General features: G+C 62.9%; 47 protein-coding genes and 1 rRNA gene (1 of these 48 running past the window's edge). 33 read left to right on the forward strand and 15 right to left on the reverse strand.

From position 1 onward, the window contains the following. Positions 1-191: 191 nt before the first annotated feature. Positions 192-304, forward strand: a 5S ribosomal RNA gene (rrf, locus tag V6M87_RS10290). A 50-nt stretch (positions 305-354) separates the two neighbouring features. Here the strand turns inward: rrf and V6M87_RS10295 are convergent. Both V6M87_RS10295 and V6M87_RS10300 read right to left on the reverse strand, forming a co-directional pair. Next, positions 355-1,932 carry a GDYXXLXY domain-containing protein gene (locus tag V6M87_RS10295; protein WP_332876529.1) on the reverse strand — a complete coding sequence of 526 codons (1,578 nt, stop codon included), beginning with the start codon at positions 1,930-1,932 and terminating at the stop codon, positions 355-357. Next, on the reverse strand, positions 1,925-2,896 hold the full coding sequence (locus V6M87_RS10300) for a DUF2157 domain-containing protein (protein ID WP_332876530.1): 972 nt from the start codon (positions 2,894-2,896) through the stop codon (positions 1,925-1,927). The genes V6M87_RS10295 and V6M87_RS10300 overlap by 8 nt, the downstream gene beginning before the upstream one ends. Positions 2,897-3,112: 216 nt before the next feature. On the opposite strand from V6M87_RS10300, the gene V6M87_RS10305 reads away from it, so the two are divergent. Continuing rightward, positions 3,113-3,412 (forward strand): hypothetical protein, encoded by a 300-nt coding sequence (locus V6M87_RS10305; RefSeq protein WP_332876531.1) that lies wholly within the window; start codon positions 3,113-3,115, stop codon positions 3,410-3,412. A 6-nt stretch (positions 3,413-3,418) separates the two neighbouring features. On the opposite strand, the gene V6M87_RS10310 is transcribed toward V6M87_RS10305, so the two are convergent. Further along, on the reverse strand, positions 3,419-4,858 hold the full coding sequence (locus V6M87_RS10310) for a DHA2 family efflux MFS transporter permease subunit (RefSeq protein ID WP_332876532.1): 1,440 nt from the start codon (positions 4,856-4,858) through the stop codon (positions 3,419-3,421). A 10-nt stretch (positions 4,859-4,868) separates the two neighbouring features. Then, positions 4,869-5,426 (reverse strand): acyloxyacyl hydrolase, encoded by a 558-nt coding sequence (locus tag V6M87_RS10315; protein WP_332876533.1) that lies wholly within the window; start codon positions 5,424-5,426, stop codon positions 4,869-4,871. 104 nt (positions 5,427-5,530) lie between these two features. Between V6M87_RS10315 and V6M87_RS10320 the strand changes: the two genes are divergently transcribed. Next, the gene (locus tag V6M87_RS10320) at positions 5,531-6,457 is read left to right on the forward strand and encodes an NAD(P)-dependent oxidoreductase (RefSeq protein ID WP_332876534.1); all 927 of its coding nucleotides are present in this window, start codon (positions 5,531-5,533) and stop codon (positions 6,455-6,457) included. Here the strand turns inward: V6M87_RS10320 and V6M87_RS10325 are convergent. Then, the gene (locus V6M87_RS10325) at positions 6,423-7,616 is read right to left on the reverse strand and encodes a M20 aminoacylase family protein (protein WP_332876535.1); all 1,194 of its coding nucleotides are present in this window, start codon (positions 7,614-7,616) and stop codon (positions 6,423-6,425) included. The genes V6M87_RS10320 and V6M87_RS10325 overlap by 35 nt on opposite strands. A gap of 146 nt (positions 7,617-7,762) precedes the next feature. Between V6M87_RS10325 and V6M87_RS10330 the strand changes: the two genes are divergently transcribed. The 4 genes from V6M87_RS10330 (at position 7,763) to V6M87_RS10345 (ending at position 14,516) form a co-directional block, all read left to right on the forward strand. Beyond that, on the forward strand, positions 7,763-9,838 hold the full coding sequence (locus tag V6M87_RS10330) for a molybdopterin-containing oxidoreductase family protein (protein ID WP_332876536.1): 2,076 nt from the start codon (positions 7,763-7,765) through the stop codon (positions 9,836-9,838). Next, on the forward strand, positions 9,835-10,926 hold the full coding sequence (locus tag V6M87_RS10335; protein WP_332876537.1) for an aminopeptidase: 1,092 nt from the start codon (positions 9,835-9,837) through the stop codon (positions 10,924-10,926). Before V6M87_RS10330 ends, V6M87_RS10335 begins: the two co-directional genes overlap by 4 nt. Positions 10,927-11,065: 139 nt before the next feature. Beyond that, complete coding sequence (locus tag V6M87_RS10340; RefSeq protein WP_332876538.1) at positions 11,066-12,745, forward strand: long-chain-fatty-acid--CoA ligase; 1,680 nt, start codon at positions 11,066-11,068, stop codon at positions 12,743-12,745. A gap of 85 nt (positions 12,746-12,830) precedes the next feature. Next, positions 12,831-14,516 carry a long-chain-fatty-acid--CoA ligase gene (locus V6M87_RS10345; protein ID WP_332876539.1) on the forward strand — a complete coding sequence of 562 codons (1,686 nt, stop codon included), beginning with the start codon at positions 12,831-12,833 and terminating at the stop codon, positions 14,514-14,516. 5 nt (positions 14,517-14,521) lie between these two features. Here V6M87_RS10345 and V6M87_RS10350 read toward each other — a convergent pair whose 3' ends face one another. Then, positions 14,522-16,075, reverse strand: a complete 1,554-nt coding sequence (locus V6M87_RS10350; protein WP_332876540.1) for an alkaline phosphatase D family protein — start codon at positions 16,073-16,075, stop codon at positions 14,522-14,524. Further along, positions 16,075-16,512: an acyl-CoA thioesterase gene (locus tag V6M87_RS10355; RefSeq protein ID WP_332876541.1), complete on the reverse strand. Its 438-nt coding sequence runs from the start codon at positions 16,510-16,512 to the stop codon at positions 16,075-16,077. Before V6M87_RS10355 ends, V6M87_RS10350 begins: the two co-directional genes overlap by 1 nt. A 62-nt stretch (positions 16,513-16,574) precedes the next feature. Here V6M87_RS10355 and V6M87_RS10360 point away from each other — a divergent pair, with 62 nt between their 5' ends. Continuing rightward, positions 16,575-18,404 (forward strand): ABCB family ABC transporter ATP-binding protein/permease, encoded by a 1,830-nt coding sequence (locus tag V6M87_RS10360; RefSeq protein WP_332876542.1) that lies wholly within the window; start codon positions 16,575-16,577, stop codon positions 18,402-18,404. Between the two features lie 11 nt (positions 18,405-18,415). Next, positions 18,416-19,279, forward strand: a complete 864-nt coding sequence (locus V6M87_RS10365) for a Kdo hydroxylase family protein (protein WP_332876720.1) — start codon at positions 18,416-18,418, stop codon at positions 19,277-19,279. Here the strand turns inward: V6M87_RS10365 and V6M87_RS10370 are convergent. Both V6M87_RS10370 and V6M87_RS10375 read right to left on the reverse strand, forming a co-directional pair. Beyond that, complete coding sequence (locus V6M87_RS10370) at positions 19,276-20,349, reverse strand: type II asparaginase (RefSeq protein ID WP_332876543.1); 1,074 nt, start codon at positions 20,347-20,349, stop codon at positions 19,276-19,278. The genes V6M87_RS10365 and V6M87_RS10370 overlap by 4 nt on opposite strands. A gap of 74 nt (positions 20,350-20,423) precedes the next feature. Next, positions 20,424-21,695 carry a dicarboxylate/amino acid:cation symporter gene (locus V6M87_RS10375; protein WP_332876544.1) on the reverse strand — a complete coding sequence of 424 codons (1,272 nt, stop codon included), beginning with the start codon at positions 21,693-21,695 and terminating at the stop codon, positions 20,424-20,426. 153 nt (positions 21,696-21,848) lie between these two features. Between V6M87_RS10375 and V6M87_RS10380 the strand changes: the two genes are divergently transcribed. The 4 genes from V6M87_RS10380 to V6M87_RS10395 are packed head-to-tail and all read left to right on the forward strand — an operon-like array spanning position 21,849 to position 25,474. Then, on the forward strand, positions 21,849-22,574 hold the full coding sequence (locus V6M87_RS10380; protein ID WP_332876545.1) for an amino acid ABC transporter ATP-binding protein: 726 nt from the start codon (positions 21,849-21,851) through the stop codon (positions 22,572-22,574). Positions 22,575-22,628: 54 nt separating this feature from the next. After that, positions 22,629-23,678, forward strand: a complete 1,050-nt coding sequence (gene pyrC / locus V6M87_RS10385; RefSeq protein WP_332876546.1) for a dihydroorotase — start codon at positions 22,629-22,631, stop codon at positions 23,676-23,678. A gap of 4 nt (positions 23,679-23,682) precedes the next feature. Then, positions 23,683-24,477 carry a DUF3025 domain-containing protein gene (locus V6M87_RS10390; RefSeq protein ID WP_442920569.1) on the forward strand — a complete coding sequence of 265 codons (795 nt, stop codon included), beginning with the start codon at positions 23,683-23,685 and terminating at the stop codon, positions 24,475-24,477. A gap of 1 nt (position 24,478) precedes the next feature. Continuing rightward, positions 24,479-25,474 carry a Gfo/Idh/MocA family protein gene (locus V6M87_RS10395; RefSeq protein WP_332876547.1) on the forward strand — a complete coding sequence of 332 codons (996 nt, stop codon included), beginning with the start codon at positions 24,479-24,481 and terminating at the stop codon, positions 25,472-25,474. Here V6M87_RS10395 and V6M87_RS10400 read toward each other — a convergent pair. Then, positions 25,444-26,226, reverse strand: coding sequence for a hypothetical protein (locus V6M87_RS10400; RefSeq protein WP_332876548.1), 783 nt, complete (start codon positions 26,224-26,226; stop codon positions 25,444-25,446). The two genes, V6M87_RS10395 and V6M87_RS10400, sit on opposite strands and share 31 nt — an antisense overlap. A gap of 232 nt (positions 26,227-26,458) precedes the next feature. On the opposite strand from V6M87_RS10400, the gene V6M87_RS10405 reads away from it, so the two are divergent. Further along, complete coding sequence (locus V6M87_RS10405; protein ID WP_332876549.1) at positions 26,459-27,094, forward strand: GIN domain-containing protein; 636 nt, start codon at positions 26,459-26,461, stop codon at positions 27,092-27,094. Here the strand turns inward: V6M87_RS10405 and V6M87_RS10410 are convergent. Further along, a complete protein-coding gene (locus tag V6M87_RS10410) occupies positions 27,091-27,645 on the reverse strand; it encodes a GNAT family N-acetyltransferase (protein WP_332876550.1) in 555 nt (184 codons plus the stop codon). The two genes, V6M87_RS10405 and V6M87_RS10410, sit on opposite strands and share 4 nt — an antisense overlap. A 24-nt stretch (positions 27,646-27,669) precedes the next feature. Here V6M87_RS10410 and V6M87_RS10415 point away from each other — a divergent pair, with 24 nt between their 5' ends. Further along, a complete protein-coding gene (locus tag V6M87_RS10415; RefSeq protein WP_332876551.1) occupies positions 27,670-28,839 on the forward strand; it encodes a hypothetical protein in 1,170 nt (389 codons plus the stop codon). Between the two features lie 18 nt (positions 28,840-28,857). Here the strand turns inward: V6M87_RS10415 and recG are convergent, their stop codons facing one another. Continuing rightward, a complete protein-coding gene (recG, locus tag V6M87_RS10420) occupies positions 28,858-30,918 on the reverse strand; it encodes an ATP-dependent DNA helicase RecG (RefSeq protein ID WP_442920570.1) in 2,061 nt (686 codons plus the stop codon). Between the two features lie 93 nt (positions 30,919-31,011). Here recG and queA point away from each other — a divergent pair, with 93 nt between their 5' ends. The 5 genes from queA to secF all read left to right on the forward strand — a co-directional run bounded on the left by queA (position 31,012) and on the right by secF (position 36,548). Then, positions 31,012-32,034 (forward strand): tRNA preQ1(34) S-adenosylmethionine ribosyltransferase-isomerase QueA, encoded by a 1,023-nt coding sequence (gene queA, locus V6M87_RS10425; RefSeq protein WP_332876552.1) that lies wholly within the window; start codon positions 31,012-31,014, stop codon positions 32,032-32,034. Between the two features lie 3 nt (positions 32,035-32,037). After that, the gene (tgt, locus tag V6M87_RS10430; RefSeq protein WP_332876553.1) at positions 32,038-33,177 is read left to right on the forward strand and encodes a tRNA guanosine(34) transglycosylase Tgt; all 1,140 of its coding nucleotides are present in this window, start codon (positions 32,038-32,040) and stop codon (positions 33,175-33,177) included. A gap of 66 nt (positions 33,178-33,243) precedes the next feature. Then, a complete protein-coding gene (yajC, locus tag V6M87_RS10435; protein WP_332876554.1) occupies positions 33,244-33,576 on the forward strand; it encodes a preprotein translocase subunit YajC in 333 nt (110 codons plus the stop codon). A 63-nt stretch (positions 33,577-33,639) separates the two neighbouring features. Continuing rightward, positions 33,640-35,514 carry a protein translocase subunit SecD gene (gene secD / locus V6M87_RS10440; protein WP_332876555.1) on the forward strand — a complete coding sequence of 625 codons (1,875 nt, stop codon included), beginning with the start codon at positions 33,640-33,642 and terminating at the stop codon, positions 35,512-35,514. Positions 35,515-35,525: 11 nt separating this feature from the next. Further along, positions 35,526-36,548 (forward strand): protein translocase subunit SecF, encoded by a 1,023-nt coding sequence (gene secF, locus V6M87_RS10445; protein ID WP_332876556.1) that lies wholly within the window; start codon positions 35,526-35,528, stop codon positions 36,546-36,548. A 178-nt stretch (positions 36,549-36,726) separates the two neighbouring features. On the opposite strand, the gene V6M87_RS10450 is transcribed toward secF, so the two are convergent. After that, complete coding sequence (locus tag V6M87_RS10450; RefSeq protein ID WP_332876557.1) at positions 36,727-37,560, reverse strand: HDOD domain-containing protein; 834 nt, start codon at positions 37,558-37,560, stop codon at positions 36,727-36,729. A 35-nt stretch (positions 37,561-37,595) separates the two neighbouring features. Further along, entirely contained in the window at positions 37,596-37,877 is a 282-nt protein-coding gene (locus V6M87_RS10455) for a hypothetical protein (RefSeq protein ID WP_332876558.1), read from the reverse strand. Positions 37,878-38,048: 171 nt separating this feature from the next. On the opposite strand from V6M87_RS10455, the gene V6M87_RS10460 reads away from it, so the two are divergent. The 13 genes from V6M87_RS10460 to V6M87_RS10520 all read left to right on the forward strand — a co-directional run bounded on the left by V6M87_RS10460 (position 38,049) and on the right by V6M87_RS10520 (position 56,106). Next, positions 38,049-38,960: a DMT family transporter gene (locus tag V6M87_RS10460; RefSeq protein WP_332876559.1), complete on the forward strand. Its 912-nt coding sequence runs from the start codon at positions 38,049-38,051 to the stop codon at positions 38,958-38,960. Positions 38,961-38,969: 9 nt separating this feature from the next. After that, positions 38,970-39,911: a GlxA family transcriptional regulator gene (locus tag V6M87_RS10465; protein WP_332876560.1), complete on the forward strand. Its 942-nt coding sequence runs from the start codon at positions 38,970-38,972 to the stop codon at positions 39,909-39,911. A 295-nt stretch (positions 39,912-40,206) separates the two neighbouring features. Next, a complete protein-coding gene (locus V6M87_RS10470) occupies positions 40,207-41,463 on the forward strand; it encodes an acetylornithine/succinyldiaminopimelate transaminase (protein WP_332876561.1) in 1,257 nt (418 codons plus the stop codon). Between the two features lie 58 nt (positions 41,464-41,521). Further along, positions 41,522-42,553 (forward strand): arginine N-succinyltransferase, encoded by a 1,032-nt coding sequence (locus V6M87_RS10475; RefSeq protein WP_332876562.1) that lies wholly within the window; start codon positions 41,522-41,524, stop codon positions 42,551-42,553. 9 nt (positions 42,554-42,562) lie between these two features. Beyond that, on the forward strand, positions 42,563-43,585 hold the full coding sequence (gene astA / locus V6M87_RS10480) for an arginine N-succinyltransferase (RefSeq protein ID WP_332876563.1): 1,023 nt from the start codon (positions 42,563-42,565) through the stop codon (positions 43,583-43,585). 16 nt (positions 43,586-43,601) lie between these two features. Then, positions 43,602-45,083: a succinylglutamate-semialdehyde dehydrogenase gene (astD, locus tag V6M87_RS10485; RefSeq protein ID WP_332876564.1), complete on the forward strand. Its 1,482-nt coding sequence runs from the start codon at positions 43,602-43,604 to the stop codon at positions 45,081-45,083. Continuing rightward, positions 45,083-46,423 (forward strand): N-succinylarginine dihydrolase, encoded by a 1,341-nt coding sequence (astB, locus tag V6M87_RS10490; protein WP_332876723.1) that lies wholly within the window; start codon positions 45,083-45,085, stop codon positions 46,421-46,423. Before astD ends, astB begins: the two co-directional genes overlap by 1 nt. A 117-nt stretch (positions 46,424-46,540) precedes the next feature. Continuing rightward, on the forward strand, positions 46,541-51,232 hold the full coding sequence (locus V6M87_RS10495) for an NAD-glutamate dehydrogenase domain-containing protein (protein ID WP_332876565.1): 4,692 nt from the start codon (positions 46,541-46,543) through the stop codon (positions 51,230-51,232). A 3-nt stretch (positions 51,233-51,235) separates the two neighbouring features. Then, a complete protein-coding gene (locus V6M87_RS10500; RefSeq protein WP_332876566.1) occupies positions 51,236-52,231 on the forward strand; it encodes a succinylglutamate desuccinylase in 996 nt (331 codons plus the stop codon). A 94-nt stretch (positions 52,232-52,325) separates the two neighbouring features. Next, positions 52,326-52,964, forward strand: coding sequence for a DUF5671 domain-containing protein (locus tag V6M87_RS10505; protein ID WP_332876567.1), 639 nt, complete (start codon positions 52,326-52,328; stop codon positions 52,962-52,964). After that, entirely contained in the window at positions 52,961-53,356 is a 396-nt protein-coding gene (locus V6M87_RS10510; protein ID WP_332876568.1) for a hypothetical protein, read from the forward strand. The genes V6M87_RS10505 and V6M87_RS10510 overlap by 4 nt, the downstream gene beginning before the upstream one ends. Positions 53,357-53,400: 44 nt before the next feature. Further along, positions 53,401-54,504: an NADH:flavin oxidoreductase/NADH oxidase gene (locus V6M87_RS10515; RefSeq protein WP_332876569.1), complete on the forward strand. Its 1,104-nt coding sequence runs from the start codon at positions 53,401-53,403 to the stop codon at positions 54,502-54,504. A gap of 123 nt (positions 54,505-54,627) precedes the next feature. Further along, positions 54,628-56,106: an APC family permease gene (locus V6M87_RS10520; RefSeq protein WP_332876570.1), complete on the forward strand. Its 1,479-nt coding sequence runs from the start codon at positions 54,628-54,630 to the stop codon at positions 56,104-56,106. On the opposite strand, the gene V6M87_RS10525 is transcribed toward V6M87_RS10520, so the two are convergent. After that, a protein-coding gene (locus tag V6M87_RS10525) for a PAS domain S-box protein (protein WP_332876571.1) crosses the window boundary here: on the reverse strand, positions 56,103-57,671 show its 3' portion. Its footprint extends 1,167 nt past the window's final position; 1,569 of the gene's 2,736 nt are visible here — the last part of the coding sequence; its start codon lies off the right edge, out of view; the stop codon is at positions 56,103-56,105. The genes V6M87_RS10520 and V6M87_RS10525 overlap by 4 nt on opposite strands.

Here is a 57,671-nt window from a genome sequence, read left to right on the forward strand (position 1 = left end):
GTGGAAGTGCAGTAATGCATTAAGCTAACCAGTACTAATTGCCCGTACGGCTTGTCCCTATAACCTTAGCAGGTTATATAGATGAGATTTACAGTGTTGTATGTTGTTGATACACGCTACTCAAAACAATAAAACTTACTTCTTCCAGATTCTGAGCAGCGTTCATGTGAACGATGCTCGTACAAGTTATGCCTGATGACCATAGCAAGTCGGTCCCACCCCTTCCCATCCCGAACAGGACCGTGAAACGACTTTGCGCCGATGATAGTGCTGCAACCAGTGTGAAAGTAGGTTATCGTCAGGCTAGTTATAAGAGAGAAACCCCGTACAAAAATGTGCGGGGTTTTTTTTCGTCTATAACTGCTCCAGATTCTTGCCTCGCAGGCCAATCAAGACGGCAGTCCCATCGGGCTTGACGCGAAATTCGCCAAACCGCGCACCTTGCCAACGGTTCGCTTCGCCTTCCTTGAAGAACCAGGCGTCCGTCACAAAAACAGGGTGATCAGAGGTGCCTGACAGGTTGATCTTGATTTCACCTGATGACAGCGGCGTACCGTTATCCGGCCGTTCGGCCGTCCACACGCCGCGTTCGTCCATCGTTCCCACTAGTGCGGAGATAGGCGATTCGGCGTGCGGAAAAGTATTGATCCCAAACGTCAGCCGCATATAGTCTCCCTGCATCAAAGAGCGCGGGTCTACCGGCGCCAGTTCGACGAATAGCGTTGTGCCTGCTCGTGCGACAGCTTCTTTCTGCATAATCGACAGGTTTGCGATGCCCAGCGTCAGCATGGCACAACCGAGAAATGCAATCGCATGCGCCCGAGTTCGCGTGTGGGGCAGCGCGACCGGCACTGCTGGCTTGATTGGGGAGAAAGGTCTTAGAAAAGCCACCGTCAACGCAAGTATGCATCCCGACGCAGCAAGCAGCATCGCTTTGTTAACCAGGGGCCATTGCAAGGAAAAATAAAAATTGCCCATCCACCATACCAGCATGCAGCCGCACAGGATGGCGGTGGATGTACGTCCGGTGATCAAGGCGACAGAACCGATCAACGCGAGCACGCAGAGTGACGGAATATACCAGGCAAACGTTCCCAGGATGAGTGCAAGCGTGACAAACCATAGCGCCCGCATCGGTGCCCATTTCCACGCCAGCAAGGCTGCCGCACTCAAGGTCACCCCAACCGATGCGCCAGCCTGCATGGGCATAAACGCCGGCAAGTCGTGGCCCCAGCGGTTGAGCCAACCATCCACTTCAAAGAAAAAGAAAGCATCGTTTACCCAAAATGGGGAACAGATAATCGCTGCACTCATCCCCAGGCTGACCGCTTCCATTCCAGCCCGGATCTGCGTCGAAAGACCTTGCCGCGAAGTCAGGGAGGATAGGAGGCACCAGAAGACGCTCATTTCCAGTATCGCCCACATTTTCCATTCTCTGTGCATCGATGAAAAAGGATACAAGCTTTGCATGCTGACGATACCGACGATACCGGTGATGCCCATCCCCGCGCCGAGAAGCATACGCAACCAGGGCTGCGGGACGATCACGGAGGCGGCCGCAAATACCGCGAACATCGATAGTGCGGCACTGGCACTACTGCCATTTTCTGCAATATAAAAATACAGCACCAGAGCACTTGCCACCAATCCCGCGAGGGACAGTTGTTCCAGGAATAGCGGCGGCCGGGACCTTAGCAGGGCAGTTGTGCCGCACAGCACAGCGGCGCACAGTATGGCTAGCATCGACGAACGGCCGCCACCGCCCATCACGAACAACAACACTGCGAATGGAATGGCCGCAAACCACGCCCCAATGCCGGTAAACACGGTGAGCGGCCAGGGCCGTGGCGCATGCTCTGGTGCCTCGTCAACGGGCGCCAGCAATCCGGCGATGACGCCTTGCGCCAGGATGCGATCAATCTGTTTACTCATTGCTGTCTCCCGAGTGCAGTTGGCGGCGCAGGGTTGCTAGAATTGCCGCGATACTCAGGCCGCAAAATCCACAAGCCACAACGCCGATGATAAAGACGGGGCCGAGAATGTCGTCGAATGGGCCACTCAATGTCGCGGACACAACAGCGGTATCGATCAGAAAATTGAGGGCGAGCGCGCAGGCGCACAGGGCGACGATGTCGAATGACGCCGTTCTGGCGTAAAAGACGGTAACGAGCCCAACCAGGAGGACCAGGATGGTTGCCGCCCCGTGGCCGTCTCTAGCGACGATGCCAGGGAGAGCGATCATGGAAACCAGGCCAAGCGCTGTGGCAATCGCGACACCCGAAGAATACGGACCGGCTTGCGTCAAGTGCCGAAATGAGCGCGATAGCGACAAAGCAAGGAGCAGTGCGGCGGCGCAGCCGATGACCGCATGCGTATCGGGAGTATTGCGAAACACGCCGTTCCCACCATTCGACCATAGCCCGATGGCGGTCATGGCGACGCCGACCCATGCCACGCGCAAGATTTCCGCGCGCACCACGATCACGAGCGGCAAGCCCAGCGCGCTCCACAGAGCAAACAGTTGCCAGGGGTCGGCACCGGTTTGATAGGTCTGCCCGAAATAGGCAAACAAGGCGCCGATGGCGATGAAAGCAAACAATGCCATTCCAGTGCGCAATCTTGACCACAAGGCCGCGCCGATGCATGGCAGGAGCACCATTGCCTCGAGCATGCCGAATTGCAGCGGTCGCCCGAGGTTCGACCAGTTCGCGGCGATCCAGCACACGAGGCCGGCGCCAAGGAGAAGGGCGCTGACGGCAGCGAGCCCAAGACGTATATGGGTGGTGAGCGATGGCGGCGGAATATCGAAGCCGGCCAGGCGCCATAGCCCCTGTGTTGTTGATGAGTCGACTTGATGACGTGCGCAATAATCCAGCAAGGCAAGGCGTGTATTCATGAACTTTCCCCCAAGCATTATGCAAATGGCAAATCCCGCGATGCGTCCAACCCGCGGGAGGCGCGGACGATTGTTGCGGGAGGACGCTCCCCGACGTTTGACAGAGCGCAGTGCAGTGCAAGCCATGCACTATTCCGATCGGAAATCGTGCTGCTGATCAATTGACTTGGGAGGCCAGGCAGCAAGAATCGATCTCTCACTTATCAGGAGATCTACATGAATACTGGAAACGAATCGCATGCACTGGCCGACAAGCTATCTGCGCCTTTGGCAAAAATAGTCGACCGGCATAAGGACAAGATCAGTGCGCTGCTCCTCAGCGGCAGTACATCAACCGTCGGGGAGGCATTGGGAAAAGACGAGAATGTGCGCAGGGTTGCCAGCTTTTGTTATCCCTTGCTGCCCGGCCTGCTGCGGCTTGTAGTGAAGGAGCACATGTTCATCAACTTCGTCATGCAGAATCGGGAGAGATTGTTGGCGCATTTGCCGCCGCCGCTCGACGCACATGCGGCTTGACCAAGCTTAAGGGGGCGTCGTCTCCGGGGCTGCGACTGCGGCGGCGGCCTTCCCCTTGCTGATACTCTCACCATCGCCCCGGCGCAGACGAACGAACAATAAGGCCGAAAACATCGTCACCACCGACAGCGTCAAAAACGCGTGGTGAATCGCATTGGTGACCATGACCTGATTGGTTTGCGGTACTTTGCCGAGGAACCAGGCAGTCACGATCGAGCCGCAGGCCAGGCCAAAACTCATCGATAGTTGCTGGAATGAGCTCGACAAGGTGCTGGCCATGCTCGATTCGCGCTGCTCGATGTCGGCATACGCCAGCGTGTTCATGCTGGAAAACTGCATCGAATTGAAAAACCCTTGCAGCAGGCCGATGCCGACGATGGCAATCAAGGGCGTGCCCGCATTAACGAGCGAGAACAGGCCGATGGTCACGCCAATAAACAAGGTGTTCACCACCAGCACCTGGCGATAGCCGAAGCGCGCCAGGATCTTCGGCGCAACCAGTTTCATGCACATTGCCGCCGCAGCGGCCGGCATCATCAGCAAGCCTGATTTCCAGGCCGGCAAACCCAGGCCCAGCTGGTACAGCAAGGGCAGCAGGAAGGGCAGGCCGCCCACGCCCAGGCGCGTAATGAAGCCGCCGACGACCGCGATGCGGAAGGTACGCACTTTGAAGAGCGCCAGGCGCAGCAGGGGGAACGCGAAATCGCTGGCATGCCAGACATAGGCCGCGATCAGGCTGACCGACAGTGCGAACATCAGGATGACGGTCGTCGGATCAAGCGAGTGCTCGCCAAAAATCTCCAGCAGCCACGACAGGATGGCAGTACCCGAGCTGAACAGGATCAACCCGACCACGTCGAGTGGTCGCGGATTGTCGCCCTTGTAATCGGGCATATGGCGATACACGAGGTACAGCGCAATCAGGCCAACCGGCACATTCACGAAGAAAATGGCCCGCCACGATACCCAATGCACCATCAAGCCACCGACGGTCGGACCCAATAGCGGGCCGATCAGCGCGGGGATGATGACGAAGTTCATTGCGGCGAGCAGTTCGCTCTTGGGGAAGGTGCGGATGATGGCGAGACGTCCGACCGGCATCATCATGGCCCCGCCGAGGCCCTGCAGCATGCGCGCAGCGACCATCATGGGCACATTCTGCGCCAGTCCGCACAGGACTGACGCCAGCGTAAATACCGCGATGGCAATACCGAATACTTTTCGGGTGCCGAAACGATCGGCCATCCAGCCACTGACCGGAATGCCCACGGCCAGGCTAATGATATAGCTGGTGACGACCGACTTCAAACTCAGCGGTGTGACTTGCAGCGTCGCCGCGATGCTGGGAATGGCCGTGTTGACGATGGTTGCATCGAGCTGTTCCATGAACAGTGCGGTGGCAACCACCCAGGGCAAATAGCGCTTGACGGTGGACGCGTCGGTCATCGGCAGTGCATCAGAAGTGGCGTGCGACTTTCAACACCAGGAAGTTGACGCCGCCGTTCGGATGCTTGATGCCGCCGTTCGAATAGTGCTGCAGCTTGAAGCCGGCTTCCCATTTGTTTTCGAAGACGTAGCCGGCGCCGATGTGGTCGCCGAACTGGAATGCCGTGGCGAGGCGTTTTTCGTTGTTGTCATACAGATGAGAAAACAGCGACACGCCAATGCCGCCTTCGCCGTAGAAACCCAGCTTGTCGTCGCGCTGAATACGGAAAACCGGCGTCAGGTTGACGACCGTAATGTTCTGATGGCCGCCCCGGTTGGCATTCGCATCGTTGCCGCGCCATTGCGCCACGTTGGCGTCCCAGTAGCCGCCCAGGTGATAACCGTAGTTGGAAAACCAGCGCGCCGACCAGTCGGACTGCACGGAACCACGGATAAATTGCACCTTGGCGCCGCTACCCACCTCGATCGCTGCGCCGTCAATGATGCCATCGGCGGCGTGCGCCGCCTGGGTGCCGGCCAACAGGGCAAGCGCTGCTAAGGTTTTTCCAACACGCAAATTGAGGAACATAATTACTTTCAGTTAAAAAGAATGAGTATTCACGATATTGTACTGGGCTTGCCGAATTGGCGTAGCCTGCACAATTCCCTCTATCTTCTTTTTGAAAGCGAAGCATGCGCAGCCCCACCATTGCATTTCTTGGCATCGGCCTGATGGGCAAACCGATGGCCGCCCGCCTGCTTGAAAACGGGTTTATCGTGCACGCCTGGAACCGGACTGCCGCGAAGGCGCAGACACTGGCTGCGCTCGGGGCCATTGTCGAATCCGACCTTGCACAGGCGGTTGCGGGCGCCGACATCGTGATCTCGATGCTGGAAGCCGGCGGTGCGGTGTCATCCACCATGGCCGCCGCCGTGCCGGCGTTGCGGGAAGGCGTGCTGTGGATCGACATGAGTTCGATTCGCCAGGACGAAGCGCTGGCCAACCATGCGACGCTCGCCAGGTATGGCATCCGCCACCTCGACGCCCCCGTGTCCGGCGGCGTGGCCGGTGCCGAAGCGGGAACCCTCGCAATCATGGCTGGCGGAAACGCGGTCGATTTTGCCGCGGCGGCCGCGGTGTTGACCGCAATGGGATCTGCGGTCCTGGTCGGCCCGGCCGGCAGCGGCCAGGTCGCCAAACTGTGCAATCAATTGATCGTGGGCGCCACGCTGCACATCGTTGCCGAAGCGTTGTTACTGGCGCAGGCGGCAGGCGCCGACCCGGCCGCCGTGCGGGACGCCATCCGCGGCGGCTTCGCCGGCAGCAAAATCCTGGAAATGCATGGCCAGCGCATGCTGGACCGAAACTTTATTCCCGGCGGCCAGGTCAAAAGCCAGCTGAAAGATCTGCGCAATATCCTGGCTGCAGCCTCTGAAGCGGGGATCGCCTTGCCGGTTACGGCCATCGTGACGCAACAGTATCAATCGCTCAGCGCCGACTTGCCGCACGCCGACCATGCAGCCGCGCTGATCGCCCTCGAACGCATCAACCCCGGCCTGCGCCTGGGCGATGCGCCCGACCAATTTACAGCAGCGGCAAGTGCATCTCCGCCAGCCTGATCCAGTAGCTGGAGCCGATCGGCAACAAGTTGTCGTTGAAATCGTAGCTGGCATTGTGCAACTGGCACGGACCGAGGCCGTGGCCGGCAGCGCGGTGGTCACCTTCGCCATTGCCGAGGAAAACATAGCAGCCCGGCTTGGCTTGCAGCATGAACGCGAAATCCTCGGCGCCCATGGTCGGCTCGACATTGGTGTTGACCTGGTCGGGGCCGACCACTGCGCGCATCGCTTCGATCGCCAGGCTGGTCTGTTCAGGATGGTTCACCAGCGGCGGGTAATTGCGCTTGAAACCGAAGTCGACCGTCGCATTGAAGCCGGCGGCAATGTGGGTCGCCATGTCCTGCATACGCTGTTCGATCAGGTCGAGCACTGGCGTCGTAAAAGTGCGTACGGTACCGATCATGACGGCTTCGTCGGGGATGATGTTGGTTGCGCTGCCGGCATGGATCTGGGTAATCGACAACACCGCCGTATCGAGCGGGCTTTTTTCGCGCGACATGATGGTTTGCCAGCCTTGGGCGATGTTCACCGCCACCATGATCGGATCGACGCCCCGGTGCGGTTGCGCGGCATGCGCCCCCTTGCCCTTGATGACCACGCGGAACTCGTTACTCGACGCCATCATCGGACCGGCGACCACGCCGAAGGTACCGGCTGCCATGCCCGGCCAATTGTGCATGCCGTAAATCGCATCCATCGGAAATTGTTCGAACAGGCCGTCTTCGATCATGCGGCGCGCGCCGGCGCCGCCTTCTTCGGCCGGCTGGAACACCAGATAAATGGTGCCGTCGAAGTTGCGGTGTTGCGACAGATAGTGCGCCGCGCCCAGCAGCATGGCCGTGTGGCCGTCATGCCCGCAGGCGTGCATCTTGCCGGCATGTTTGGAGGCATGTTCGAAACTGTTAATTTCTTGCAAAGGCAAGGCGTCCATGTCGGCGCGCAGGCCGATCGCGCGCGGCGACGAGCCATTTTTGATGATGCCGACCACACCGGTGATGCCAAGGCCGCGTACAACCGGAATGCCCCACTCGGTCAGGCACGCGGCCACCACGTCGGCGGTACGTTGTTCTTCGTAGCAAAGTTCAGGATGGGCGTGCAGGTCGCGCCGGATCTGCTGCAGCTCGGCCTGAAACGCCAGGACTGGTTCGACTAGTTTCATGGTGCTCTCCCGGAGAATGCAAGTATGCCAATTCATCTTTATAACTATTGTAGCCCTTTGAAAGAGAAGTCAGCCACCCCATCGCCGCGCCCCCAAGAATCGTATAAAGTAACGTTTTGCTGCGCAATATTTCCCGTGGATTTTTGATGACGATCACTCAAGTTCGGGCCACCTGCCCGCACGACTGCCCCGATACCTGCGCCCTGCTGGTCACTGTCAAGGATGGTGTCGCCACCGAGGTCAAGGGCGATCCCGATCACCCGACCACGGCGGGCGTGCTGTGCACGAAAGTCGCCCGCTATGCCGAACGCACCTATCACCCGGACCGCGTGCTGTATCCGCAACGCCGCACCGGCAAAAAAGGGGAGGGCAAGTTTGAACGCATCAGCTGGGACGAAGCGCTGACCGAAATCGCCAGCCGCTTATCCGGGATTGCGGCGCGCGCGCCGGAAGCGATTCTGCCCTACAGCTACTGCGGCACCATGGGCCTGGTGCAAGGCGAATCGATGTCCTCGCGCTTCTTCAACCAGCTCGGCGCCTCGCAGCTAGACCGCACCATTTGCGCCAAGGCTGGCTTTGTAGGCTACACGTACACCATCGGCGCGACCATCGGTACCGACGTCGAGCATTTCCAGGACAGCAAAGTCATCCTCATCTGGGGCGGCAACCCGATCGCGTCGAGCCTGCACTTCTGGATGCGGGTGCAGGAAGCCAAGCGCCGCGGCGCCAAGCTGATTGCCATCGATCCGTACCGCTCGCTGACGGCCGAGAAGTGCCATCAGCACATCGCCCTGCTGCCGGGCACCGATTCGGCCCTCGCGCTGGGCATGATGCACGTGCTGATCGCCGAAGATCTGCTGGACCACGATTACATTGCCAGCTACACGATTGGCTTCGACCAACTGAAGGCGCGTGCAGCCGAGTGGACGCCGGAAAAAACCGCAGCCACCTGCGGCATCACGGCCGCGGAAGTCATCAATCTCGCGCGCGACTACGGCCTCGCTGCCAAGCACGGCGAGCCGGTCGCCATCCGCGTCAATTATGGCGTCCAGCGCGTGCGCGGCGGGGGCATGGCGGTGCGCAATATAGCGTGTTTGCCGGCCCTGATCGGCGCCTGGCGCCATCCGGCCGGCGGGATTTTGCTGTCGACGTCCGGCTCGTTCCCCGCCAACCGCCACGCCCTGCAGCGCCCCGATCTGCTGGCCGGCCGCCGGCCGCGTACCATCAACATGACGACCATCGGCGACGACCTGCTGAAGGAGACTTCGCCTGAATTCGGCCCCAAGGTGGAGGCGGTGATCGTCTACAACGCCAACCCGCTGGCCATCGCGCCCGATTCGGCCAAAGTCCAGCAGGGCTTCGAGCGCGAAGATTTATTCACGGTGGTGCTCGAGCACTTCCACACCGACAGCGCCGACTACGCCGACATCGTGCTGCCGGCCACCACCCAGCTCGAACACGTCGACGCTCACCTGACCTACGGCCACCTGTACATGATGGCCAATAACGCGGCCATCGCCCCGATGGGCGAAGCGAAGCCGAATACCGAGATCTTCCGCCTGATCGCCGCGCGCATGGGTCTCACCGATCCGTGCTTCCAGGAGAGCGACGACCAGCTGGCCGCGCAGGCGTTCAACAAGGACCACCCGCGCGCCGCCCACTTCGATTGGGAGACCTTGAAACGCGACGGCTGGCAAAAATTGAACATGCCGGACGCCCCGTTCGCACACGGCGGCTTTCCCACGCCCTCGGGCAAATGCGAGTTCTACTCCGAGAACATGCTCAAGGACGGCCTCGATCCGCTGCCCGGCTACATCGCCAACTACGAGTCCGCCGCCAGTTCGCCTGCGTTGGCTGCCAAATATCCGCTGGCGATGATCTCGCCGCCGGCGCGCAATTTTCTCAATTCGACCTTCGTGAACGTGCAAAGCCTGCGCGCCACCGAAGGCGAGCCGCACCTCGACATTCACCCGTACGACGCGGCCGCGCGCGGCATCGTGCACGGATCGATGGCGCGCATCTTCAACGACCGTGGTTCCTTTATCTGCAAGGCGCGCGTGACCGACAAGGCGCGCCAGGGCCTGGTGGTGGGCCTGTCGGTCTGGTGGAAGAAGCTGGCGCAAGACGGCAAGAACGCCAATGAAGTGACCAGTCAGCGCCTGACCGACATGGGCCGCGCGCCGACTTTTTACGACACCCTGGTGCAGGTAGAGCAAGCGTGAGAGCCCTTGGCAAGCGGCGCTGGATCGCAGGGGCTGCGTTGCTGGCCAGCGCCACGCTGCTGGCCAGCTGCGCCAGCCTGAATTACTACGGCCAGGCCGCCCACGGCCAGTTCTCGCTGCTGTCCGACGCGCGCCCGATCGACGCGTGGATGGCCGACCCGCAAACCGCCCCGCGCCTGCGCGTGCGCCTGGAAACGGCCCGCCAGATCCGCCGCTACGCCGTGCAGGAACTCGGTTTGCCGGACAACGACAGCTACAAAAATTACGCTGCCCTGTCGCGCCCCTACGTGTTGTGGAACGTCGTCGCCACCCCCGAGTTGTCCTTGAAACCCATTCAGTGGTGCTTCCCGGTGGCTGGCTGTGTCAATTACCGCGGCTACTACAACCAGGACGACGCGCAAGCCTATGCCGCGCAGCTGCGCGCGGCGGGCAACGACGTTGAAGTGGGCGGCGTCACTGCCTACTCCACGCTGGGCTGGTTCAACGATCCCTTGATCTCGACCTTCATCAACTACCCCGATGCCGAGCTGGCGCGCCTGATCTTCCACGAACTGGCGCACCAGGTGGTGTACGTGGCCGGCGATTCGCAGTTCAACGAATCCTTTGCCAGCGCGGTCGAAGAGGCGGGTGTCGAGCGCTGGATGGCGAAATACGGCAACGACGACATGCGCGCCGCCTACGGGCGCTACATCGAGCGCAAGCGCGATTTTCTGGCGCTGCTGCTGAAGATCCGCCGTGCCCTAGACGCGAACTACAAGTCCGACCGGCCGCTGGCCGAGCAGCGCGCCGTCAAAGCGCGCCTGTTCCAGCAGCTGAACGACGAATACCAGGTCCTGAAAACAAACTGGGGCGGCTACGCGGGCTACGACAAATTCTTTGCCGAGCCGCTGTCGAACGCGCACCTGGCCTCGGTGGCGACCTACAACGACTTCGTGCCGGCGTTTCGCAAGCTGCTGCGCCGCGACGCCGGCCTGGCGCGCTTCTACGCCGACGTGCGCGCGCTGGCGGCGCAGGACAAGGACGCGCGCCATGCGCAGCTCAAGATGCTGGCCGCGCTCGAGAATGCCCAAACGGCCGCTGCGCCTTAGAGGTAAAACTCGAATCCCGGCAAAAGCGCTTGCGTCGCGGCCCCCTGACCGATAGCATCACAAGAGGCGATGAAAAGGCACTGTAGATGCCGCACGCCCGCGCCATCCCCCACGATAAAATTCGAGACAGAGGCAAACGATGGACAAGATATGGCTGGATTCCTACCCCGCGGGTATGCCGAGCGAGATCGACCCCGACCAGTACGGGTCCCTGGTCCAGCTGCTTGAAGAGAGCTTCCTCAAGTACGCCGACCGCAATGCGTTCGTCTGCATGGACAAATTCCTCACCTACGCCGAACTCGACCTGTATTCGAAACGGCTGGCCGCCTGGCTGCAAAGCCGCGGCCTGCAACCGGGCGCGCGCGTGGCGCTGATGATGCCCAATGTCCTGCAATACCCGATCGCCATTGCCGCCGTCCTGCGCGCCGGCTACGTCGTCGTCAACGTCAATCCGCTGTACACGCCGCGCGAACTGGAACACCAGCTCACCGACTCGGGCAGCGAGGCGATCATCGTGCTGGAAAACTTCGCGCACACGCTCGAGCAGGTCCTGGTCAAGACCCCGGTGCGCCACGTGCTGGTCGCCAGCATGGGCGAGATGCTCGGCGTGAAAGGACTGGTCGTCAATTTCGTCGTGCGCAGCGTGAAAAAAATGGTGCCCGATTTTGCGTTGCCGAATATGGTGCGCTTCAAGGACGCGCTGGCGCAAGGCGCGCGCATGCCGTTCACGCCGGCCCGCGTGACGGCGTCCGACGTCGCCTTCCTGCAGTACACCGGCGGCACCACGGGCGTCTCGAAAGGGGCCACGCTCACGCACCGCAACGTCATCGCCAACGTGCTGCAAAGCGAAGCCTGGTCGCAGCCGGCGCTGGTGCGCCCGCCCGTGGTCGAGCAGATCACCATCGTCTGCGCGCTGCCGCTGTATCACATCTTTGCGCTGACCTGCTGCGCCATGTGGGGCATGCGTGTCGGTGCGCTCAATTTGCTCATTCCGAATCCGCGCGACATCCCCGGCTTCATCAAGGAGCTGGCCAAGTATCCGTTCAATATGCTGCCGGCCGTGAACACGCTCTACAACGCGCTCGCCAACCATCCCGATTTCGCAAAGCTCGACTTCAGCGGACTGAAAATCTCGAATGGCGGCGGCATGGCCGTGCAGCAGGCCGTCAACGACCGCTGGAAGCAGATCACAGGCACCTCCATCATCGAGGGCTATGGTCTGTCCGAAACGGCGCCGGTGGCCACCTGCAACCGCGCTGATACGGTCGAATTCACGGGCTCCATCGGCCTGCCGGTGCCGTCCACCGAGGTTGCCATTCTCGACGACGACGGCGCGCCGGTGGCGCTGGGCGAGCGCGGCGAAATCGGCATCCGCGGCCCGCAGGTCATGGCCGGTTACTGGAATCGACCCGACGAAACGGCCAAGGTCATGACCGCCGACGGCTTCTTCAAGTCGGGCGACATCGGCGTGATGGATGCAACCGGTTACGTGAAGATCGTCGACCGCAAGAAGGACATGATCCTGGTGTCCGGCTTCAATGTGTACCCGAACGAACTCGAAGCGGTGATCTCCGGGCATCCGGGCGTGCTCGAATGCGCCGTGATCGGCGTACCAGACGCCAATTCCGGCGAGGCGGTCAAAGTGTTCATCGTACGGCGCGACCCTGCGTTGACGGCTGAACAGGTGATGGACTTCTGCAAGCAGCAGTTCACTGGCTACAAAAAACCGAAGCATATCGAGTTCCGCGACGAGCTGCCGAAAACGAACGTCGGGAAAATTTTGCGCCGCGTACTGCGCGATGAGAAGCAAGTTGCCTAGACCACCGGTTCGGTAGTCTGGCATGAGCCGCCTGCGATCCAGGCGGTTTTGCATTTATTAGAACGATATAAAGAATGAGGCATTGATGGACAAGTTTTGGCTGAAGTCGTACCAGGAAGGTGTACCCACGGAGATCGACTGGACGCAATACCGCTCGCTGACCCACCTGCTTGAAGAAGCGTTTCGCAAGTACGCCGGCCGCAAGGCGTACGCCTGCATGGACAAGTCCATCACCTACGCGGAGCTGGACAAGCTGTCGGCACAAATGGGCGCATGGCTGCAAAGCCGCGGCATGGAGAAGGGCGCGCGCGTGGCTATCATGCTGCCGAACGTGCTGCAGTATCCGGTGGCGATGGCGGCCGTCCTGCGCGCCGGCTACGTTATCGTCAACGTCAATCCGCTGTACACGCCGCGCGAGCTGCAGCACCAGCTGGTCGACTCGGGCGCGCAAGCGATCATTGTGCTGGAGAACTTTGCCGACACGGTGCAGCAAGTGGTGGCCAACACGGGCGTCAAGCACGTCATCGTCGCCACCATGGGCGACATGCTCGGCACGCTGAAAGGCGCGATCGTCAACCTGGTGGTGCGCAAAGTGAAAAAGCTGGTGCCGGCGTTTTCTCTGCCCGGTTCCATCAGCTATAAACGCATGCTGGCCGAAGGGTCGCGCATGACGCTCACCCCGGTCAAGCTGGGGCATGACGACATCGCCTTCCTGCAGTACACCGGCGGCACGACCGGCGTGTCGAAAGGCGCCATCCTGTTACACAGGAATGTCATTGCCAACGTCCTGCAGAACGAAGCATGGCTGGCGCCGACGCTCGCCAAACAGCCGGCCGGCGAGCAGTTGCAGTTCGTCTGCGCGCTGCCGCTGTATCACATCTATGCGCTGACTGTGTCCGCGCTGATGGGCACGCGCCTGGGCGGCATGAACGTCCTCATTCCAAACCCGCGCGACATGCCCGGCTTTGTGAAAGAACTCGGCAAGTACCGCATCAACATCTTCCCGGCCGTGAACACGCTGTACAACGGTTTGCTGAACAACCCGGAATTTGCCAAGCTCGATTTCTCCAGCTACCTGGTGTGCAACGGCGGCGGCATGTCTGTGCAAAAAGCCGTGGCGGACAAATGGCTCAAGATCACGGGCACGCCGATCATCGAGGGCTACGGCTTGTCCGAGACCTCGCCGGTGGTCACTGCCAACCGCTGCGACATCGCGGAATTCACCGGCACCATCGGCTTGCCGTTGCCGTCCACCGAAGTGGGCATTTTCGACGATGACGGAAAACCGGTTCCCTTGGGCACCAGCGGCGAAATTGGTGTGCGCGGTCCGCAGGTCATGGCGGGTTACTGGTTGCGCGACGACGAAACCGCGAAGTCGATGACGGAAGACGGCTTCTTCAAGACCGGCGACATCGGCATCATGGATGAGCAGGGCTATACCCGCATCGTCGACCGCAAGAAGGACATGATCATCGTCTCCGGTTTCAATGTCTACCCGAATGAAGTCGAAGGCGTGGTGGCGGCGCACCCGGGCGTGCTGGAATGCGCGGTGGTCGGCGTGCCGGATGCGCATTCGGGCGAAGCGGTCAAACTGTTCATCGTGCGCAAGGACCCGAATCTGTCCGGCGAAGACATGCTGGCCTGGTGCAAGGAAGAGCTGACCGGCTACAAGCGGCCGCGCTTCATTGAGTTCCGCGACACGCTGCCGAAAACCAACGTCGGCAAGATCCTGCGCCGTCAGTTGCGCGATGAGAAAAAGGAAACCATATAAATGGTTTAGCCGGTTCGCTCTATTTTTGAGCGGCCGGCGGCGACGCGGAACGTGGCCAGCGCGGCCACGCTGGTTTTGGCGTCGCGCACATCGTCCAGTCCCATCATCTGCGTGCTCAATGCGCTCGGCGTGATCTCCATCAGCATGAAGCCGCGCTTGTCGCTGCGTCCGTACTGGATGTGCGGATTCATGCCGACGATCTGGTCCGTGCGCGCCTGCGGGCGCGAGCTCGATGTTACCGAGGTACCGCAGAACTCTGCTGCCAGGGGGCTTGCAGGTTTCAGGTACTGTGCGCGCAGTTCGCTGGCGTAAAACGTGTGCACGTCGCCGGCCAGGATCACCGGGTTGGCCGCGTCGCTTTTCACCAATGCGTCGAACAGGCGGGCGCGCGCAGCCGGATAACCGTCCCAGCCATCGGTCCAGAAGCGGCCATCATCAAGCCCCTTGACCGCCACCTGGCTCGCTTGCGCCATCGGCGTTTGCTGGGCAACGATATTCCAGCGCGCCCTGGCGCTGTGTAGTCCTTCCTTGAGCCACGCTTCCTGTTCATCGCCCAGCATCGTGCGGCGCGGGTCGCGCAGGTCCGGGCAGCCACGCGGCGTGACCGAGGTGGAGCCGCCGCGGCCCGCAGGCGCACAGACTTCAACGGACCGATACTGGCGGTCATCGAGCACGTGGAAGCGCGCCAGCTGGCCCCAGTCGTAGCGCTGGTACATGCGCACGCCCGGAAAGCGGCCATTGCGCGCCGGGGGCAGGCGTAGCGGCATATGTTCATAAAACGCCTGGTAGGCAGCGGCGCGACGGCTGGGAAAGTCAGCGGCCAGGCGCTCGTCGCGCTCGTCCGCGTAGTCGTTGGCCACCTCGTGATCGTCCCAGGTGACGATCCATGGGGCCACCCGGTGCGAGGCCTGCAGGTCCGGGTCGCTCTTGTACTGGGCATAGCGCGCCCGGTAATGATCGAGCGTGAACGACTCGTTGGCGCGCACCGCGCGCAGCGGATGGTCGAGCTGGAAAGCGCCCCACTCGTAGATGTAGTCGCCCAGGAAGGCGACCAGATCCGGGCTGCTGGCAGCGATGTGGCGGTGCGCGGCATAGCTGCCGAATTGCCAGTGCTGGCACGACGCCACCGCCAGCCGCAAGGTCGCCGGCATGCTGCCCGCAGCCGGCGCGGTGCGCGTGCGTCCCACCGGGCTGACGGCGCCGCCCAGCATGAAGCGGTACCAGTACCAGCGCGCTGGCGCCAGCCCGCGCACGTCGACGTGTACGCTGTGCGCCAACTCGGGCGCGGCCACCGCGCTGCCGCTGGCGACGATGGTCCGGAAGGCATCGTCGGCCGCCACTTCCCAGCGCACCGGCAGCGCCACCGGTTTCACACTGGCTGCGTCGAGCGGGTTGGACAGGATGCGCGTCCACAGGATCACGCTTGTGGGTAACGGTGAGCCGGACGCCACGCCCAGGCTGAACGGATAGGCGTCCGGTGCCGCGGCGCAGGCTGGTGCACTGGCCAGCGCGCCCAGGCGCGCCGCGTCCAGTAGAAAGGCGCGCCGTCCTTCCCGCATCAGTTGTGGGAAATGAGCGACTCGAGCGGCGGCAACTGGCGCGGCTTGCGGTCCGGGCCGGTGGCGACGTAAGTCAGCGTGGCTTCCGTGACTTTCACGATGTCCGTTTGCAGGCGATTGCGCTCGGCGTAGACTTCGACGTAGACCGTGATCGAGGTATTGCCGACCTTGACGATATCGGCGTAGATAGACAGCAGGTCGCCGACGAAGACCGGATTTTTAAAGAGGAAGGAATTCACGGCGATGGTGGCGACGCGGCCATTGGCGCGGCGCGTGGCCGGCAGCGAGCCGGCGATATCGACCTGCGACATGATCCAGCCGCCGAACACGTCGCCGTAGACATTTGCGTCGGCCGGCGCGGGCATGACCCGCAGTTGCGGCATCTTGCCTTCTGGCAGACGGTTGGGGGCGGGGGCGGTATTTTCTGCGGTGGTCATCTTGAATTCTCATGAAAGGCTACAATCGTCCCGAATTGAACCATAAATACCGGACCCCTGCCATGCGTCGCCAAACCGAGTCTCCTCCGCCGCCATCTAGCGCGCCCCGCCACACCGATTGGGAGACACTCAAGACCCTGATTCCTTACCTGCTCGTCTACAAATGGCGCGTCGCCGCCGCCCTGGCGTGCCTGATCGGCGCCAAGCTGGCCAACGTGGGCGTGCCGCTGGTGATGAAAAAGCTCATCGACAGCCTGACGATCAACCCGGCCAGCCCGCAGGCCATGCTGGTGCTGCCGCTTGGCGCCCTGGTGGCGTATGGCGCGCTGCGTTTTTCCACCACGCTGTTTACCGAACTGCGCGAATTCCTGTTCGCGCGCGTGACCCAGCGCGCGGTACGGACGATCGCGCTGCGCGTGTTCCGCCACTTGCACGCCTTGTCGCTGCGGTTTCACCTGAACCGCCAGACCGGCGGCATGACGCGTGATATCGAACGCGGCACCCGCGGCGTCGGCGCGCTGATCTCGTACACGCTGTTTAATATTCTGCCGACGCTGGTCGAAATCACGCTGGTGCTGGGCTACCTGGTGCTGCACTACGATATCTGGTTCACCGCGATCACGGCCGTTGCGCTGGTCAGCTACATCATCTTCACGGTGGTGGTCACCAACTGGCGCACGCACTTCCGCCGCACCATGAACGACCTCGATTCGAAAGCCAACACGAAGGCGATCGATTCGCTGATCAATTACGAAACCGTCAAATACTTCGGCAATGAACACTACGAAGCGAACCGCTACGATCAGGGTTTGCAGAGCTACGAGAGCGCGGCCGTGCATTCGCAGACCTCGCTGTCGTTACTCAACAGCGGCCAGTCGCTGATTATCGCCGGCGCCGTTACATTGATCCTGTGGCGCGCGACGCTGGGCGTGATCGACGGCAGCATGACCCTTGGCGACCTGGTGCTGGTCAATGCCTTCATGATCCAGCTGTACATTCCGCTCAACTTCCTCGGCGTGATTTACCGCGAGATCAAGCAAAGCCTGGCCGACATGGAGCGCCTGTTCGCGCTGCTCGAAGAAAACCGCGAAGTGGCCGACGGCCCCTCCGCGGTCGAACTCGATACCACGGCCGGCGCCCAGGTTCGCTTCTCGCACGTCGAATTCAGCTACGAAGCCAAGCGCCAGATCCTGTTCGATGTCGACTTCACGATTGCCGCCGGCACCACCACCGCCGTTGTCGGCCACAGCGGCTCGGGCAAGTCGACCTTGTCGCGCCTGCTGTTCCGCTTTTACGACGTGAATGCCGGCGCCATCACCATCGACGGCCACGACCTGCGCCGCGTGACGCAGGCGTCCCTGCGCGCCGCAATCGGCATCGTGCCGCAGGATACGGTGCTGTTCAACGACACCATCGAATACAACATCGCCTATGGCAAGCCGGGCGCCAGCCACGCCGACGTGGTGGCCGCCGCGCGTGCCGCCTCGATCCATGACTTTATCGAGAGCTTGCCGGACGGTTATGCGACCATGGTCGGCGAGCGCGGCCTGAAACTGTCGGGGGGCGAGAAGCAGCGCGTGGCGATAGCGCGCACGCTGCTGAAGGATCCGGCGATTTTGATTTTCGACGAAGCGACGTCGGCCCTCGACTCGAAAGCCGAGCAGGCCATCCAGGGGCAGCTCAAAGAAATCGCAAAGAACCGCACCACACTCGTCATCGCGCACCGCCTGTCGACGGTGGCCGACGCCGAGCAGATCCTGGTGCTGGACCACGGCCGCATCGTCGAACGCGGGACCCACGGCGCGCTGCTGGCCCTGGATGGTTTGTACGCGCAAATGTGGCAGCGCCAGCAGGCGCGCCGGGAAGAACCTTTGGCAGTCGAACAAGAATAATGGAAGCCATGATGGAACAACAGATCGTCGAAATCCCTGCCGGCCAGGAAGGCGCGCGCAACGCCGAGTGGATCGCTGCGCTGGAGGCGGGCAAGGTGCTTTACCTGCCGCACGTCCCGTTCGTGTTTACGGAAGCGGAAAAGAAGTTGCTCACGCCCGACGTGCGCGACCCAAAGAGCCGCAACATCAGTTTTGGTGCGGACAACCGCCTCAAGGGCGGGGCCGGGGATGCCGCCACGCTGGCGCTGCTGGCCGCCATGATGGAACGCTACCGCACCCAGGCCGAAGCGCTGCTGGCGACCCTGGCGCCAAACTACAAGGCGGTGCTGGAGCGCGGCGCGATCAGTTATCGGCCGTCGGTGGTGGAGAACCGCGTGCAATCCTGGCGCGCCGACGACAAGCGCATGCACGTCGATGCCTTCCCGTCGCGCCCTAACCACGGGCAGCGTCTGTTACGCGTTTTTTCAAACGTCAATCCGGCCGGCGTACCGCGCGTGTGGCGCGTCGGCCAGCCGTTCGAAGACGTGGCGCGCCACTTCCTGCCGCGCCTGAAACCGTATGCGGCGTGGCAGGCCAAAGTGATGCAGGCGCTCGGCATCACCAAGTCGCTGCGCAGCGAATACGACCACCTGATGCTGCAGCTGCATGATGCGATGAAGTCGGACGAGGATTATCAGAAGAATGCGCCACAGGTGACGTTCGGCTTTCCGCCGGGCTCGACCTGGGTGGTGTTTTCGGACCAGGCATCGCACGCGGCGATGTCGGGCCAGTTTATGATGGAGCATACGCTGCAGCTGGCGCCCTCGAAACAGTATCATCCCGAGGCCAGCCCGCTGGCGATTTTGACGCGCCTGCAAGGGCACGCACTGGTTTAGTAGGTATAAAACATGCGCTGGATCTCGCGCGTGCTGGTCGTTTTGGTCAGCGCCAGCATCAGCAGGATGCGCGCTTTTTGCGGGTTGAGCGTATCGGCTGCAACAAAGTCCAGCGCATCGTCGTTGGCTTCGCCGTTACGGGCCAGGATGCCCTGGCCGACGCGGCTGGCGCGTACGATGACAACGCCTTTTGCGCGCGCCGCCGTCAAGGCCGGCAGCACTTTCGCGGCCAGCGAGCCGTCGCCCACGCCCGCATGGATGACGCCTTTCGCACCCGCGGCCACCAGCGCATTGACCACCACCGGGCCGACGTTGGCGTAGCCGTAGGCGATGTCCACTTGCGGCAGTGAAGTCAACGCGCCGATATCGAATTCGGTTTCAAGCGTGTGCTTGCGGATCGTCTGGTGATAGAAGAATGCGCGGTTGCCCTGGAAGTAGCCGAGCATGCCCAGTTCGGTCGTCTTGAACGCGTCCGGCGTCGAGGTATTCGTTTTGCTTACATCGCGCGCAGCGTGGATCTGGTCGCCCATCGCCACCAGCACGCCTTTGCCCACCGCTTCAGGGCTGCCAGCCAGGATCACTGCGTTGTACAGGTTGATCGGGCCATCGGCCGACAGGGCCGTCGACGGGCGCATGGCGCCGACCAGCACCACCGGCTTGCGGCTTTTGACGACCAGGTTCAGGAAGTAGGCGGTTTCTTCGAGGGTATCGGTGCCGTGGGTGATGACGATGCCGTCGACATTGTCCTGGGCCAGCAGCACATTGACGCGCTTGCCCAGGGTAAGCCAGTGTTCGTTGCCCATGTTCTCGCTGGCGATCTGGAAAACCTGCTCGCCGGTGACGTTGGCGACCTTGGCCAGTTCGGGGACGGCGCGGATCAATGTTTGCACGCCGATGGTGGCGGCGGTGTAGCCGACCGTGGTGGTGCTGGTGCTGCCGGTGCCGGCGATGGTGCCGCCGGTGGCCAGGATGGTGACGTTCGGGAGTTTGGCGGTTTGCGCCTGCGCGGACAGGGTGAGCAGCAGGATGCTGGCGAACAGCAGGTTGATGCAGCGTGACGGTGAAATCATGGGGTTTTCCTTGTAAAAAAAAGGCTTTCCGCGATCAGGAAAGCCTTTGAGTGTGATGATGGCGTGCGGGCGTATCAGGCCAGCGGCGCCTTCGCAACATCGGCCGATGGGTTCATTGGCGCCTGCAAGTCGCCTTCCCACTTGGCCACGACCGCGGTCGCGATGCCGTTGCCGATGACGTTGGTCGCCGAGCGGCCCATGTCGAGGAAGTGGTCGATCCCGATCAGCAGCAGCAAGCCTGCTTCCGGAATGTTGAACTGGCTGAGCGTCGCGGCGATCACGACGAGCGAGGCGCGCGGCACGCCGGCGATGCCTTTCGAGGTGACCATCAGCACCAGCATCATGGTGATCTGCGTCCCCAGCGTCATTTCGATGCCATACGCCTGCGCGATGAACACGGTGGCGAACGTGCAGTACATCATCGAGCCGTCGAGATTGAACGAGTAACCGATCGGCAGCACGAATGACGCCAAACGGTTGCGCACACCGAAGCGCTCCAGGCCTTCCAGGGTTTTCGGGAAGGCCGCTTCCGACGAGGCGGTAGAAAACGCCAGCAGCGTCGGTTCCTTCAACTCGCCAATCAGGCGCAGGACGCGCGGACCGAGGAACAGGCCGCCGATGAGGATCAGCATGATCCACAGCAGCGCGATGCCGATGTAGAACTCGCCCATGAACACGCCGTAGGTCGAGAGTACCTTGATGCCGCTGGTGGCCACGATGCCGGTAACGGCCGCGAACACGGCGATCGGCGCGAAGTTCATCACATAGCCGGTCACCTTCAGCATGACGTGGGCGACGCCGTCGATCACGTCGATCATCGGATCGGCGCGTTTGCCGACGGCGGCTGCGCCAATACCGAAAAACACCGAGAACACCACGATTTGCAGGATCTCGTTCTTGGCCATGCCGTCGACGATCGAGGTTGGCACCAGGTGCGAGATGAAGTCTTTCATCGTCAGGCCAGCGGCCGTCACGCCCGACGATGCACCCACAGGCGGCAGCGAGCCGGCCAGCGCCAGTGCATCGCCAGGGCGGAACAGATTGACCAGGACCAGGCCCAGGCTCAGCGACAGGATGGACGCGAGAATGAACCAGGCCAGCGCCTTGACGCCGATCCGGCCCACTTCTTTCGCATCGCCCATGCGGGCAATGCCGACCACCAGCGTGGCAAAGACCAGGGGCGCGATGATCATTTTGATCAGGCGCAGGAACAGCCCGCTCACCAGCGACAGTTTGTCGGCGAATGCCTTCGGATCGGCCAGGTTCAGGTTGGCGAAGTAGCCGACCACGATCCCCAGCACCAGGCCGACGATAATGTAGAGGGTCAGGCGATTGCGTTTATTCATGTGCTGCTTCCTGTGGTGGGGCGAATGCTGTGGATCGCGGCTGGCGCCGGAACGAATGCTGATGGGATTGACAAGATTCAAAGTATCCTAGGCGGGGCAGGTGCTGTCAAGCGCGTGCCGGCCTGCCGCAGCCGGACGCGTTATAGTGACAACATGATACAACTCGACAATGTCAGCAAATGGTATGGCGCCTTTCAGGTGCTCGACGACTGCAGCGCTACGGTCGCACGCGGGGACGTGGTGGTGGTCTGCGGCCCTTCCGGGTCGGGCAAATCGACGCTGATCAAGACCGTCAACGGCCTCGAACCGGTCCAGCAGGGCGTGATCCGCGTCGACGGCATCCAGGTCAACCACCCGGCCACCGATCTGCCGGCCCTGCGCGCCCGCATTGGCATGGTGTTCCAGAATTTCGAACTGTTCCCGCACCTGTCCGTGCGCACCAACCTGGCGCTGGCCCAGGTCAAGGTGTTAAAACGCAGCGCCGACGAGGCCAACGCCCGCAGCCTGAAGCTGCTCGAACGCGTCGGCCTGCTGGCCCAGGCCGACAAATTCCCGCGCCAGCTCTCCGGCGGCCAGCAGCAGCGCGTGGCCATCGCGCGCGCGCTGGCGATGGACCCGATTGCCATGTTGTTCGACGAGCCCACGTCCGCGCTCGACCCGGAGATGGTCAGCGAAGTGCTGGACGTGATGACCAGCCTGGCGCAGGACGGCATGACCATGATGGTGGTGACCCACGAAATGGGCTTTGCCCGCAAGGTGGCCGACCGCATCATCTTCATGGACCAGGGCCGGATCGTCGAGGACGCCCCGCAGGCGCAATTTTTCGACGCGCCGGCGTCGGAACGGGCGCGCGAATTCCTGGCCAGGATCCTTCACTGAATTCTTCACTGGTAAACTAGGTAAAATGGCGGCTCGCGCAATCCGAGAGCTGCCATGTCCATCATCGATACCCCATCTTCCATCACCATCACCCGTCCCGACGACTGGCATTTGCACCTGCGCGACGGCGCGGCGCTGGCCAGCGTGCTGCCGCACAGCGCGCGCCAGTTCGCGCGCGCGATCGTCATGCCGAATCTGAAACCGCCGGTCACCACGACCGCGCTGGCCGCCGCTTACCGCGCCCGCATCGTCGCTGCGCTGCCGACCGGTATGTCGTTCGAGCCGCTGATGACGCTGTACCTGACTGACAATACCGATCCGGACGAAATCCTGCGCGCCAAAGACAGCGGCTTTATCCACGCCGTTAAACTGTACCCGGCCGGCGCCACCACCAACTCCGACTTCGGCGTGACCGACCTGCGCAAGTGCTACAAGGTGCTCGAAGCCATGCAGGAAGTGGGCATGCCGCTGCTGGTGCACGGCGAAGTGACCGACCAGGACATCGACCTGTTCGACCGCGAAGCCGTGTTCATCGAGCGCGTGATGCGCCCGCTGCGCAGTGACCTGCCGGCGCTGCCGATCGTGTTCGAGCACATCACCACGCGCGACGCTGCCCAGTACGTGGCCGAAGCGGACGGCCCGATCGCCGCCACCATCACCGCGCACCACCTGCTCTACAACCGCAACGAGATCTTCAAGGGCGGCATCAACCCCCATTACTACTGCCTGCCCGTGCTGAAGCGCGAAGAACACCGACTGGCGCTGGTGACTGCCGCCACCTCCGGCGACGAGCGCTTCTTCCTCGGCACCGACTCGGCCCCGCACGCCATCGGCGCCAAGGAAGCGGCCTGTGGTTGCGCCGGCTGCTACACGGCCCTGCACGCGATGGAAATGTACGCCGAAGCGTTCGAACAGGCCGGTGCGCTCGATCAGCTCGAAGCCTTCGCCAGTTTCAACGGGCCGGCGTTCTACAACCTGCCACGCAATGAAGGCACGATCACGCTCAAGCGCGAAAGCTGGACCTTGCCGGCATTGGTCCCAATGGGTGACACGCAGCTGGTACCGCTGAACGGCGGCCAGCAAATCAACTGGAAGATGATTTAAAACCGTGACGCTGCCGCCCATCGACTGGCAGCAACCGTGGTACGACGCGGTGCGGCCAGCTTATGCGCGCTTGCCACAACACGATGACAACTTCATCGATGCGTTCAACACCGGGCTGGCCGACTTGCGCAATGCACGCGGCCAGCCGATCCGCTTCGTGCCGCAGGCCAGCCTGCCGGAAGGGCAGGCGTACGAGGAATTCATCGGCGCCACCGGCCAGGTGCCAACCCGCGCCAACCTGCACGATTACTTCAATGGCCTCGTGTGGCAAACCTTCCCGCTGATCAAACGCCAGTTGAACGCCCTGCAGGCGGCGCAGATTGCGGCGGCGGGCGTTGGCAAATCACGCGGCGCCGCGCGTGACGGCGCCACCATTTTCGACGAGAACGCCGCGCTGCTGCTGGTCGTCGACGACGCCGCCGGCAGGGCGCTGGTGGACGATTTGCACGAACACCGCTGGCACGCGGCGCTGTACGAACGGCGCGCCCTGTTCGGCCGACAGGCCGAGGTCTGGCTGTTCGGCCACGCGCTGATGGAAAAACTGGTGGCGCCACGCCTGGCCATGACGGCGCACACCCGCGTGGTATTTGCCGACCCTGCATTTTTTACGATGCCGTTCGACGCGCGCCGCGCCTGGATCGACCGCCACGTGGCCGCAGCACTCACGACTGACATTCTCACCACAGCCAGTTTCACGCCGCTGCAAGTGCTCGGCGTGCCCGGCTGGTGGCCGCAGCAGGATGCGGCCTTTTATGCCAACACCGCGGTTTTCCGTCCGAAGCGACTTCCAAAGGAGTGATATGAATACGACACGTTGGGGCATCATTGGTACCGGCAAAATTGCCAAAGAATTTGCGGCAGCGCTGCGCGACACCCCGGGCGCGATTCTGGCCGGCGTGGCCTCGCGCAGCATCGACAGCGCCGACACATTCGCGCGCGAGCAGGGCATGGCCACGGCCTACGGCAGCTACCAGGCCCTGGTCGATGCGCCGGACATCGACCTGGTCTACATCGCCACCCCGCACACCGAACATGCCGCCAATGCCTTGCTGGCGCTGGAGGCCGGCAAGGGCGTGCTATGCGAAAAGCCGTTCACGATGAACCGGGCGCAGGCCGAACAGGTGGTGGCGCTGGCGCGGGCAAAAAACCTGTTCCTGATGGAGGCGATGTGGACGCGCTTCATGCCGGCGCTGGCGGAGGTGCAGCGCATCATCGCCAGCGGCGAAATCGGCACCGTCAACCAGGTCACGGCCGATTTTGGCTTTACGGCCAATGCTGGCCCCGAACATCGCCTGTTCAACCGCGCCCTGGGCGGCGGTGCGTTGCTCGACCTGGGGATCTATCCGCTGTCGATTGCCGCGGCCTTGCTCGGACCTGTCGTCGCAGTGAAAGCGCAGGCCGAGATCGGTCCGACCGGCGTCGACCTGAATACGGCCTTCACGCTGCGCCATGCAGGCGGTGGCGTGTCGGCGTGCGCCTGCTCGGTGACGACGCATACCCCGGTGGAATTGACCGTCGCCGGTCCGGGTGGCTACATCCGCATGAATACGCGCTTTCACCAGGCCCGGACGATCACGGTGACGCGCGCCGATGGCGTGGCACGCACCATCGCCACGCCCGTCCTTGGCAACGGCTACGTTCACGAAATCATCGAAGCGCAGCGCTGCTGGCAGGCCGGCCTGATCGAAAGCCCGGTAATGACGCACGCCGAGACGCTGGCGCTGATGGGCGTGATGGACGACATCCGCGCCCAGGTGGGCTTGCGTTACGAGGCCGACGACACCTTGGCGGACTGACCTCGCGCCAGCTGCACGCGGGCGGCGTCGACCCGTTTCAACAGGTCGGCCTGCAGCGCACGCGTATGTTTCGTCATGTGCTTGCGCGCGTGCGCCAGTTCGGTGCTTTCGCGCTGGACCAGGGCGGTCTCGCCGTTGGCTGCCGCCCAGATAAACAGTTCGGCGTGCGCGTCCAGGCTGCCGTAGCGCTGAGCAGTGGCGTCGAACAGGGCGCCGGCCTCGCTGTGCATGCCGGCATCTTCATACGCGCGCGCCAGCAGCAGGTTGGACTGCTCCGGCCGGAACTGCGGACTGCCCGCCCGCAGCGGCGCCAGCAGGGCAATGGCCGCTTGCGGCTGGCGATTGGCCAGTTTGGCGCGCGCGGCGCCCAGTTTGATCTCATTGTCATGTGCAAACGGCCCGTGCAGGCAGGCATCGTATTGCGCCACCGCGTCGTCCAGCTTGCCGGCGTCGAGCAGGGCGCCAGCCAGGGCCACCTGGTTGTGCGCGGTCGGGGTCAGGTCGAAGGCATGCAGGGCGGCGCGCAGGTCGCGGCCCGGGTCGATGGTTTTCTGCAGCAGCGCCCCGGCCTTGCGGGCCCCGCTCTGCAGCCGCGTATCGGGCAAGAACACGACCGCGAAATACACCACGCTGCCCAACAGCGGAAACATGAACAGGATGAACAGCCAGTACAACTCGCGCCCCGTGCGAACCGCATGGATGGCGAAAAAAACGGCGACGATGACGTGCAGTCCGACTCCCAGAAATGGCATGGCTGATCCTGAAAAATAGTGGCGGCCATGGCGGCTGCCGGGCGCGGTCTGGCAAGACTAGCTGTTTCCAATGGCAAACAGTCTCTCGAAATGTCACGCCTGCCAACTTTATTATCATGACAACAAAAAAGCAACGCAGGTGCGCATTTTTGCCGCCTGTCGCAAAAGCGACGCAGCGCGTCGGCGCGGCGCATACAGTGGCTGCACATACACTGAAACGAAGGACACGATCATGCGCCACCTCACTCTTGCAATTGTCCTGGCATTGACTGCGACGCTGGTCGCCGCACCGGCCCGTGCCGCCGAACAGGCGCGCACCGCCGCGGCCTTCACGGCCATCGACCTGAAGGGCCCGATCAGCATTGACGTCCAGGCCGGCAAGGCGCAGGCCATTACGGTACGCGGCTCGCAGAAATTCATCGGCATGGTGGTGACCGACGTGGTCAATGGCGAGCTGCGCATCTACTTGCGCGAAAACGAAGTCAAAAAAATGCACGGCGACCCGCGCGTGGTCATCACCGTTCCCAGCCTGCACAAATTCAGCATGGAAGGCGCCGGCGAAACCGTCCTGCGCGACATCAGCGGCGAGCGCTTCGAGGTGAATTACCGCGGCGCGGGCAGGATGGACATTGCCGGCAAAGTCAGGCAGCTGACCTTGCAGGCCCAGGGCGTCGGCGAAGTCGATGCGCGCAGATTGGTTGCGCAGGACGCCGACGTCAACTTCCAGGGCATCGGCTCAGTGCAGATCTACGCCAGCGGCAGGCTCGATGCACGCGTCCAGGGTATGGGCGAGCTGCGTTACTACGGTCATCCGACCACGCTGAACAAGTCGGTGTCGGGCATCGGCAGCGTGAAGGCCGGCGACTAACGCTGGCGGGTCTTCCAATCGCGCCTGAGCAAGCCATACATTGCTGAGTCCGACACTTCTTCCGCCACGATCCAGCGCTCGCGCAGCAAACCCTCCTGAATGAAGCCCAGCCGGGTGAGCGCCGTTGCCGAGGCGGCGTTGCGCGGATCGACATCGGCCTCCACGCGGTGCAGATCCAGCTCGGTGAAGCCGAATCCCAGCAGCGCCTGCAGCGCCTCGCTCATGTAGCCACGGCCCCAGTGCGCACGCGCCAGGGTGTAACCCATATCGGCGCGGCGATTCTGGCGGTGTAGCGCATACAGCGTGCAGTTGCCGATCTGGCGGCCGGTTTCCTTGAGGATGATCGCGAAGCGGAAGCTTTCTTCATTATCGAAGCGGGCGGCATCCTCGTCGATCTGGCGCGCCGCGCGCGCCGGGTCGGTCCAGGGCGGCTCGCTGAAGTAGCGCATCACTTCGGGGTCAGAGTGAATGGCGTACAGGTCCGCTTCGTCGCCGCGGCGCGGAGGGCGCAGCGTCAGGCGTGCAGTCTCGAGGGTCCTGGAATAAGTCATGCGCCAGCATACAGCGCAATCGACATGACGCATAAACTGTTCTTGCGTGGCGAAGTGTTGGCTTTACACACGGCTGATTGTTTCCCCATGGCAATTCTGGATTGCTGGTGCGATGATGGATGTGTCTTTTGCTTTTCCGTAGCGCTGCCGCTGCACCACATTCACACACCGGGGAGCGCGATGCGCCTGTTTCGTTCAACAATACTTGTACTCATCACCTTATTCTCGATACACAGGCCATGTCTCGCCTCGGAAGCGGAGGAGCACGCGAACATTACGGCGCTGGTCGTTGACGCGTTTGCGCAGGAACGGTTTGCCGACATCACCAACCTGGCCGAACGTTATCGCCTGGAGAAGAGCCGCACCGAGAGCGGACTATGGAAATTGACGGTGCTCTACGGCGCGATCGATGTCACGATTTTCAAAGCAAGCAAGGGGCGCGAGATTGCCCCGGCGTATCGAGCCATCGGCGAAAAGATGAAACGCTGGACGAAGCTGGAGCCGAAGTCGCCGGCCGCGCACCTGGCCTATGCGCAGTCGCTCAACGCCCAGGCGTGGGATATTCGTGGCCGTGGCTATGCATTCAGAGTGAAGCCGGAGTCATGGGCGCCGTTTCACGCCCTGATCGAGGAAGCGCGCCTTTATCTCGAGCAGACCAAAGCGGTTGCCGCGGTCGATCCACATTGGCACGAGATGATGCTGGAAATTGCGCGCATCCAGTCATGGGATGACAAAAGGTTTGGCGCCGCCTTCGATGCCGCCGTTGCGCGGGAACCCCTTTTCTATCAAACCTGGTTTGCTGCCGTCGACTATTTCCTGCCGAAATGGCGCGGGAATGTCGAAGATGTTGAACTATTTGCGCAGTTTGCCGCCGGGAAGACCGCAGCGACGGAAGGCACCGGCATGTATGCGCGGATCTACTGGTACGCATCGCAGTCGCAATTCGGCGACGACATCTTTCAGGACTCGTTGGCAAAGTGGCCGAAAATGAAAGCCGGCTTCGACGACGTGGTTGCCCGCTACCCGGACGACTGGAACTACAACAACTACGGCAAGTTTGCGTGCCTGGCCGGGGACCAGAACAAGACGCATGAACTGTTGGCCAAAATCGGAAACCGGGTCCTGGATGACGCGTGGGGAAAATCCGGGCTGATCGACAAATGCAGGAAGTTGGCCAGTTCCGGGGCCCTCTGACCTGGCTAAACAGCCAGGCTAGACCTTCAGGAAGTCTTCCTTTCCACCGAGCCAGCGCGCCAGGTGCGCTTCGACGATGGCGGCGTTGGCCGCGTGCGGGTTTTCCAGCAGCGACTGCGCCACTTCGCGCGCCTGGTCGACCAGCCAGCCGTCGTTCTCCAGGTCGGCGAAGCGCAGCATCGCTTCACCCGACTGGCGCGCGCCTAAAAATTCGCCGGGACCGCGAATTTCCAGGTCGCGCCGCGCAATCTCAAAACCGTCGGTGGTCTCGCGCATCGTCATGAGTCTCTGCTTGGCGATGCCGCCCAGCGGGCTTTGGTACAGCAGCAGGCACACGCTGGCCGCCGACCCGCGTCCCACGCGCCCGCGCAACTGGTGCAGCTGCGACAGGCCAAAACGCTCGGCGTGTTCGATCACCATCAGCGACGCATTCGGCACATCGACCCCCACTTCGATGACGGTGGTGGCCACCAGTACCTGCACCTCGTTGGCCGTGAACGCATCCATCACTTCCTGCTTTTCGGCCGCCTTCATGCGGCCGTGCACCAGGCCCACCTGCAAATCGGGCAGCGCTTCGGCCAGCGTGGCGTGGGTGTCGGTGGCTGTTTGCAGCTGCAGCGCTTCGGACTCTTCAATCAGCGGGCAGACCCAGTACACCTGGCGGCCTTCGAGCGCGGCCGCGTGCACGCGCTCGATGACTTCGTCGCGCCGGTTCTGGTCGATCGCGCGCGTGACGATGGGGCTGCGGCCCGGCGGCAGCTCGTCGATGACGGACACTTCCAGGTCGGCGTAATAGGTCATGGCCAGCGTGCGCGGGATCGGCGTGGCCGACATCATCAACTGGTGCGGCGTCTTGCCGTTGCTGCCCTTGTTGCGCAAGGTGAGGCGCTGGCCGACCCCGAAGCGGTGCTGCTCGTCGACGATGACCAGGCCCAGTTTGGCGAAGTTGACGCTATCCTGGATCAGCGCATGCGTGCCGATGACCAGCTGCGCCGCGCCCGATTCGACCAGCGCGGTGGCTTCGATTTTCGCTTTCTTTTTCAGGCTGCCGGTCAGCCACGCGACTTTCACACCGAGGGGTTCGAGCCAGCCGGCGATTTTCCTGAAATGCTGGTCGGCCAGAATTTCGGTGGGCGCCATCAGCGCGGCCTGGTAGCCGCTGTCGATCGCCTGCGCGGCGGCCAGCGCCGCGACGATGGTCTTGCCGCTGCCGACGTCGCCTTGCAATAGTCTCTGCATCGGATACGGGTTGCGCAGATCGGCGCGAATCTCTTTTAATACGCGTGCCTGGGCGCCGGTCAGCTGGAACGGCAGGATCTCGAGGAAGGCTTCGGACAGCGCGCCGACCGCGCGCAGCAGCGGCGCACCTTTCGCGCGGCGCGCGCGCTGGGCGCGTTTCAGCGACAGCTGCTGGGCCAGCAGCTCGTCGAACTTCATGCGCGTCCAGGCCGGATGCGAACGGTCGGCCAGCGCGCCCTCGTCAATTTCCTGGGGCGGGTAGTGCAGCAGGCGCACGGCCGGCTCGAAGTCGACCAGTTGCATCTGCGCGCGCAGCGCCAAGGGCAGGGTGTCGTGCCAGTCGATACGCTTCATGGCGGCGGCAATCTCGCGCCGCAAAATGGCCTGCGACAGGCCGACACCGGATGGATACACCGGCGTCAACTCGCTCGGCAGCGGCGCGCCTTCAATGATCACTTTATAGCCAGGGTGAACCATCTCGGCGCCAAAGAAACCATGCTTGAGTTCGGCGCGGGCGCGCACCCGCACGCCTTCGGCCAGTTGCCGCACCTGGCTGCCGTAATAATTCATGAAGCGCAGGTTCAGCTCGCCCGTCTCATCGGCGATGGTGACAATCAATTGCTTGCGCGGTTTGAAGGAGATCTCGTTCTTGGTGACGACGCCTTCAACCTGCGACACATGGCCGCCGCGCAGGCAGGCTTCGCGGATCGTGACGACCTGCGTCTCGTCTTCGTAGCGCATGGGCAGGTGCAACACCAGGTCCATGTCGGTACGCAGCCCCAGCTTGGCGAGCTTGCTTTCGTTGGATTTTGGTAGTGCTTTTATGGTCGATGGAGGCATATTGCGCGGCACTGGCTTAGAATAGAGGGTTGCCCCGCGTACTACGACCCATATTGTACGGCTGACGCGCCCTTTTTCACTAGACTGCTCCGAATGTACTCGCTTTCCGATTTCGACTTTATTCTCCCGCCCGAACGCATCGCCCAGCTGCCGCTGCCGGATCGCAGCGCCTCGCGCCTGCTGCACCTGGACGGCGCCCGCATCACGGACCGCCATTTCGCCGACATCGTCGACCAGTTCCAGGCCGGCGACCTGCTGGTGATGAACAACACCCGCGTATTAAAAGCGCGCTTCTTCGGCGTCAAGGAAAGCGGCGGGCAAGTGGAGGTGCTGGTCGAGCGCGTGCTCGACAACCGCACCGTGCTGGCCCAGGTCCGCGCCTCAAAGTCGCCCAAACCGGGCAACCGGATCCGCGTGGCCGACGCCTTCGACGTTACTGCGGGCGAGCGCGCCGGCGAGTTTTTCACGCTGCATTTTGAAGGCGACGTGTTCGACCTGATCGAAGCGCACGGGCGCCTGCCGCTGCCACCCTACATCGAGCACACGGCCGACGATTTCGATGAGCAGCGCTACCAGACCGTCTACTCGAAAGAGCCGGGCGCCGTGGCCGCACCGACCGCCGGCCTGCATTTTGACCAGCCGCTGCTGGACAAGCTGGTTGAAAAAGGTGTTCGGATTGCTTACGTCACGCTGCACGTGGGCGCCGGCACGTTTCAACCGGTGCGCGTCGAAAATCTGAACGAACACAATATGCACACCGAGTGGTACACGGTGCCGCAGGAGACCGTCGACGCGGTGCGCGCGGCCAGGCAAGCCGGACGCGACGTGATTGCGGTCGGCACCACCAGCCTGCGCGCGCTCGAGTCCGCGTCGCAATCGGGCGCGCTGATTGCCGGCAGCGCCGACACCAAGCTGTTTATTACGCCCGGCTACACCTTCAAAACGGTGACGCGCCTGATCACCAACTTCCACCTGCCCAAGTCGACGCTGCTGATGCTGGTATCGGCCTTTGCCGGCTACGCTGAAATCCGCGCCGCCTACGCGCACGCGATCGCCAACGAATACCGCTTCTTCAGCTATGGCGATGCCATGCTGCTGAGCACTCAATCAAAGTAAACCATGCTCGAATTTACCCTGCTCAAGACCGATACCAGCGGCCTGTCCCACGCGCGCCGTGGCCGCCTGACCGTCAACCACGGCACCATCGAAACACCGATTTTCATGCCGGTTGGTACTTACGGCTCCGTCAAGGCGATGTCGCCGCCGGAACTGAAAGATGTCGGCTCGCAAATCATCCTCGGCAACACGTTTCACCTGTGGCTGCGCCCGGGCACGGAAGTGTTCAACAAATTCGGCGGGCTGCACCAGTTCATGGGCTGGGACAAGCCAATTTTGACCGACTCGGGTGGCTTCCAGGTCTTCTCTCTGGGCGCAATGCGCAAGATCACGGAAGAGGGCGTCAAGTTTGCGTCGCCCATCGACGGCAGCAAATTGTTCCTGTCGCCAGAAATTTCGATGCAGATTCAAAAGGCGCTGAACTCGGACATCGTGATGCAGTTCGATGAATGTACACCGTATGAAATCGACGGCCGCCCGGCCACCAGCGAGGAAGCGGCGAAGTCGATGCGCATGTCGCTGCGCTGGGCGCAGCGCTCGATGAACGAATTTACGGGTGGCGAAAACCCGAACGCGCTGTTCGGCATCGTCCAGGGCGGCATGTACGAAAACCTGCGCGACGAGTCGCTGGCCGGCCTGGAAGAGATCAACTTCCCGGGCGTGGCCATCGGCGGCCTGTCGGTGGGCGAGCCAAAGGAGGACATGATGCGCATGCTGGCCCACGTCGGCCCGCGCCTGCCTGCCAACAAGCCGCACTACCTGATGGGCGTGGGCACGCCGGAAGACCTGGTCGCCGGCGTGGCCAACGGCATCGACATGTTCGACTGCGTGATGCCAACCCGGAACGCCCGCAATGGCTGGCTGTTCACCCGTTTCGGCGACGTGAAAATCAAGAACGCGCGCTACAAGGACGACCCGGCGCCGCTGGACGAGTCGTGCTCTTGCTATACCTGCAAGACATTCTCGCGCGCCTACTTGCACCATTTGCATCGCTCGAAGGAAATCCTGGGGGCGCGCCTGAACACCATCCACAACCTGCATTACTACTTGAACCTGATGCAGGAAATGCGCGACGCCATCGACGCCGACGGTTTTAATGCTTTCCGCCTCAGTTTCAACGCGGACCGGGCGCGCGGTATTTAGTGCTGCCGTACGAATGCCGGTGCTAGAATACAGCGCTAATTTTTTAATCTCACAATCGGAGTTCCTGTGTTCATTTCCAATGCTTATGCGCAAACCGCCGCTACCACCGCCGACGCCGGCATGCTGGGCAGCCTGACCACGTTCGCGCCACTGGTCCTCATGTTCGTGGTCATGTATTTCCTCATGATCCGTCCACAGCAGAAGCGCCAGAAAGAACAGCGCTCGATGATGGATGCACTGGGCAAGGGCGATGAAGTCATCACCTCCGGCGGCGTGCTCGGCACCGTCACCAAGGTTGCCGACGGCTACGTCACCCTCGAAGTGGCCAGCGGTTCGATGGTTGTGCAAAAGAGCGCGATCACGACCTTGTTGCCAAAAGGCACCGTCAAGGCCTTGTAAGAAGGACAAGCGGCCGGATATGCAAGCGGCCGTTCACCTTTCACCACTGACTGCTGGAAACCTATGAACCGCTATCCCGTCTGGAAATACGTCCTGATCGCTGTCGCGCTGCTGTTGGGCGCGCTGTACACGGCGCCCAATTACTTCGGCGAATCGCCTGCCTTGCAGGTGACGACCGGTAAAACGACTATGCAAGTCAACAGCGATACCACGACCCGCGTCGTGGAAGCGTTGAAGCGGGCTGGCGTGCAAAGCACGCAAATTGCCCTCGAGGGCTCTGGCAGCAGCAGTTCGGTGCGCGCGCGTTTCGCCACCACCGACGCCCAGTTCAAGGCAAAGTTGGCGCTGGAACGCGATATGAATCGTGACCCTGCCGATCCCGACTACATTGTGACCGTCAACCTGGTCAAGAATACGCCGGTCTGGATGCAGAAAGTCGGTGCCCTGCCGATGAACCTGGGCCTCGACTTGCGCGGCGGTGTGCACTTTCTGCTGCAGGTCGATGCCAAGGCGGTCATGGAAACGCGCATGAAAGGTATTCAGGCAAGTGCCCGGAGCCAGTTGCGTGACGAGAACGTTCGCCATGCGGGTATCGAGCGTGTTGGTAATACGGTGCAAATCAGATTCCGCGACGAAGCGACGCGCGCCAAGGCTGAGCAAGTGTTGAGCGGCAAATTGGCCGACCTGCAGTATGCGGAAAGTGCCGACGGCACCGACGCGCTGCTCGGCGTCACGCTGAAACCTGCGGCCTTGAAAAGCACGATCGAAGAGGGCGTCAAGCAAAACATCATGACACTCTCCAAGCGCATCAACGAGTTGGGCGTGAGCGAGCCGATCATTCAGCAGCAAGGCGTCGACCGCATCGTGGTGCAACTGCCAGGTGTGCAAGATGTGGCCCACGCAAAAGATATCATCGGGCGTACGGCGACGCTGGAACTGCGTCTGGTTGACAATAGCGTCGTGCCTGGTACGGAAACGACGGCCGCCATTCCGCTCAATTCGGAATTGTTCACCGAAGGCCGCGGCGCACCGGTCGTGCTGTCGAAGGATGTGATTTTGACAGGTGACTACATCTCGCGCGCAACGGCCAGTTTCGACCAGAACCAGCAAGCCGCCGTCAGCATCGACCTGAACGGTGACGGTGGCCGCCGCATTCGTGAAGCCACGCGTGACAACGTCGGCAAGCGCATGGCCATCCTGTTGAAGGAAAAAGGCAAGTACAACGTGCTGTCGGCGCCGACCATCCAGAGCGAACTCGGTTCGACTTTCCAGATCACCGGCATGGGCAATGCACAAAATGCCGCCGAACTGGCCTTGTTGTTGCGCGCGGGTGCCTTGTCCGCGCCGATGGAATTTGTCGAAGAACGCGTGGTCGGCCCGCAGTTGGGCGCCGAGAATATCTCGCGCGGCCTGTTCTCCACTGTGTACGGCTTCATCGCCATCGCAATTTTCATGATCATCTACTACCAGCTCTTTGGTTTTTTCAGCGTGATTGCGCTGGCCGCCAACCTGCTGTTCCTGCTGGCCTTGCTGTCGATGATGCAGGCAACGTTGACCTTGCCGGGTATCGCGGCAATCGCACTGGCGCTGGGCATGGCGATTGACGCCAACGTGCTGATCAATGAGCGGATCCGCGAGGAACTGCGTGGTGGCGCCACGCCGCAGGCGGCAATTGCGGAAGGTTTCAATCGTGCCTGGGCCACGATTCTCGACTCGAACGTCACGACGCTGATCGTTGGCCTGGCGCTGCTGGTGTTCGGCTCGGGCGCCGTGCGCGGTTTTGCAGTGGTGCACTGCCTGGGTATTCTGACCTCGATGTTCTCGGCGGTGTTCGTGTCGCGCGGTGTGGTCAATCTCTGGTACGGCCGCAAGAAAAAACTGGGCAAGATTGCCATCGGTACGGTCTGGACGCCTGGCTTGCCAGTAGCTAAGAAATAACGGGATACGACATGGAATTTTTCAAGATCAAGCGGGATATCCCGTTCATGCGCCATGCGTTGATTTTCAACGTGATTTCGGCGCTGACCTTCTTCGCAGCGGTATTTTTCCTGGTGACGAAGCATTTGCATTTTTCGGTAGAATTCACCGGCGGCACCGTCATGGAACTGCGCTACCCGCATGCGGCCGACCAGGAAAATATCCGTCGCAGCCTCGAAACGCTCGGTTACGTACAGCCCGAGGTGTCCAGTTTCGGTACCGCCCAGGATGTCATGCTGAAGCTGCCGATCCTGAAGGGTCAAGCCGCGGCGAACAGCTCGACGGCTGTCTTCAACGCCCTGTGCGCGGCCGATGGCGGCGCTACGCGCGCGGTCCAGTCGACCACCGCCAAAGGCGAAGCGGTCAGCAAGACGGGCTGCTATACGCCTGCCAATGTGGAAGCCGTCAGCCTGCAGCGCGTGGAATTTGTCGGCCCGTCGGTGGGCGATGAGCTGGCGCAGAATGGCCTGAACGCACTCATCATGGTGATTGTCGGTGTGATGATTTATCTGGCGATCCGCTTTGAATGGAAGTTTGCCGTCGCCGCCATTATCGCCAACCTGCACGATGTCGTCATCATCCTGGGCTTCTTCGCTTACTTCGAGTGGGAATTCTCGCTGACGGTGCTGGCAGCGATTCTCGCGGTGCTGGGCTATTCGGTGAATGAATCGGTCGTGATTTTCGACCGTATTCGCGAGAACTTCCGCAAGCAGCGCAAAATGTCGGTCACCGAGGTCATCGACAACGCGATCACCAGCACCATTTCGCGCACCATCATCACCCACGGCTGTACCGAGATGATGGTGCTGTCGATGTTCTTCTTTGGCGGCCAGACGCTGCACCACTTCGCGCTGGCGCTGACCATCGGTATTCTGTTCGGTATCTACTCGTCGGTGTTCGTCGCTGCCGCCATTGCCATGTGGCTGGGTGTGAAGCGCGAAGACCTGATCAAGCCGATCAAGGAAAAAGATGAAACGGATGGGGCCGTGGTGTAAATCACTGTCGCCATATAAAAAGCCGCCTGGGTCAAACCATGGCGGCTTTTTTTATGCAACTTTGGTACAAGGTGAAATGGCGCACACAACATTGGCGCCAGGGTGGTTATAGTGGAACTGTCTCTTTCAGGACATCCCTAGTTTTGGACTTCGGCCCGCTTTTCAAGCGGGCTTTTTTTTAGGACAGCGCCGCCGACAGGCTGGCAATCTCCGCCGCCGACTCCGCCAGCACTGCCGCCAGCGTGCCTTCGCCTACCGTGAAATCGATGATGGCTGCCGATTGCAAACCGGAGGCGCCTTCGTGGCGCTGCAGCGGCGACTGCGTCGTGGTCAGATCGCTGGCCAGGATCAGCGTGTCGCCCAGGTTTTCGGGCGGCAGCGCGCGCATCCCGATCCACAGTGCTTCAATAGCTTCCATCACCGGCTTGGGCACGTCGAGGCAGCGCAGCACGCCGCGTCCGATGGCGACTTCGCCGTGTTCCAGCCATTCCTCAGCGCCATCGTCGAGCAGCCCCGGAAACTCGTGGGCGCGCGACAACAGATAAAAGCCGCCGACCTGGTGCACGATGCCGGCGAACAATGCAGTCTCCGGGTCGACATGGCTGACACGCTTGGCGATCACTTGCGCCAGCGCGGCCACGTGCGCCGAGTGCAGCCACAACTGGTCGGCCTGGCGTTTCAGGGCCGGGTCGGTGATCTGGCCGCCTAACTGGCGCACGATGACCGACGCTGCCAGCGCACCGAGCGTGCGAAAGCCGATGCGCTGGACCGCTGCCTTGACGCTGGTGACGTCGCTGTTGCTGCGGTTGTAGGCTGCCGAATTGGCGATGGCCACCGTGCGCGCCGCCAGCAGCGGTTCGTTCTGCACCATGCGCGCGGCCGCTTCCACGTGGCAGTCCGGATCGGCCAGGGCCTTCTGCAACTTGAGGGTTGCAGCGACATTGGTGGGAAAGCTGATGTCACCACGCATGGCTTGCGCGGCGATGCTCTTCATTGCGTCGAGTCGGTTCATGTCTTGTCCACCAAAGTCAAAAATTACATGGTCAATCAGGCTTCGCTGAAAATCGCGTCGTAGCCGTCTTTCGGTTCTTCCGTGTTTTGCAATTCGTCGATCAGGCCCAGCTCGCCCAGTTCTTCGACGGCGTTCATGAAGCTGTTGACCTTGGTTGCACCGATGAGGCGGTAGATATCGCCTTCCTCATTGCGTACGCCGATCAGCATTTTTTCCTTGCGCACGTCGTCGACCGAGGCCACGTCGAGCAGCAGGTTGCCGATGATGTGCTTGTCGAATTTTGCCGGCGTGAAACCGTCGAGGAGGGTGGTTTTCAAAATAGGTCCTTTATGGTTAAAAAAATCGGGGGCAAATCCACAGGGATATGGGCAGGATTATAGCCGTCCTGCGTACGCTTGGAGTCCCGCAGCGTCGACCATGATTACCATAGCGCACGATGTTTCCAGTATGATCACCTTTGGTATTCACCATCACGGCAGAGAGTTTCCATGACCACCCAGTTCCGCGGCATCCTCGCCTTGCTCGTCGTCACCCTGGTATGGGGCAGCACCTTTCCCGCCATGAAGGGCATGACGGATTATTTTTCGCCAGCCTGGATCATCACGATCCGCTTCTCGCTGGCCAGTGTGCTGCTCGCGCCCTTCCTGTGGAAAGCGCGCCGTAGCGACCTGCAATCGGGCGCCTTGCTGGGACTGGTGCTGTTCGCGTCGTTCATGTTTCAAATCCAGGGCCTGTCGTTGACCAGCTCGAACCGCAACGCCTTCGTCACCGGCCTGAACGTGCTGATCGTGCCGTTGCTGGGGATATTAGCCGGGCGGATGCCCGAAAAACGCATTTTTGCAGCGCTGGCGCTGGCCATTGCCGGCCTGGTGGTGCTGTGCTGGGACAGCGGCGCCTGGGGCAAGGGCGACAGCCTGGCCCTGGCGGGCGCGTTTTGCTTCGGTTTTTACATCACCATGATGGAAAAGCGCACGCAGACGGCAGTGCGCCTGATGACCTTGACGGCGGCGCAGATCGTCACCGTCGCGATGTGCGCCGTCGTGTGGCTGCTGGCGCGCGAAGTGCCGCGCTCGAGCATCGACGCCGCCCAGGATTTCAACAATTACTGGCAGTATGTGGGCAAAGGCATCGTGCAGTACGGCTGGAATCTGGCCTACCTGGGCGTGGTGGCCACGGCCGCCATCATCTCGCTGCAAAGCTGGGGCCAGGCGCGCACGACGGCCAACGAGGCTGCGGTCATGTATGCTTTCGAGCCGGCCGCCGCCGCCTTGTTCGGCTTTTTCTGGCTGGGCGAGGCCTTGACCGGGCGCGGCTGGATCGGCGCGGCGTTGTTGATCTCCGGTATGATCATCAGCCAATGGAATACTGCGCGCCCGCCCGGCGTTCTCGCACCTGAGTAATGGTCACTAATGCAACACCCTGAATTGACGCGCCTGGTACAGGAGCTGCCCCTGCGCGTGCTGCTGGTACACGCCGGCGAATCCGACGCGCTGAGCTGGTCCGGCCTGTACCAGCCGCTGCGCCTGGCGGCCAAATTCGTCGGTCCCGGGCGACTGCACGTGGACGTGCGCAGCCCCGACAAATTCGTCGCCGACAGCCAGCATCCGTGGCACCTGGTGCTGCTCGTCGCCGATGAAGCGCAGGCCGGCCTGCGCCCGGCCAACGTGCGCCTGCTGGTCGAGCGCTGCCGCGCCGCGCCGGTGTGGGGCGGCGTCGGCGCCGGCGTGCTGTGGCTGGCCGATGCTGGCGCCCTGAACGGCGTGCGCACCGCGCTGCCGTGGGCACTGTACCCGGATGTCGCCAGCAGCGCCGACCAGGCCATCTTCACACCGCACCTATATGAACTCGACGGCAACCGCCTGACCTGCTGCGGCGGCGCGGCCAGCATCGATTTCGCGCTGACGCTGGTCGAGCTGCTGTTCGGCGCCGACGTCCAGGCCAAGGTCAAGGAAACGCTGTGCGTGGACCGCGTGCGCGGGCCGGAGGAGCGCCAGCGGGTGGCCCTGCAGGCGCGCTTCGGCATGCTGCAGCCGAAGCTGACCGAGGCGGTCACGCTGATGGAGACGAATATCGAAGAACCGCTGTCGACCGACGAAATTGCGCAGCTGTCCGGTTTGTCGCGCCGACAGCTCGAGCGCCTGTTCAAACAATACCTGGGCAGCCTGCCGTCGCGCTACTACCTGGAATTGCGCCTGCAACGGGCGCGCCAGCTGCTGTTGGACACGAATTACTCGATCGTGCAGGTGGGGCTGATGTGCGGGTTTTCGTCAGGGTCGCACTTTTCGACGGCGTTCGGGGCGCTGTTCGGGAATACGCCACGGGAAGAGCGGCAGCGCAAACTAAGTAATTAATTGGCACCCGCGCCTCAAAGACCGTCATGCTCGCCATTGGCGAACCTGACTCCCGGCTCAGGCCGGGACCCATACTGAGCATTCAACGTCGCACACGCCGCGTGGATGCAACGTCAGTATGGGTCCCGACTTTTGTCGGGATGACGGTGCATATTGTGTCGGTGCTAACGGCTGCCGGTCAAAAGTGAAAAAGCCTGTCGCACATGGAAAAGATGGCTGACCCGGCCTTTCCTATAATGTCCCATCGCGCAGCGGCTGCTGGAGCCGCGCAGACCACATTTTTGAGGAAATCGCCATGAACGCAAAGCTCGATACCGGTGTCACCACCCGCGCAGTCGGTCGCAAGACTTTTGACGAGGTCCTCGTCCCGACCTACGCCCCTGCTGCGATGGTACCGGTGCGTGCGATCGGCCTCGATTTGTGGGACCAGGCCGGCAAGCATTACCTCGATTTCACCTCCGGCATCGCGGTGTCGAGCCTGGGTCACGCCAACCCGGTCCTGGTCGACGCCTTGACGCGCCAGCTGCACCAGATCTGGCACCTCGGCAACGGCTACACCAACGAGCCAGTGCTGCGCCTGGCGCTGGCGCTTACCGAAGCGACCTTTGCCGACCGCGCCTTCTTCTGCAACTCCGGCGCCGAAGCCAACGAAGCGGCCCTCAAATTGGCCCGTAAATACGCGCACACCAAGTTTGGTCCGCACAAATCGCGCATCATCTCGTGCTTGTCGTCGTTCCACGGCCGCACGCTGTTTACCGTGTCGGTCGGCGGCCAGCCAAAGTACACCGAAGGCTTCGAGCCGCTGCCGCAGGAAATCAACCATATCCCGTACAACGACATCGCCGCTGCGCGCGCCGCCATCGGTCCCGATGTCGCTGCCGTCATCGTCGAGCCGATTCAGGGCGAGGGTGGCGTCATTCCGGGTAACGGCGCCTACCTCGAAGCGCTGCGCGAACTGTGCGACGCGACCGGCGCCCTGCTCATTTTCGATGAAGTCCAATCGGGCGTGGGCCGTACCGGCACGTTGTACGCCTACGAGCAGTTCGGCATCACGCCGGACATCCTCACCAGCGCCAAGGCGCTCGGCAACGGTTACCCGATCGGCGCGATGGTCACCACCAATGAAATCGCCCAGCATTTCAACGTCGGCTCGCACGGCACCACCTATGGCGGCAACCCGCTGGCCGCGACCGTTGCATTGAACGTGCTGGAAATGATCAACCAGCCGGCCTTCCTGGCCCGCGTCAAGGAAGCGAGCGCCAAGCTGTTTGCGCACCTGACGCAGCTCTGCGCGGACTTCCCGCAAGTGTTCGGTCCGGCGCGCGGCATGGGCCTGCTGGTCGGCTTGCCGGTCATCGGTGCGTACGAAGGCCGCGCCAAGGACATCACCAAGATCGCCGAAGGCATGGGCCTGATGCTGCTGATCGCCGGTCCTGGTGTGATTCGTTTTGCGCCGGCGTTGATCGTCTCGGACGCGCAACTGCTTGAGGCGGACCGCATCCTGCGCGCTGCCGTCACCGAGTTCGTGGCGACGGCCACACCGGCCGCGTAAGACAGCCCAGGCGCGCGGTTTCAAACCCGCGCCTGCTTTTTACGTCAAGGGAGCGCTCATGTATGTAGTCCGACCGGTGCAACTCGCCGATATCGCTGCTTTGGAACACCTGGCCGCCGTCAGTTCGCCCGGCGTGCACACGCTGCCGCGCACGCGCGACAAGATTGGCGTCTCGGTCGAGCGTTCGATCGCTTCGTTCGCCGCGCACGTCGACATTCCCAGCGAAGAGTCGTACCAGTTCGTGCTGGAGCAGCAAGCCACCGGCGAGGTACTAGGCACGGCCGCCATCTTCGCGTCGGCCGGCTCGAACGGTACGTACTTCGCGTTTCGCAACGACGTCATCCAGCAAGTCTCGCGTGACCTGAACATCAGCCACAGCGTGCATGCCTTGACGCTGTGTTCCGAGCTGACCGCTTACTCGCAGTTGTCGGGCTTTCGGGTGCAGGAGCGGGCCGTGGCCACGATGGAGGCGGCTCTACTCTCGCGCGCGCGCTTGCTGTTTGCGGTACTGGCGCCGCACCGTTTCGGCGACCGTTTTTTCGTGCCGCTGGCCGGCGTGACCGACCCGGCCGGCAAGTCGCCGTTCTGGGACGCGCTGGGCCGCAAATTTTTCAAGATGGATTTCCTCGAAGCCGAACGCGTCATCGGCGGCGCGCGCAACCGCACGCTGATCGTCGAGCTGATGCCGCACTACCCGGTCTACGTGCCGCTGCTGCCGGGCGACGCGCAGGCGGCGCTCGGTCAGATCCATCCGGACGGCGAACTGGCGTTCAACCTGCTCACCGAGGAAGGTTTCGAAGCCGACGAATACATCGACATTTTTGACGGCGGCCCGATCCTGCAAGCCCACAAGCATGCACTGCGTTCCTTCACCGGTTCGGTCATGCGCCGCGTCGGCCCGGCCGGGAACAGCCGCGCGTCGGAGGGGCAGGTAAGCTACGCGGTTGCCACCGGCAGCGGCGACGATTTCCGGGCCATCTCCGTCACCTGTGCATCGGCCGAACAAGGCGATACCATCATGCTGCCGGAAACCGCGCAGCGCGCATTGATGGTCGGTCCCGGCGACTGCGTCATCTGCGTCAGAATCTAAAGGACAGGCATGTTAGTCATCCGCTCCATCCAGTCCACCGACCTCGATGCCCTGCTCGCCATGGCAGGCCAGGTCGGCTCCGGCATGACCACCTTGAAGCCCGATCGCAAGATGCTGGGCGACCGCGTGGCGATTGCCGTCGCGTCGTTCAACGAAACCATCCCGCCGGAACAGCGTGACTATATGTTCGTGCTGGAAGACACCAGCGAAGGCCGCGTTGCCGGTATCTGCGCCATCAAGGGCGCGGTGGGCCTGACGGAACCGTTTTATAACTACCGTATCGGCACGCTGGTGCATTCGAGCCGCGAGCTCGAGGTGTTCAGCCGCATGGAAACGCTGTACCTGTCGAACGACCTGACCGGCGCGACCGAACTGTGCTCGCTGTTCCTGCATCCCGACTACCGCAGCGGGAACAACGGCAAGTGGCTGTCGAAAAGCCGGTTCTTGTTCATCGCCCAGTTCAAGTCGCTATTCACGGAAAAAATCATTGCCGAGATGCGTGGCTACCAGGCCGAGGATGGCAGCTCGCCGTTCTACGAAGGTCTGGGGCGGCACTTCTTCAAGATGGATTTCGACCATGTCGATGACCTGACGGCGCTGGGCAAAAAATCCTTCATCGCCGAACTGATGCCGCGCCAGCCGCTGTATGTGGCCTATTTGCCGGACGACGCGCAGGCGGTCATCGGCAAGGTGCACAAATCGACGCTGCCGGCCCGCAAGCTGCTGGAGCAGGAAGGTATGCACTTCGAGGGGTATGTCGATATTTTCGACGCCGGCCCGGTGCTGCAGGGTCGCGTGGGCGAGCTGCGCGCGGTGCGCGACAGCGTGCAGGCGGTGGCTGTCGAGGGCGAATACGATGTCGACGCCGTTCCTGTTCTGGTCTCGAATACCCTGCTGGGCGACTTCCGCATGATCGTCGCCAAATCCACGCCAGGCGCCGCGAAAGTCGCGCTGACCGCCGCCGAAATGGCGCTGCTGCGCGTGCAGCCCGGCGACGCCGTGCGCACGCTCTCATTGAACGCTTCCACCTGATACAGGAATCACTGTCATGGCAAATCCAAGCAATTTCATCGCAGGTGTATGGGTCGCAGGTACTGGCCCGGAACTGGTGACCATCGATCCGTCCACTGGCAAGCAGACCTGGGCCAGCAATGCATCGAGCGTAGACGACGTCGACCGCGCCGTGCGCACGGCCCACGCGACCTTCGAAGCCTGGGGCTTGACGGAGCTGGGCGAGCGCATCGATATCTGCGCACGGTTCCGCGACCTGTTGAAGGAGAACGCGGAAGAGCTGGCGGCGATCATTGCTGAAGAAGTGGGCAAACCGCTGTGGGAAGCGCGCACCGAGGTGGCGACCATGGCCAACAAGATCGACATCTCGGTGCAGGCCTACGGCGCGCGCACTGCGGAGACGGCCGCCAAAGTCGCAGACGGCAAGGCGATTTTGCGCCACCGTCCGCACGGCGTGTTCGGCGTGTTCGGCCCTTACAATTTCCCCGGCCACCTGCCGAACGGGCACATCGTGCCGGCCCTGATCGCCGGGAACACGCTGGTCTTCAAGCCCAGCGAATATGCGCCGCGCACGGCGGTCATGACGGTGCTGCTGTGGGAAAAAGCCGGGCTGCCGGCGGGTGTACTGAATCTGGTCAACGGCGGGCCCTACACCGGCATCGCCCTGGGCCAGCATCCGCTGCTCGACGGCGTGCTGTTCACCGGCAGCAGCCAGACTGGCGCGGCGCTGCATAAACAGTTTGGCGGCCAGCCGGGCAAGATGCTGGCGCTGGAAATGGGCGGCAACAACCCGCTGGTGGTGTGGGGCCTCAAGGGCAAGGCTGACGACATCGACGCGGCGGTGCACCACACCGTCATGTCCGCCTTTATTTCGGCCGGCCAGCGCTGCACCTGCGCGCGCCGCCTGATTGTGCAGGACACGCCGGCCGGCGCGGCCTTCATCGCGCGCCTGGTGCAGGTTGCGGCGCAACTGGTGGTGGGACCGTCGAACGCCAACCCGCAGCCGTTCATGGGACCGGTGGTCTCGAGCGCGGTCGCCGCCCGACTGGTGCAGGCGCAGGCCGACATGGTGGCGAAAGGTGGCGTCAATCTGCTGCAGATGATGCAGCTCGACCCCAACGCCGGCTTTGTCACCGCCGGCATCGTCGACGTGACCAACGCCGTCGGCATCCCGGACGAAGAATGGTTTGGCCCGCTGCTGCAAGTGATCCGCGTGGCCGATTTCGACGCCGCCATCAAGGCCGCCAACGCGACCGAATATGGTCTCGCGGCAGCCCTGCTGTCGCCCGACGAAACGCTGTGGAAGCGCTTTGCGCTGCGCGTGCACGCCGGTATCGTCAACTGGAACCGCCCTACCACGGGTGCGGCCAGCTCGGCACCGTTTGGCGGCGTCGGCAAATCGGGCAACCATCGTCCGAGCGCGTTTTATGCTGCCGATTACTGCGCCTATCCGGTCGCGTCGATCGAGGCGGCTACCATCGCGCTGCCCGAAAAACTGTCGCCTGGCCTGGTGTTTTGATCATGGCGCGCGAATTCAATTTCGATGGACTGGTCGGCCCGTCGCACAATTATGCCGGCCTGTCGTTCGGGAATGTGGCCTCGTTCAGTAACGTAAAAAGCGCATCGAACCCGCGCCAGGCCGCCTTGCAGGGCCTCGATAAAATGCGTGCCTTGGCGAACCGTGGTTTTGCCCAAGCCCTGTTGCCACCGCAGGCGCGCCCGAATTTCCGTCTGTTGCGCGCCATCGGTTATAGCGGCACTGACGCCGACGTGCTCGCGCGCGCCTGGCGCGAGGCGCCAGTGGTGTTGGCGTGCGCGTATTCGGCCTCGCCAATGTGGACCGCGAACGCCGCCACGGTCAGCCCGTCTGCCGATACGCTCGACGGCCGCGTGCATTTCACGGCCGCCAACCTGAACAACAAGCTGCACCGCGCCGACGAACACGTGCAGTCGACCCGCACCTTGCAGGCGATTTTCGCCAATGCCGAACACTTCGCCGTGCACCAGAGCTTGCCCTCCACGCCGGCCTTCGGCGACGAGGGCGCGGCCAATCACACCCGTTTCTCGCGTCATCACGGCGACGCCGGCGTCGAGCTGTTCGTGTACGGCAAAGTCGAATTCGACCCGTCCGCACCGCACCCCAAAAAATACCCGGCGCGCCAGACGCGCGAAGCGTCCGAAGCGATCGCGCGCCTGCATGGCCTGTCCGACACGCGCACCGTGTTCGCCGCGCAGAACCCGGATGTGATCGACCAGGGCGTGTTCCATAACGACGTCATCGCGGTCGGCAACGGCAATGTGCTGTTCTATCACGAACAGGCGTTTGCCGACGAAGCAGGCACGCTCGATGCGCTGCGCCGCACGATCGATGGCGTTGGCGCCACGTTGCAGGCAGTACGGGTCGATTCGGCGCATGTGCCGGTGGCCGATGCGGTGGCCAGCTACCTGTTCAACAGCCAGCTGCTGTCAAAAAGCGATGGCCGCATGGCGCTGGTGGTGCCGCACGAATGCCGAGAAAATCCGGCGGTTGCGCAGTATTTGTCGCAACTGCTCGCCAGTGGCGGTGCAATCGATGAACTGATCGACTTCGACCTGCGCCAGAGCATGCGCAATGGCGGCGGGCCGGCGTGCCTGCGCCTGCGCGTGGTGCTGACCGACGCGCAGGCCGCCGCCATGCACCAGGGTGTGATCATGACGGAAACCCTGTACGCGACGCTGGTCGACTGGGTCGGGCGCCATTACCGCGACCGGCTCGAGCCGCAGGACCTGGCCGACCCGCTGTTCGCGATCGAATGCAACACTGCCCTGGCCGAGCTGGAACGACTGCTTGACCTGCCGGGACTGTACGACTTATCGTGACCCATATTGGGTAACGCACGAATCTGCGCGGACAACCTGCGCACCTGAAAGCCTGACGGCACGTCGCCACAAGCGCCCATGCCAAAGGCGATACATTTTTGTAATTGGAGATACCAGATGAACGATATGTCACACGATGTGCGCAGCCAGACCATGGCGCTAGTCAATGCCAACGCGAGTACGTCGCCCGGCACCAACCCGCAAGTCCCGGCCCTGATCGGTGCCTGGCTCGGCGCCCTCGACCAGGACGACCTGGCCGGTACCGCACCCGCCAGCCTGGCGCCCGCGCTGCTGGACGGCTTCGCCCAGGCCGCCACGCGCAAGGCGCCCGGCTGCCAGATCGCGAACATCGTCTGGTCCGACGGCCGCGGCGAAAACGCCACGGCGCTGCTGGTCCTCAACGACGACATGCCCTACCTGGTCGACTCCATCGTCATGGCCATGCGCAAGGAAAAAGTGAGCGCCGCCGCCGTGATGAACGCCGTGCTGCCAGTGCGCCGCAATGCGTCGGGCGTGCTCGAGACGGTCGGCGAAGCCGGCTCCCAACTCGAGTCGTTCGTTCTGTGCCTGTTGGGCGAAGAACTCGACGCCCCTGACCTGGCCGCGCTGACCGCGCGCATCCAGATGGTCGCGCGCGACGCCGCCGTGGTGCGCCGTGACCGCGTGGCCATGGCCGACCGCATGACGGCGGTCGCCGCCGAAGCGGCCTCCCAGGGCAGCGATGGCCAGGAAGTGGCCGCGTTCCTCGAATGGGCCAAAAACGAAGGTTACGAGCCGTTCGGCTACGCCTACTACGTCGTGAAACCGGGCCAGCGCGAACTGGAACGCGATGTGGCAAGCCGCATCGGCGTGCTGCAAGACACGACGCACCCGGTCTACGGTACCTGCCTGGCGAATATCCCGGGCGACCTGAACACCTTGTCCGGCCGCGCCGATACGCTGTCGATCGTGAAAGCCGACGTCGAAGGCACGCTGCACCGCGACCAGCCGCTCGATTTTATTGGCGTGCGCCGCACTGATGCGCAGGGCAACATCCTCGGCGAGCATTGTTTTGTCGGCCTGTTCACGCGCGCCGCCACCGCGACGCCGCTGGCGCGCTTGCCGTTTGCGCGCGGCCGCGTCGCGAAGGTCCTGTCGCTGGCCGGTGTGCGCCAGGAAGGTTTCCGGGCCGAGAAATTCCTCGAGATCCTCGAATCGCTGCCGCGCACCGAAGCGCTCGAAGCCGATCCGGAATGGCTGGCGCAGGTATGCAGCTCCGTGGTCTCGCTGTACAAGCAGCCGCGCGCCAAAGTGTTCGCGCGCCGCGACGTCTACAACCGCCATTTGAATGTGCTGGTCTACCTGCCGCGCGAGCGTTACAGCGCCGCCGTGGCGGCCAGCCTGGCGCAGGCCTTGAAGGACAGCTCGGGCGCAACGGACGTCGGTTCGCAAACGCTGGTGGCCGACGGCCCGCTGGCCCGCGTCTACCTGATCGCCCACGCCGCGCGCTACCCGCTCGACCTGGAAACCGATATCCAGGGTCCGCTGCTGGCCATCCTCGATGGCTGGCATGACCGCTTCTCTGCCATGGCGGCCAGTGTCGAAGACCCGGCCCTGCGCGGCCGCCTGCGCCGCCTAGTGAACGTCTTGCCGGTCAATTACGTGAACGCCACCGCTCCAGCGGTCGCCTTCCGCGACATGCAGGCGCTGGTCGGAAATGGCCAGGGCGAGCACGTGGCCGTGCGCATCGAGCATGGCGACGACGGTGCGCCGTCGGTGCGGCTGTATTCGATCAACAGCGTACCGTCGCTGTCACGCATTCTGCCTGCGTTGAACAATGCCGGCGTCGCCATCGACCGTGAACAGACGTTCTGGGCCGACGGCGCCGACGGCACGCGCCATTACGTCACCGGCCTGTCGGTCGATGCGGAAAGCGCGGCCAAGCTGCTTAAACCCGGCGTGCCCGCCGTGGCCGAAGAGCTGTTCACCGCCCTGTTCAACGACAGCGCCGAAGACGGTCGCCTGAACGGTCTCACCATCGAAGGCGGCCTGTCGATGCGCGAAGTGCAGCTGATGCGCGCGTACATCAGCTACTGGCGCCAGACCGGCTCGAAATTTTCGATCCGCTACATGGCGGAGATGCTGCGCGCCCAGCCTGCGCTGGCGCGCCAGCTGGTCGACCTGTTCATCCAGCGCTTCAACCCGGCCCTTCCTGACGCCGAGCGCGAAGCGGCTGCTGGCAAGCTTACCACGCTGAAAACCGGCCTGGCCAAGGTGAACCACGCCGACACCGAAGAGATCATTGCGGCGCTGGCCGACATGGTGCTGGCCACCGTGCGTACCAATTACTTCCAGAACGACGGCGAAAAGATTATCTTCAAGTTCGACACGCGCAACCTGGCGCTGGTGCCGGAACCGCGTCCGTACCGTGAAATCTATGTGTTCTCGCGCCGTTTTGAAGGCGTGCACCTGCGCGGCGGCCCGGTCGCCCGCGGTGGCCTGCGCTGGTCGGACCGCATGGAAGACTACCGCACCGAAGTGCTGGGCCTGGTCAAAGCCCAGATGGTCAAGAATGCCGTCATCGTGCCGGCCGGTTCCAAGGGCGGCTTTGTCTGCAAGCAGATGCCGAAAGACGCCGTGCGTGAAACCGTGGCCGCCGAGGGCGAGGCAGTGTATCGCCTGTTCATCGCCAGTTTGCTGGAAGTGACCGACAACCGCGTGCGCGGCGAGATCGTCGCGCCAGCCAACACCGTGCGTTACGACCAGGACGATCCATACCTGGTGGTGGCCGCCGACAAGGGCACCGCCACGTTCTCGGACATCGCCAACAGCATCGCCGTGCAGCGCGGCTTCTGGCTGGGCGACGCCTTCGCCTCGGGCGGCTCGAACGGTTACGACCACAAGAAAATGGGCATCACCGCCAAGGGCGCGTTCGAAGCGGTGAAACGCCACTTCTACGAAATGGGCCACGACATGCAGACCACCCCGATCAGCATGGTCGGCGTGGGCGACATGTCGGGCGACGTGTTCGGCAATGGCGCCTTGCTGTCGCACCAGTTGAAGATCATCGCAGCGTTTGACCATCGCCATATCTTCCTGGATCCGACGCCGGACGTCGCGCTGTCGTTCGCCGAGCGCGCGCGCATGTTCGCGCTGCCACGCTCGTCGTGGGAAGACTACAACAAGGACCTGATCTCGGCTGGGGGTGGCGTGTTCCCGCGTAACGTTCGTTCGATCGCGCTGTCGCCGGAAATTCGTGCGGCGCTCGACATCGCCGAAGAATCGCTGGCACCGGAAGAACTGATGCACCGGATCGTGAAGGCGCCGGTCGACCTGTTCTACAACGGCGGTATCGGTACCTACATCAAGTCTTCGCTTGAAACCCACGCGCAGGTGAAAGATCGCGCCAACGACAAGATCCGCGTCGACGGCAATGCGCTGCGCTGCAAGGTGGTCTCCGAGGGCGGCAACCTGGGCGCCACGCAAGCGGGCCGGATCGAATTCGCGCTCTCTGGCGGTCGCATCTTCACCGATGCGATCGACAACTCGGCGGGCGTCGATTGCTCCGACCATGAAGTGAACGTCAAGATCTGGCTAGACACCGAAGTCAATGCCGGCGAACTGCCAGAGGCCGACCGTAATCGCATCCTGGGCGAAATGACGGGCGAGATCGAACGCCTAGTCCTGCGCGACAACACGCTGCAAACGCACTTGCTGGTACGCGAAGTGCAGGCGCAGATGAATCCTGCGGTGGTCGACAGTTACGCCGCGCTGATCACCAGCCTTGAAGCCGAGGGTGCCGTGTCGCGCGAGCTGGAACAGCTGCCGACGGACGTCGAACTGCAGCGCCGCAAAACGGCCGGTGGCGGCTTGACCGCACCAGAACTGGCGGTGGTGATTGCCAACGTCAAGAACCGCTTCAAGCATCGCCTGGCCGAGTTCCCGCTGATCGAATTGCCGTGGGCCGCGTCCGTGCTGCGTCCATACTTCCCGACGCAACTGGTGGCCACCCGCGATCCGCTGGCGCACCCGCTGGCCAACGCCATTCTCGCCACGGTGCTGGCCAACGAAGCGGTCAACCGCTGCGGTCCGCTGATGATGCGCGACCTGGCGCTGGAACACCGCATCGACGACAGTGAAGTGGTCAAGGCATGGGGCCAGGCTTGGTCTGCTCTGCACCTGGCGCCGGTTTTCGAGGCGCTCGATGCCGACGCGCTGAACGTGCCGCGCGATGTGTCGATTGCGCTGGACGCGCGCACCCGCGTGCTGTTCCGCGCGGTACTGGAAGGCGTGCTGTCGCTGCCAGGCGACGCGACCGGTATGGACGAATTGACGGCGTTGTTTGCGCAGCCGGATGCGGTCGGCCAGCTGATGGCCGCCAAGTCGGACGTCGATGCGTACGCCACCTTGCCGGCAGCGTTTGTGCAGGCCTGGAAAACCATCGACACCATCGAGTCGCTGGCAACGTTCCTGTTTGCGGCAGTGTCGGTGCAGCGCCCGGCCGGCATGTCGCTGGCCAGTTTTCTGCATGTCGGCATGGCGCTGCGTGCAGCAACCGGTATCGACACGCTGGAGCGCGGCCTGAAAATCGCCCCGCAAAGCAAGGCGCAGGAACAGTTGCGCAACTACGCGATGCAGGCACTGCGCCGCACCCAGCAGCGTTTGTTAATGCAGGTGATGGCGCAGGGGGGCGATCCGCTGAGCGCCGTGCGCGATGTCGCCGCAGCGCGCGGCCTGACCGGTTACGCGCCGGCGGTGGACCTCGAGCAGGCCATGCTGGACGTGTGGACGCTGTCGGAAGGTTCCAGCCCTGAACGGCTGGCGGCGTAAATCATGACGATCCCTGAAGTCGTACGCGCGCTGGCGCGCGGAGACTTTACCGAGCTGGCGCGCCGTTACAGCGCAGCCGGTTTGGTGGTCAGCGTGCCTGGCAAGGGCATGCTGACCGTGAAGTCGCCCACGCCCACGCCTGGGCGCGCCAGCGTCATCGTGTCGGTCGGCGTGCATGGCGACGAAACCGGCCCGATCGAAATGCTGGCGCACGTACTGGACGCCCTGGCGCCGGAAGCACTGGCGGTGGACCTGATGCTGTGCGTCGGGAACATCGATGCGATTTTGGCCGGCAAGCGCTTTCTCGATGCCGACCTGAACCGCATGTTCAGGCCGGTGCGGGGTGCGCTGGCCGGCACCGCGGAAGCGGCGCGGGCCGACGACATGATTGCCGCCACCGTCGGCTTTTTCGACGGCGCGGGGCCAGTGCGCTGGCACCTGGATTTGCACACCGCGATCCGGCCATCGGTGTATCCGACCTTTGCGGTGGTGCCCGACCTGCTCAGTGACCAGCGAAGGCACATGCTGGTCGACTGGCTGGGGCAGGCGGCGATCGGCGCGATCATCATGAATCCGCAATCGGCTGGCACCTACAGTTATTACGCCGCCGAGCACCATGGCGCGGCAGCGAGCACGGTGGAGCTGGGTCGTGTGGGGACGCTGGGGCAGAACGATTTGTCGCAGTTCGCCGCAGTCTCGGTGGCGCTGGACGGCTTGCTGCGCGGGGCGACCTTGCCACCGGCAGCAATGCCGTCGCGCGTGTTCCGGGTGGCGCAGGAGATCGTCAAACTGTCCGACGATTTCCGCATGGGGTTCGGCAAGGAGACGCAGAATTTTACGGCGCTCAAACGCGGCGACATCATCGCGACCGATCAGGAGACGGTGTACACCGTGTTCCATGAAGAGGAACTGGTCGTGTTTCCGAATCCGGATGTGCGCGTGGGCCTGCGCGCGGGGCTGATGGTGACCGAAGTCTCGCCGTCGTCCGGCGCGAACTAGCGCCTCCGAAGTAGAGGCTCTTATCGCAATCGATCAGTAGCCAGCGGGCCCGCCCTGCGCTACGATGCTCTCACGCTAACTACTGAGAGTAACTATGGCTGCTGGACCGAAAGAACTCGACGACTTCGTCCGCCAGGCCCTGCTGCACGCCAAACGGCCAGAGGTCGAAGCCATTCTGCTCGATGCGGGCTGGCCCGCGCGCCAGGTCTCGTCGGCCCTGGCCGCGTATGCCGATCGCGATTTTCCCGTGCCGATTCCACGCCCCCGCGTGTCGTTGTCGTCGCGCGAAGCGTTTTTCTACCTGGTGCTGTTCTCTTCGCTGTACTTCGCCACTTTCCATCTGTGCAGCGCCCTGTTCGACTTCATCAACCTGGCCTGGCCTGACAATGGGCTCGGCGATCATGGCGAGCGTATCCGGCAGAGTTTGCGCTGGTCAGTGGCGGCCATGATCATCTCCTTTCCGCTGTTTATCTTCATGTCCTGGCGGGTCGGACGCGACCTGGACAGCAATCCCGTCAAGCGCCTCTCTCCGGTGCGGCGCTGGCTGACCTACCTGACGCTGTTCCTCGCCGCGCTTACCCTGGTGGGCGACCTGACCACGCTCGTCTACAACATGCTTGGTGGCGAATTGAGTACCCGGTTCCTGCTGAAGGTCCTCAGCCTGGCGGTGGTCGGCTTGTCGGTCTTCGGCTATTACCTGTGGGATTTGCGCCGCGAGGAGCAACAGCCATGAGTGGCGTCGTCCCGAAAGTGATGCTCGGTGTGGCGACCGTGCTGGTCGTCGCCGTGGTGGTCGGTGCGCTGGCCGTGCTCGATTCGCCGGCGGTGGCGCGCGAAAAACGGCGTGACACGGTGCTGTCCGGAGACCTTGGATGCATGCGGCGGCAGATCGGCACACTGTACCGGAAAAACAAGGTCCTGCCGTCCAATGCCGAGGTGGCCAGGCTGTCCTGCCTGGACCAGCCCATGTCCGTCTCCGGCGTCAGTTACGTGCCGACCGGAGACGCCACGTATCGCCTGTGCGCGACCTTCCGCTACCCGGCGCGGGAGCAGACCTACCCCGTCGCCAGGGCGCACCCGGCCGGCTACCACTGTTTCAACGAGAACGCCGCCGAGCGCGAATAACGTGCCTTTGCTAGACTGGTTTTTTGAATCGATCGAAAGCCGTCATGAGCAAGCTGTTCTCTCCCATCTCCCTCGGCCCGATGGCGCTGTCGAACCGCATCGACATCGCGCCGATGTGCCAGTACTCCGCCGACGAAGGCCTGGCCACCGACTGGCACATGATCCACCTGGGCCACCTGGCCCTGTCCGGCGCCGGCCTGCTCACCATCGAAGCGACGGCGGTCAATCCGGAAGGCCGCATTTCTCCCGGCGACCTGGGCCTGTGGTCCGACGACCACGCCAAGGCACTGGCCCCGGTCATCAAGGCGATCCGCAAATACGCCCCGATCAAGGTTGCGGTGCAGCTGGCGCATGCGGGCCGCAAGGCGTCCTGCGCGGTGCCGTGGGAAGGCGGCGCGAATATCGCCATCGGCGACGGTGGCTGGCAAACCGTGGCGCCGTCGCCCGTTCCCTACGCCGATGGCGACACGGTGCCGCTGGCACTCGATGACGCAGCGCTGAAACAGATCACTGACGATTTCGTGGCCGCCGCAATGCGTTCCCACAACTTGGGCCTGGACGGCATCGAGCTGCACGGCGCGCACGGCTACCTGCTGCACCAGTTCCTGTCGCCCTTGTCCAACCAGCGTACCGATGGCTATGGCGGGTCGCTGGAAAACCGCATCCGGTATCCGCTCGAAATCTTCAAGGCCGTGCGTGCCGCTGTTCCGGCCACGATGGCGGTGGGCATGCGCATCTCGGCCAGCGACTGGGTCGAGGGCGGCTGGGACATCGAGCAAAGCGTGGTGTTCGCGCAGGCGCTCGAAAAACTCGGCTGCGATTTCATCCACGTTTCCAGCGGCGGCCTGTCGCCGGCGCAGAAGATCGTGCTCGGCCCGAATTACCAGATCGAATTCGCCGCGCGCATCAAGCGCGACACGTCGATGCCGACCATCGGCGTGGGCCTGATCACCGAAGCCGGGCAGGCCGAACGCATCCTGGAAACCGGCCAGGCCGACATGGTGGCGCTGGCGCGCGCGATGCTGTTCGATCCGCGCTGGCCCTGGCACGCGGCGGCGCAGCTGGGCGACCAGGTCAGCGCACCGCCGCAATACCTGCGCTCGCAGCCGCGCGAGTTCAAGGACCTGTTCAGCGACACGCCCAGTTAAGGTGTTGTTTTGCTAATGATGCTGTAACTAACACGTCACATTCGCGGGTACCTCCCCTATAATCGCAATCTTTGGCGGCGCCCGCGTGCTGCCGCCTTTCGACGTGCGAACCAAGGACATGCCGTGAATTTGACTCTGGGCCAAAAGCTGATCCGTACCAAAGCCGTGGTGCCGCACAAGGACCCCGCCGCGCCACCGGCCGACATCAGCAGCTCCGGCCTGGCGCGTACGCTCGGGCTGTTCCCGCTGACCATGATCGGCGTCGGCGCCACCATCGGCACCGGCATTTTCCTCACCATGGCCGAAGCGGTGCCGAAAGCCGGTCCCGCCGTCATCCTGTCGTTCCTGATCGCCGCGCTCACCGCGGGCCTCACTGCCTTGTGCTACGCCGAACTGGCCGGGCGCATTCCCGCTTCCGGTTCCTCGTATTCGTTTGCGTATGCCACCGTCGGCGAGTTCGCCGCCTTCATCATGGCGGCCTGCCTGCTGCTCGAATATGGTCTGGCGGCCAGCGCCACGGCGATCGGCTGGTCCGATTACCTGAACAATTTTCTGGTGAATGCCTTCGGCTTTCATATCCCCGAGGCGCTGCGCTCGTCGATGTTCATCTCGGGGAAAAACGGCCTTGAAGTCCATGGCGGCCACTTCAACTTGCCGCCGGTGCTGCTGGTGATCCTGTGCGGGATCCTGCTGATACGGGGCACGCGCGAGTCGGCCACCACCAATGCCATCATGGTGCTGATCAAGCTGGCCATCCTGATTTTCTTTGTCGCCGTGGCGCTCACCGGCTTCAATATGGACAACTTCCATCCCTTCTTCCTGGCCGACGTGGTGAACAAGCCGGGCGGCATGGCCGGTGTGGCCGCCGCTGCCGGCACCGTGTTCTTCTCCTTCATTGGCCTCGACACCATCGCCACCGCCGGCGAGGAAGTCAAAAACCCCACCCGCAATGTGCCGATCGCGATCATTTCGGCGCTGTTGATCGTCACGCTGTTCTACATGCTGGTGGCGGTGTCGGCGCTGGGCGCGCAGCCGGCGCACATGTTCGAAGGGCAGAGCGCCGGTCTGGCGGTGATCCTGCAGAACGTCACCGGCGCGGCGTGGCCGGCGCTGGTGCTGTCGGCCGGCGCCATCATCTCGGTGTTCAGCGTGACGCTGGTGACGATCTACGGCCAGACCCGCATCCTGTACGCGATCAGCCGCGATGGCCTGATTCCGAAGACCTTCCAGAAGGTCAACGCGAAGACGCATGCGCCGGTGCAGAACACGCTGATCGTGTGCGTGGTCGTGGGCTGCGTGGCGGGCCTGGTCGACTCGACGTTTTTGTGGGACATGGTCAGCATGGGCACGCTGACCGCGTTCATGGTGGTGTCGGTGGCGGTGCCCGTGATCCGGCACAAGCAAGGTTCACACATGCCGAACAAGGGTTTCAAGGTGCCGTTCGGGCCTTACCTGATCCCGGCCCTGTCGATCTGCGCCTGCCTGTACATCATGAAGGATTTGTCGCTGACGACCTTCCGCGTGTTTGCGGTGTGGATGACGGTGGCGGTGATTACCTACTTCACCTACGGCATCCGCAACAGCCGCCTGAACAAGAACTAAACTTCGCGGCGCCGCGCCGTGTCCAGCACCTTGACGATGTCGGTGGCGCTGGTCGGCTTGGTGAGATGGTGATCGAACCCTGCCGAACTGGCGCGGCTGCGGTCATCATCGGTACCCCAACCCGTGAGCGCCACCAACACCGTCTCCTGCATCCCCGGCGTCGCACGCAGTGCGCGTGCCACTTCATACCCGTTCAAACCGGGCATGCCGATGTCGAGCAGGATCGCATCCGGGCGCAATGCCACGGCAGTGCGCAGCGCGTCGTGGCCGTTGTTGACCGTGGTGACATGGTGCCCGGCGATGCGCAAGAACTCGGACAGTGCTTCAGCCGCATCTTCATTGTCATCCGCAATGAGCACCGTCAGTCCGGCATGCGCCTTCGGGTCCGGCAGGGTCAAAGGGCGCACGAATTTACGCCGCTCGCCCGTATCGGCCAGCGGCAGGCGCACTTCGAACGTGCTGCCCAAACCTTCACCTTCGCTGTGCACGGCCACGCTGCCGCCGTGCAGTTCGACCAGGTGGCGCACCAGCGACAAGCCAATGCCAAGGCCACCCTGGGCTTGCGGCGCGTGGGTGCTGACCTGGGTGAACATGTCGAACACGGTCGGCAGTTCGGCGCGCGGGATGCCCATGCCGGAGTCGGTCACGGCGATGAGCACGTAACGCTCGTCGCGCGAGACGCGCAGGCGGATCTGGCCGCCCGGCAGCGTGTACTTGGCGGCGTTGGTGAGCAAGTTGCCCACCACCTGCGCCAGGCGCGTCAGGTCCGCGTCCAGCCACAGCGGCACATCGGACAATTCGACCGACAACTGGTGGCGCGCCGCGTCGATCAGCGGCTGGCTGGTTTCCACCGCACTGGCCACCACGGCCTTGACGTCGACCCTGGCAATTTTGAGATCGACCTTGCCGCTGCTGATACGCGCCACGTCGAGTAAATCGTCGACCAGGTGAACCATGTGGCTGACCTGGCGCTCCATCATGGCGCGGATGCGCGCCACGGCTTCCGGCTTGTCGCCGCCCAGGCCCAGCACCGCGAGGCCGGTGCGAATTGGCGCGAGCGGATTGCGCAACTCGTGCGCCAGCGTGGCGAGAAATTCGCCCTTCCTGCGGTTCGATTCGGACAGTTCAGCCGCCAGCGCGCGCAGGTCCTCCTCGGTTTTCTTGCGCGCCGTGATGTCGTTGGCGGTGCCGATCATCTGCGGCGGCGTGCCGTCGACCATCGGCTGCAGCAGGCCGGTAAATTCGATCCAGCGATAGGGCCCGCCATCGCCGGGCAGGAAGCGGCCTTCGAAGTAGAAGCGCGCGCCGGTGGACAAGGTGCGCGCCACCGCTTCGTTGAAATCGGCGCCGTCGGCCGGGTGCACATAGTCCGCGACAAAGCGCGCGGCCGTGATCGGGGCGGCGTCGTGCGGCATGCGGAAGATGTCGGACATGCGCGGGTTTTCCCAGACCATGTGATCGTCTTCGGGCTGCCAGCGCCACATGCCCAGTTCCGCCGCATCGGTGGCCAGGCGCACGCGCTGTTCGCTGGCCCTCAGTTGCGCATCGGCGGCGCGGCGCGCGGT

Origin of the sequence: Massilia sp. S19_KUP03_FR1 (genome assembly GCF_036688685.1) — a bacterium.
GTDB lineage: Bacteria > Pseudomonadota > Gammaproteobacteria > Burkholderiales > Burkholderiaceae_D > JALYUM01.

Coding starts and splice junctions, on each gene's coding strand:
- V6M87_RS10380 (WP_332876545.1), top strand. CDS start 21,849: ATGATACAACTCGACAATGTCAGCAAATGGTATGGCGCCTTTCAGGTG.
- V6M87_RS10360 (WP_332876542.1), top strand. CDS start 16,575: ATGCGTCGCCAAACCGAGTCTCCTCCGCCGCCATCTAGCGCGCCCCGC.
- V6M87_RS10405 (WP_332876549.1), top strand. CDS start 26,459: ATGCGCCACCTCACTCTTGCAATTGTCCTGGCATTGACTGCGACGCTG.
- V6M87_RS10495 (WP_332876565.1), top strand. CDS start 46,541: ATGAACGATATGTCACACGATGTGCGCAGCCAGACCATGGCGCTAGTC.
- V6M87_RS10505 (WP_332876567.1), top strand. CDS start 52,326: ATGGCTGCTGGACCGAAAGAACTCGACGACTTCGTCCGCCAGGCCCTG.
- V6M87_RS10410 (WP_332876550.1), bottom strand. CDS start 27,645: ATGACTTATTCCAGGACCCTCGAGACTGCACGCCTGACGCTGCGCCCT.
- V6M87_RS10350 (WP_332876540.1), bottom strand. CDS start 16,075: ATGCGGGAAGGACGGCGCGCCTTTCTACTGGACGCGGCGCGCCTGGGC.
- V6M87_RS10470 (WP_332876561.1), top strand. CDS start 40,207: ATGAACGCAAAGCTCGATACCGGTGTCACCACCCGCGCAGTCGGTCGC.
- recG (WP_442920570.1), bottom strand. CDS start 30,918: ATGCCTCCATCGACCATAAAAGCACTACCAAAATCCAACGAAAGCAAG.
- V6M87_RS10345 (WP_332876539.1), top strand. CDS start 12,831: ATGGACAAGTTTTGGCTGAAGTCGTACCAGGAAGGTGTACCCACGGAG.
- secF (WP_332876556.1), top strand. CDS start 35,526: ATGGAATTTTTCAAGATCAAGCGGGATATCCCGTTCATGCGCCATGCG.
- pyrC (WP_332876546.1), top strand. CDS start 22,629: ATGTCCATCATCGATACCCCATCTTCCATCACCATCACCCGTCCCGAC.
- V6M87_RS10515 (WP_332876569.1), top strand. CDS start 53,401: ATGAGCAAGCTGTTCTCTCCCATCTCCCTCGGCCCGATGGCGCTGTCG.
- V6M87_RS10300 (WP_332876530.1), bottom strand. CDS start 2,896: ATGAATACACGCCTTGCCTTGCTGGATTATTGCGCACGTCATCAAGTC.
- secD (WP_332876555.1), top strand. CDS start 33,640: ATGAACCGCTATCCCGTCTGGAAATACGTCCTGATCGCTGTCGCGCTG.
- astD (WP_332876564.1), top strand. CDS start 43,602: ATGGCAAATCCAAGCAATTTCATCGCAGGTGTATGGGTCGCAGGTACT.
- V6M87_RS10320 (WP_332876534.1), top strand. CDS start 5,531: ATGCGCAGCCCCACCATTGCATTTCTTGGCATCGGCCTGATGGGCAAA.
- V6M87_RS10475 (WP_332876562.1), top strand. CDS start 41,522: ATGTATGTAGTCCGACCGGTGCAACTCGCCGATATCGCTGCTTTGGAA.
- V6M87_RS10315 (WP_332876533.1), bottom strand. CDS start 5,426: ATGTTCCTCAATTTGCGTGTTGGAAAAACCTTAGCAGCGCTTGCCCTG.
- tgt (WP_332876553.1), top strand. CDS start 32,038: ATGCTCGAATTTACCCTGCTCAAGACCGATACCAGCGGCCTGTCCCAC.
- V6M87_RS10305 (WP_332876531.1), top strand. CDS start 3,113: ATGAATACTGGAAACGAATCGCATGCACTGGCCGACAAGCTATCTGCG.
- V6M87_RS10400 (WP_332876548.1), bottom strand. CDS start 26,226: ATGCCATTTCTGGGAGTCGGACTGCACGTCATCGTCGCCGTTTTTTTC.
- V6M87_RS10460 (WP_332876559.1), top strand. CDS start 38,049: ATGACCACCCAGTTCCGCGGCATCCTCGCCTTGCTCGTCGTCACCCTG.
- V6M87_RS10375 (WP_332876544.1), bottom strand. CDS start 21,695: ATGAATAAACGCAATCGCCTGACCCTCTACATTATCGTCGGCCTGGTG.
- V6M87_RS10415 (WP_332876551.1), top strand. CDS start 27,670: ATGACGCATAAACTGTTCTTGCGTGGCGAAGTGTTGGCTTTACACACG.
- V6M87_RS10355 (WP_332876541.1), bottom strand. CDS start 16,512: ATGACCACCGCAGAAAATACCGCCCCCGCCCCCAACCGTCTGCCAGAA.
- V6M87_RS10510 (WP_332876568.1), top strand. CDS start 52,961: ATGAGTGGCGTCGTCCCGAAAGTGATGCTCGGTGTGGCGACCGTGCTG.
- V6M87_RS10370 (WP_332876543.1), bottom strand. CDS start 20,349: ATGATTTCACCGTCACGCTGCATCAACCTGCTGTTCGCCAGCATCCTG.
- V6M87_RS10365 (WP_332876720.1), top strand. CDS start 18,416: ATGGAACAACAGATCGTCGAAATCCCTGCCGGCCAGGAAGGCGCGCGC.
- V6M87_RS10395 (WP_332876547.1), top strand. CDS start 24,479: ATGAATACGACACGTTGGGGCATCATTGGTACCGGCAAAATTGCCAAA.
- V6M87_RS10340 (WP_332876538.1), top strand. CDS start 11,066: ATGGACAAGATATGGCTGGATTCCTACCCCGCGGGTATGCCGAGCGAG.
- V6M87_RS10325 (WP_332876535.1), bottom strand. CDS start 7,616: ATGAAACTAGTCGAACCAGTCCTGGCGTTTCAGGCCGAGCTGCAGCAG.
- astA (WP_332876563.1), top strand. CDS start 42,563: ATGTTAGTCATCCGCTCCATCCAGTCCACCGACCTCGATGCCCTGCTC.
- V6M87_RS10500 (WP_332876566.1), top strand. CDS start 51,236: ATGACGATCCCTGAAGTCGTACGCGCGCTGGCGCGCGGAGACTTTACC.
- V6M87_RS10465 (WP_332876560.1), top strand. CDS start 38,970: ATGCAACACCCTGAATTGACGCGCCTGGTACAGGAGCTGCCCCTGCGC.
- queA (WP_332876552.1), top strand. CDS start 31,012: ATGTACTCGCTTTCCGATTTCGACTTTATTCTCCCGCCCGAACGCATC.
- V6M87_RS10330 (WP_332876536.1), top strand. CDS start 7,763: ATGACGATCACTCAAGTTCGGGCCACCTGCCCGCACGACTGCCCCGAT.
- V6M87_RS10295 (WP_332876529.1), bottom strand. CDS start 1,932: ATGAGTAAACAGATTGATCGCATCCTGGCGCAAGGCGTCATCGCCGGA.
- V6M87_RS10450 (WP_332876557.1), bottom strand. CDS start 37,560: ATGAACCGACTCGACGCAATGAAGAGCATCGCCGCGCAAGCCATGCGT.
- V6M87_RS10310 (WP_332876532.1), bottom strand. CDS start 4,858: ATGACCGACGCGTCCACCGTCAAGCGCTATTTGCCCTGGGTGGTTGCC.